At 72.9% G+C, this 57671-nt stretch carries 43 protein-coding genes (1 of these 43 running past the window's edge); 21 read left to right on the forward strand and 22 right to left on the reverse strand.

What is annotated here, in order from left to right:
• Positions 1 to 216 precede the first annotated feature (216 nt).
• Positions 217 to 1923, reverse strand: coding sequence for an AMP-binding protein (locus Cba03nite_RS34475; RefSeq protein ID WP_203755711.1), 1707 nt, complete (start codon positions 1921 to 1923; stop codon positions 217 to 219).
• A gap of 20 nt (positions 1924 to 1943) precedes the next feature.
• The gene (locus Cba03nite_RS34480) at positions 1944 to 3449 is read right to left on the reverse strand and encodes a succinic semialdehyde dehydrogenase (RefSeq protein ID WP_203755714.1); all 1506 of its coding nucleotides are present in this window, start codon (positions 3447 to 3449) and stop codon (positions 1944 to 1946) included.
• Positions 3450 to 3594: 145 nt separating this feature from the next.
• Between Cba03nite_RS34480 and Cba03nite_RS34485 the strand changes: the two genes are divergently transcribed.
• The 4 genes from Cba03nite_RS34485 to Cba03nite_RS34500 all read left to right on the forward strand — a co-directional run bounded on the left by Cba03nite_RS34485 (position 3595) and on the right by Cba03nite_RS34500 (position 7798).
• On the forward strand, positions 3595 to 4359 hold the full coding sequence (locus tag Cba03nite_RS34485; RefSeq protein WP_203755717.1) for an enoyl-CoA hydratase family protein: 765 nt from the start codon (positions 3595 to 3597) through the stop codon (positions 4357 to 4359).
• Positions 4360 to 4454: 95 nt separating this feature from the next.
• Positions 4455 to 5354 (forward strand): alpha/beta hydrolase family protein, encoded by a 900-nt coding sequence (locus tag Cba03nite_RS34490; RefSeq protein WP_203755719.1) that lies wholly within the window; start codon positions 4455 to 4457, stop codon positions 5352 to 5354.
• A 175-nt stretch (positions 5355 to 5529) separates the two neighbouring features.
• Entirely contained in the window at positions 5530 to 7002 is a 1473-nt protein-coding gene (locus tag Cba03nite_RS34495; protein WP_203755722.1) for a hypothetical protein, read from the forward strand.
• Between the two features lie 13 nt (positions 7003 to 7015).
• Entirely contained in the window at positions 7016 to 7798 is a 783-nt protein-coding gene (locus tag Cba03nite_RS34500; RefSeq protein WP_203755725.1) for a GNAT family N-acetyltransferase, read from the forward strand.
• On the opposite strand, the gene Cba03nite_RS34505 is transcribed toward Cba03nite_RS34500, so the two are convergent.
• Positions 7761 to 10862 (reverse strand): AfsR/SARP family transcriptional regulator, encoded by a 3102-nt coding sequence (locus Cba03nite_RS34505; RefSeq protein WP_203755728.1) that lies wholly within the window; start codon positions 10860 to 10862, stop codon positions 7761 to 7763. The two genes, Cba03nite_RS34500 and Cba03nite_RS34505, sit on opposite strands and share 38 nt — an antisense overlap.
• 121 nt (positions 10863 to 10983) lie before the next feature.
• On the opposite strand from Cba03nite_RS34505, the gene Cba03nite_RS34510 reads away from it, so the two are divergent.
• Both Cba03nite_RS34510 and Cba03nite_RS34515 read left to right on the forward strand, forming a co-directional pair.
• Complete coding sequence (locus Cba03nite_RS34510; RefSeq protein WP_203755731.1) at positions 10984 to 12069, forward strand: class I SAM-dependent methyltransferase; 1086 nt, start codon at positions 10984 to 10986, stop codon at positions 12067 to 12069.
• Positions 12070 to 12123: 54 nt separating this feature from the next.
• Entirely contained in the window at positions 12124 to 12939 is an 816-nt protein-coding gene (locus tag Cba03nite_RS34515) for a PIG-L family deacetylase (RefSeq protein ID WP_203755734.1), read from the forward strand.
• Positions 12940 to 12962: 23 nt separating this feature from the next.
• Here the strand turns inward: Cba03nite_RS34515 and Cba03nite_RS34520 are convergent, their stop codons facing one another.
• The 3 genes from Cba03nite_RS34520 to Cba03nite_RS34530 are packed head-to-tail and all read right to left on the reverse strand — an operon-like array spanning position 12963 to position 15643.
• Positions 12963 to 13754, reverse strand: a complete 792-nt coding sequence (locus Cba03nite_RS34520) for a mycofactocin-coupled SDR family oxidoreductase (protein WP_203755737.1) — start codon at positions 13752 to 13754, stop codon at positions 12963 to 12965.
• A gap of 34 nt (positions 13755 to 13788) precedes the next feature.
• The gene (locus Cba03nite_RS34525; RefSeq protein WP_203755743.1) at positions 13789 to 14793 is read right to left on the reverse strand and encodes a TauD/TfdA family dioxygenase; all 1005 of its coding nucleotides are present in this window, start codon (positions 14791 to 14793) and stop codon (positions 13789 to 13791) included.
• Positions 14794 to 14827: 34 nt separating this feature from the next.
• On the reverse strand, positions 14828 to 15643 hold the full coding sequence (locus Cba03nite_RS34530) for a class I SAM-dependent methyltransferase (protein ID WP_203755744.1): 816 nt from the start codon (positions 15641 to 15643) through the stop codon (positions 14828 to 14830).
• Positions 15644 to 15786: 143 nt separating this feature from the next.
• On the opposite strand from Cba03nite_RS34530, the gene Cba03nite_RS34535 reads away from it, so the two are divergent.
• The 4 genes from Cba03nite_RS34535 to Cba03nite_RS34550 all read left to right on the forward strand — a co-directional run bounded on the left by Cba03nite_RS34535 (position 15787) and on the right by Cba03nite_RS34550 (position 25162).
• Complete coding sequence (locus tag Cba03nite_RS34535) at positions 15787 to 15996, forward strand: MbtH family protein (protein ID WP_203755748.1); 210 nt, start codon at positions 15787 to 15789, stop codon at positions 15994 to 15996.
• A 266-nt stretch (positions 15997 to 16262) separates the two neighbouring features.
• Complete coding sequence (locus tag Cba03nite_RS34540; RefSeq protein WP_203755751.1) at positions 16263 to 18014, forward strand: non-ribosomal peptide synthetase; 1752 nt, start codon at positions 16263 to 16265, stop codon at positions 18012 to 18014.
• Entirely contained in the window at positions 18011 to 19381 is a 1371-nt protein-coding gene (locus Cba03nite_RS34545) for a condensation domain-containing protein (RefSeq protein WP_203755752.1), read from the forward strand. The genes Cba03nite_RS34540 and Cba03nite_RS34545 overlap by 4 nt, the downstream gene beginning before the upstream one ends.
• Positions 19382 to 19402: 21 nt before the next feature.
• On the forward strand, positions 19403 to 25162 hold the full coding sequence (locus tag Cba03nite_RS34550) for a type I polyketide synthase (protein WP_203755754.1): 5760 nt from the start codon (positions 19403 to 19405) through the stop codon (positions 25160 to 25162).
• A gap of 28 nt (positions 25163 to 25190) precedes the next feature.
• Here Cba03nite_RS34550 and Cba03nite_RS34555 read toward each other — a convergent pair whose 3' ends face one another.
• Both Cba03nite_RS34555 and Cba03nite_RS34560 read right to left on the reverse strand, forming a co-directional pair.
• Positions 25191 to 25994, reverse strand: a complete 804-nt coding sequence (locus Cba03nite_RS34555; RefSeq protein ID WP_203755756.1) for a thioesterase II family protein — start codon at positions 25992 to 25994, stop codon at positions 25191 to 25193.
• Positions 25995 to 26043: 49 nt separating this feature from the next.
• Complete coding sequence (locus Cba03nite_RS34560) at positions 26044 to 26787, reverse strand: thioesterase II family protein (RefSeq protein ID WP_203755757.1); 744 nt, start codon at positions 26785 to 26787, stop codon at positions 26044 to 26046.
• A 221-nt stretch (positions 26788 to 27008) separates the two neighbouring features.
• Here Cba03nite_RS34560 and Cba03nite_RS34565 point away from each other — a divergent pair, with 221 nt between their 5' ends.
• Complete coding sequence (locus tag Cba03nite_RS34565) at positions 27009 to 29963, forward strand: AMP-binding protein (RefSeq protein WP_203755760.1); 2955 nt, start codon at positions 27009 to 27011, stop codon at positions 29961 to 29963.
• Positions 29964 to 30015: 52 nt separating this feature from the next.
• The gene (locus Cba03nite_RS34570; protein WP_203755763.1) at positions 30016 to 31821 is read left to right on the forward strand and encodes a non-ribosomal peptide synthetase; all 1806 of its coding nucleotides are present in this window, start codon (positions 30016 to 30018) and stop codon (positions 31819 to 31821) included.
• Between the two features lie 52 nt (positions 31822 to 31873).
• On the opposite strand, the gene Cba03nite_RS34575 is transcribed toward Cba03nite_RS34570, so the two are convergent.
• Positions 31874 to 32995 (reverse strand): aminotransferase class I/II-fold pyridoxal phosphate-dependent enzyme, encoded by a 1122-nt coding sequence (locus tag Cba03nite_RS34575; RefSeq protein WP_203755766.1) that lies wholly within the window; start codon positions 32993 to 32995, stop codon positions 31874 to 31876.
• Entirely contained in the window at positions 32992 to 33957 is a 966-nt protein-coding gene (locus tag Cba03nite_RS34580) for a fatty acid desaturase family protein (protein WP_239126237.1), read from the reverse strand. Before Cba03nite_RS34580 ends, Cba03nite_RS34575 begins: the two co-directional genes overlap by 4 nt.
• A gap of 285 nt (positions 33958 to 34242) precedes the next feature.
• Between Cba03nite_RS34580 and Cba03nite_RS34585 the strand changes: the two genes are divergently transcribed.
• The gene (locus Cba03nite_RS34585) at positions 34243 to 35964 is read left to right on the forward strand and encodes an ABC transporter transmembrane domain-containing protein (RefSeq protein ID WP_203755771.1); all 1722 of its coding nucleotides are present in this window, start codon (positions 34243 to 34245) and stop codon (positions 35962 to 35964) included.
• Complete coding sequence (locus Cba03nite_RS34590; RefSeq protein ID WP_203755773.1) at positions 35961 to 37727, forward strand: ABC transporter ATP-binding protein; 1767 nt, start codon at positions 35961 to 35963, stop codon at positions 37725 to 37727. The genes Cba03nite_RS34585 and Cba03nite_RS34590 overlap by 4 nt, the downstream gene beginning before the upstream one ends.
• Here the strand turns inward: Cba03nite_RS34590 and Cba03nite_RS34595 are convergent.
• Positions 37722 to 37967, reverse strand: coding sequence for an acyl carrier protein (locus Cba03nite_RS34595; protein WP_203755774.1), 246 nt, complete (start codon positions 37965 to 37967; stop codon positions 37722 to 37724). The genes Cba03nite_RS34590 and Cba03nite_RS34595 overlap by 6 nt on opposite strands.
• A gap of 174 nt (positions 37968 to 38141) precedes the next feature.
• Between Cba03nite_RS34595 and Cba03nite_RS34600 the strand changes: the two genes are divergently transcribed.
• Positions 38142 to 38846 (forward strand): thioesterase II family protein, encoded by a 705-nt coding sequence (locus Cba03nite_RS34600; protein ID WP_203755775.1) that lies wholly within the window; start codon positions 38142 to 38144, stop codon positions 38844 to 38846.
• Positions 38847 to 38857: 11 nt separating this feature from the next.
• On the opposite strand, the gene Cba03nite_RS34605 is transcribed toward Cba03nite_RS34600, so the two are convergent.
• From Cba03nite_RS34605 to Cba03nite_RS34620, 4 genes are all read right to left on the reverse strand, one after another.
• On the reverse strand, positions 38858 to 39676 hold the full coding sequence (locus tag Cba03nite_RS34605; RefSeq protein WP_239126238.1) for a mycofactocin-coupled SDR family oxidoreductase: 819 nt from the start codon (positions 39674 to 39676) through the stop codon (positions 38858 to 38860).
• 91 nt (positions 39677 to 39767) lie between these two features.
• Complete coding sequence (locus tag Cba03nite_RS34610; protein WP_203755777.1) at positions 39768 to 41336, reverse strand: amino acid adenylation domain-containing protein; 1569 nt, start codon at positions 41334 to 41336, stop codon at positions 39768 to 39770.
• A complete protein-coding gene (locus tag Cba03nite_RS34615; protein ID WP_203755778.1) occupies positions 41333 to 44458 on the reverse strand; it encodes a non-ribosomal peptide synthetase in 3126 nt (1041 codons plus the stop codon). The genes Cba03nite_RS34610 and Cba03nite_RS34615 overlap by 4 nt, the downstream gene beginning before the upstream one ends.
• A 47-nt stretch (positions 44459 to 44505) precedes the next feature.
• On the reverse strand, positions 44506 to 45519 hold the full coding sequence (locus Cba03nite_RS34620) for an amidinotransferase (protein ID WP_239126239.1): 1014 nt from the start codon (positions 45517 to 45519) through the stop codon (positions 44506 to 44508).
• Positions 45520 to 45923: 404 nt separating this feature from the next.
• Between Cba03nite_RS34620 and Cba03nite_RS34625 the strand changes: the two genes are divergently transcribed.
• Positions 45924 to 47747: a hypothetical protein gene (locus Cba03nite_RS34625; protein WP_203755782.1), complete on the forward strand. Its 1824-nt coding sequence runs from the start codon at positions 45924 to 45926 to the stop codon at positions 47745 to 47747.
• A 52-nt stretch (positions 47748 to 47799) separates the two neighbouring features.
• Positions 47800 to 48444, forward strand: a complete 645-nt coding sequence (locus Cba03nite_RS34630) for a GNAT family N-acetyltransferase (protein WP_203755785.1) — start codon at positions 47800 to 47802, stop codon at positions 48442 to 48444.
• On the opposite strand, the gene mftF is transcribed toward Cba03nite_RS34630, so the two are convergent.
• From mftF to mftA, 6 genes are read right to left on the reverse strand one after another with little or no spacing between them, the layout of a single operon-like run.
• Positions 48410 to 49870: a mycofactocin biosynthesis glycosyltransferase MftF gene (gene mftF, locus Cba03nite_RS34635; protein WP_203755798.1), complete on the reverse strand. Its 1461-nt coding sequence runs from the start codon at positions 49868 to 49870 to the stop codon at positions 48410 to 48412. The two genes, Cba03nite_RS34630 and mftF, sit on opposite strands and share 35 nt — an antisense overlap.
• On the reverse strand, positions 49867 to 50565 hold the full coding sequence (gene mftE, locus Cba03nite_RS34640) for a mycofactocin biosynthesis peptidyl-dipeptidase MftE (RefSeq protein WP_203755800.1): 699 nt from the start codon (positions 50563 to 50565) through the stop codon (positions 49867 to 49869). The genes mftF and mftE overlap by 4 nt, the downstream gene beginning before the upstream one ends.
• The gene (gene mftD / locus Cba03nite_RS34645; protein ID WP_203755802.1) at positions 50562 to 51746 is read right to left on the reverse strand and encodes a pre-mycofactocin synthase MftD; all 1185 of its coding nucleotides are present in this window, start codon (positions 51744 to 51746) and stop codon (positions 50562 to 50564) included. Before mftD ends, mftE begins: the two co-directional genes overlap by 4 nt.
• Positions 51746 to 52930: a mycofactocin radical SAM maturase gene (mftC, locus tag Cba03nite_RS34650; RefSeq protein WP_203755808.1), complete on the reverse strand. Its 1185-nt coding sequence runs from the start codon at positions 52928 to 52930 to the stop codon at positions 51746 to 51748. The genes mftD and mftC overlap by 1 nt, the downstream gene beginning before the upstream one ends.
• Positions 52927 to 53217 (reverse strand): mycofactocin biosynthesis chaperone MftB, encoded by a 291-nt coding sequence (gene mftB, locus Cba03nite_RS34655; RefSeq protein WP_203755811.1) that lies wholly within the window; start codon positions 53215 to 53217, stop codon positions 52927 to 52929. Before mftB ends, mftC begins: the two co-directional genes overlap by 4 nt.
• 22 nt (positions 53218 to 53239) lie before the next feature.
• Positions 53240 to 53365 (reverse strand): mycofactocin precursor MftA, encoded by a 126-nt coding sequence (mftA, locus tag Cba03nite_RS34660; protein ID WP_203755829.1) that lies wholly within the window; start codon positions 53363 to 53365, stop codon positions 53240 to 53242.
• Positions 53366 to 53630: 265 nt separating this feature from the next.
• On the opposite strand from mftA, the gene Cba03nite_RS34665 reads away from it, so the two are divergent.
• Entirely contained in the window at positions 53631 to 54428 is a 798-nt protein-coding gene (locus tag Cba03nite_RS34665) for a methyltransferase domain-containing protein (protein WP_203755832.1), read from the forward strand.
• Here the strand turns inward: Cba03nite_RS34665 and Cba03nite_RS34670 are convergent.
• Positions 54415 to 55533, reverse strand: a complete 1119-nt coding sequence (locus tag Cba03nite_RS34670) for a substrate-binding domain-containing protein (protein ID WP_203755834.1) — start codon at positions 55531 to 55533, stop codon at positions 54415 to 54417. The two genes, Cba03nite_RS34665 and Cba03nite_RS34670, sit on opposite strands and share 14 nt — an antisense overlap.
• A gap of 99 nt (positions 55534 to 55632) precedes the next feature.
• On the opposite strand from Cba03nite_RS34670, the gene Cba03nite_RS34675 reads away from it, so the two are divergent.
• From Cba03nite_RS34675 to Cba03nite_RS34685, 3 genes are all read left to right on the forward strand, one after another.
• Positions 55633 to 56082: a MarR family winged helix-turn-helix transcriptional regulator gene (locus Cba03nite_RS34675; RefSeq protein WP_239126240.1), complete on the forward strand. Its 450-nt coding sequence runs from the start codon at positions 55633 to 55635 to the stop codon at positions 56080 to 56082.
• 126 nt (positions 56083 to 56208) lie between these two features.
• A complete protein-coding gene (locus tag Cba03nite_RS34680; protein ID WP_203755837.1) occupies positions 56209 to 57225 on the forward strand; it encodes a hypothetical protein in 1017 nt (338 codons plus the stop codon).
• Positions 57209 to 57671, forward strand: the 5' portion of a protein-coding gene (locus Cba03nite_RS34685; RefSeq protein ID WP_203755840.1) for a hypothetical protein. 485 nt of this gene lie beyond the right edge of the window; 463 of the gene's 948 nt are visible here — the first part of the coding sequence; its start codon is at positions 57209 to 57211; the stop codon falls past the right edge of the window. The genes Cba03nite_RS34680 and Cba03nite_RS34685 overlap by 17 nt, the downstream gene beginning before the upstream one ends.

A 57671-nucleotide genomic window follows, 5' to 3' on the forward strand; every position in this document is an offset into this window, starting at 1 on the left:
CCGGGCAAATCCCTAACACTTCGCGCAAGATCGTCGCGGCGGTGCGGCTCCGGGTGGCGCGGTGTGGGGTCGGCGGAGGGGAAGATCACGGGTTCGTGTCGGAATGTGAGGTTGGAGCGCAGGTTTGGACACGAACTCGCGATCATGCCCGCGGCACCCCCGAAGCTGAGCGGGGATCCGGGGGATATATCCGACTTGTTACATGCCGAGTAGAGATCACGAGCGGTAGAGCGCATCGATCTCCGGGGCGTATTTGCGGAGGATTGAGGCGCGGCGGAGTTTGAGGGTGGGCGTGAGTTCGTCGCCGCCGGGGGACCAGGTGCTGTCGAGGATCGTGTAACGCTTGATCTGCTCGACGCGGGAGAGGGTGGCGTTGCCGGCGGCTACTCCGGCGGCGACCGCATCGGCGAGGTCGAGTGCGCCGTCGCGGGCGTGGTGGGCGGCGACCGCCTCGGGGTCCAGGACGAGCAGGGCGACGTTGTACGGGCGTCCGTCGCCGACCACGATCATCGCGGACAGCAGGGGGCAGGCCGCCTTCACGGCGCCCTCGATGTTGGAGGGGGACATGTTCTTGCCCGCCGCGTTGATGATCAGCTCTTTCTTGCGGTCCACGATGGTCAGGTAGCCGTCGGCGTCCAGGGTGGCCACGTCGCCGGTGCGCAGCCAGCCGTCTTCGAACGCGTCGGCGGTGCGCGCCGGGTCGCGGTAGTAGCCGGGCGTGACGACCGGGCCGCGTACCAGCAGCTCGCCGTCGTCGGCCAGGCGCAGTTCGACGCCGGGGGCGGCGATGCCGACGGTGCCGGGGCGGATCGCGCCGGGCGGGTTGAGGGTGCTCGCGCCGCACGTCTCGGACATGCCCCAGATCTCGCACACCGGCAGCCCGAGGTCGAGGAAGAACTCCAGCACCGGCACGCTGAGCGCGGCCGCCCCGCACATCGCCCAGCGCATCCGGTCCATGCCGAGCTGCCGCCGCACCCGCGACAGCACCAGCCGGTCGGCGAGCAGCGCGCCCACCCGGGACAGGGGACCGCGCCCGCGGCGCCGGGCCAGCTTCACAGCCAGGCCGAACATCGCCCGGCGGGGCGCGGGTGCGTCGGCGAGCGCGTCGAGGATGCGAGCGCGCATCTTCTCGAACACCCGGGGCACCGCCGCCCAGTACGTCGGGCGTACCTGCGCCAGGGCTCCGGCCAGCTCGCGCAGGTCGGCGAGGCAGGTGACCCGGGAGCCGTAGAGCATCTGCAGATAGTGGCTGGCGAGGCGGTCGGCGATGTGCGCGGCGGGCAGGTAGGACAGGCCGTGGTCGCCGCGGTGCAGGTCGAACAGCGCGGTGACGGCGGCGGCCTCGGCCAGCAGGTTGGCGTGGGTCAGCTCGACGCCCTTGGGTGGGCCGGTGGTGCCGGAGGTGTAGATGAGCGTGAGCAGATCCTCGGGCTGCACCGCGCGCCACGCGGCGTCGAAGTCGAAGCCGGGTTCGCCGGCCGCGCCCAGCTCGTCGAGCGTGATCGTGCCGTCGGGCCGGGCGTCCACGCAGACCACGTGCTCGACGGGTACGCCGCAGGCGAGGACGCGGTCGGCGTACTGCTCCTCGCAGATCACCACCCTGGCCTGCGCGTTGGCCAGTAGGTAGCCGATCTGCGCGGGGGAGGACGTGTTGTAGATCGAGAACGGGACCGCGCCGAGGTGGATCGCCGCGGTGTCGGCGACGTGGAACTCGGGCCGGTTGCTGAGCATCAGCGCCACCGCCTCGCCTCGCCCGACGCCCAGCGCGGCGAGCCCGGCGGCGGTACGCCGCACCGCGTCGGCGTACTCCCGCCAGGTCAGCACGGTGTCCGTGCCGTAGGCGCCCAGCGCGATCGCGCCGGGGTCCAGCGTGGCGGTGGCCTGGAACGCCTCACACATGGTGCGGTAGGGGAAGGCGGGCACGGTGTCCTTTCCGGAGCCGGTCAGTGCAGCCGCAGCGCGTGCATCGCCCGGACCGCCGCGGTGAGCAGCCACGCGTGGCGGGCCTGGCCGAGCCACGGCGGCGGATCGAGGCGCAGCAGCCGCTGCGTGGCTATCGTCTGCGCCTCGGTGTACGCGAGCAAGCCCCCCGTGCCGTGGCGGCGGCCCAGCCCGGACGCCTTCATGCCGCCCATGGGCGCGTCGTGCGAGGCGTACGCCGCCGCGTACCCCTCGTTGATGTTGACGGTGCCCGCGTGCAGCCGCCGGGCCAGCCGCTCCGCCGCGCGCACGTCCCGGCTGAACACGGCCGCGTTGAGCCCGTACCGGGTGTCGTTGGCCAGCGCGACGGCCGCGTCGTCACCGGACACGGCGTAGACGGACACGACGGGCCCGAACGTCTCCTCGCGGTACACGTCCATGTCGGGGGTGACCCCGGTCAGCACGGTCGGCTCGTGGAACAGCGGCCCCAGCTCGGGCCGGGGACGGCCACCGGTCAGCAGGGTCGCGCCGCGCGCCAGCGCGTCGGTGACGTGGCGGCGGGTGGCGTCCATGGTGCGAGGCAGGGTCAGCGAGCCGAGTTCCGGTCCGAACGACAGCCCCGGGCCGGTGTGCAGGGCGCGCACCAGGGGCAGGAAGCGCGCCAGGAACGCGTCGTGCACGGTGTCGTCGACGATGATGCGCTCGATGGACAGGCACAGCTGTCCGGCGCTGGCGAAGCAGGCCCGCACCGCCGCCTGCGCCGCCCGGTCCAGGTCGGCGTCGGCGCGTACCAGCAGGGCGTTCTTGCCGCCGAGTTCGAGCGAGCAGCCGACCAGGCGCTGCCCGGCGCGGGCGGCCACGGTGCGCCCGGCCGCGCTGGAGCCGGTCAGGCTGATGTGGTCGGCGCCGTCGAGCAGGGCCTCGCCGATGGCGGCGGGCTCACCGAGGACCTGCTGCCACACCGCCTCGGGCAGGCCGCACGCCACCAGCAGGTCGCGCGCCCAGGCGGCGGTGCGGGCGGTCTGCGTATCGGGCTTGTGCACCACGGCGTTGCCCGCCAGCAGTGCGGGCACGATGTCGCTGACGGCAAGGGCCAGCGGGTAGTTCCACGGGGTGATCACGGCGACGGTGCCGATCGGGTGGCGCACCTCGGTGACCCTGGTCAGCAGCGGCAGCGCGCCGCGGCGGTGGCGCGGGCGCAGCAGCCTCGGCGCGCGGCGGGCGTAGTAGAGGCTGACCAGGGCCGCGTCGAGGACCTCCTCGTGCGCGTAGGTCCTGGCCTTGCCGGTCTCCAGCTGGACCAGGTCGAGGATCTCGGCCTGCCGGTCCAGCAGCGCGCGGGCGAAGCGGCGCACCACCCGGGCGCGCTCGCGGGGCGGCCGGGCGGCCCAGGCGGGCTGGGCGGCGCGCGCGTCGGCGTACGCCGTGGCGACGTCGGCCGTGGTGCTCTGCCGGACGATGGCCAGCGGCTCGCCGGTGAAGGGCGTGCGGGTGACCACGTCCTCCCCACGCCGTTGCGGGCTGCCCATGCGTTGCACCGTAACGATTTCGCCGAAGATCGCAATAGGCGTCCACGTATTCGCAGGCAGGCGCTATATAAATCAAGCACGCTTGACTTTTTTGGATCACGGCGGGAGGGTTGACCGGCCGCCCGCACCCGCCGGAGGGACGCCGATGTCCGAGCAGGACCGCCCGTACGTGACCATGACCGCCGACCGGGCCGTCGCCACGCTGACCCTGGACTCGCCGCACAACCGCAACGCCCTGTCCCGGCGCCTGATCACCGAACTGCGCGAGCACCTGGCCACGGCCGCCGCCGACCCGGCGGTGCGCGCCGTCGTGCTCGCGCACACCGGCCGCGTGTTCTGCGCCGGCGCCGACCTGACCGAGGCCGCCGACGGCCCGGCGGCGGGCACCGCGCGGCTGCTGGCCCTGCTGCGCGAGCTGGTCGAGCTGCCCAAACCGGTGCTGGCCCGGGTCGACGGGCACGTGCGCGCGGGCGGCCTCGGGCTGCTGGGCGCGTGCGACATCGTGGTGGCGGGGCTGGCGTCGTCGTACGCGTTCACCGAGGCGCGCATCGGCGTCGCCCCGGCGGTCATCTCGCTCACCACGCTGCCCCGGCTGACCGCCCGCGCGGCGGCCCGCTACTACCTGACCGGCGAGGTGTTCGCCGCCGCGGCGGCGCAGGACTGCGGGCTGGTCACGGTGGCGGCCGCCGACGTGGACGCGGCGCTGGCGGAGCTGCTCGACGGCGTGCGCGCCGGGTCGCCGCAGGGGCTGGCGGCGAGCAAGCGGCTGGCCACCCGCGAGGTGCGCGCGGCGCTCGACGCGTACGGGGAGGAGATGGCGGCGCTGTCGGCCGAGCTGTTCGCCACCGAGGAGGCGGCCGAGGGCATGATGGCGTTCCTCCAGCGGGGCAAGCCGTCCTGGGCGGTGTGACGACAGCGCGGGACATTGGCACATCTGCATACTTGTTTCTCTAGGCGAAACGGTGTTCCACTGTGGGAACCAAGGTTCCCATGAGAGGAGCAACCATGCTCAGGCGAGCGATCCTCGTCCTTGCCCTGTTCACCGCCGCCGTCACGGGTTTCGGCACGCCCGCGTCCGCGGCCGACACCTCCGTGCCCGGCTCGTACGCCGTCGGATACGTCGACGCCTCCGTCAGCGCCAGCGGCCGCTCGTTCAGCGCCCGCATCTACTACCCGGCGGCCACCGCCGGGCAGAACGCCGCCGTCGCGGCCGGGCGCTTCCCGGCGATCGCGTTCGGACACGGCTTCCTGCAGGGCGTCAGCAAGTACTACGGCACCATGTCCCACCTGGCGTCCTGGGGCTTCATCGTGGCCGCGCCCACCTCGCAGGGCGGGCTCGCGCCCAGCCACAGCGGCTTCGCCGACGACCTCAACGCCCAGCTCACCTGGCTCGTCGCGCAGGACACCACGGCCGGGTCCCGGTTCAACGCGCACGTCACCACCGGCAAGCTCGGCCTGTCCGGCCACTCCATGGGCGGCGGCGCCAGCGTGCTCGCCGCCTCCCGCAACCCGGCCGTGACCACCGTGGCCAACCTCGCCGCCGCCGAGACCAACCCGTCGGCCGCCACCGCCGCCGCATCGGTACGCGTACCGATGATGCTGGTCGCGGGGGAGAAGGACGGGACCGCGCCGATCGCGAGCCACCAGCGGCCCATCTACAACGGCAAGCCTGCGCCCAAGCAGCTGCGCACCATCCGCGGCGGCTTCCACTGCGGCTTCATCGAGTCCTCGTCGCTGTTCTGCGACAGCGGCACGATCACCCGGGCTGCGCAGCTCACCGTCACCCGCCGGGTGCTGACCGACTGGTTCCGCTACTACCTGGCCGGCGACGCCGCCTCCTACGACGCGGTATGGGGCGGCGCCGCCACCGGCGACCCCCAGGTCATCTTCGAGGGTGTCGCCTGACCGGCTGACCCGCGAGACCACGACCCGGCGGCGGCCACGAGCCGCCCCGGACGGCGGAGAGGGCCGCACCAGGTCCTCTCCGCCGCGTCACCTCACCCGCGGCAACCGGTTATCGGCTGGCCACTCAGGCTCGCCACCTGGCAGGATCGCGCTCCGGAGGACGGAGGGCGCCACCATGGAGGCATCGGAGCACGTCGGCGGGGACGCGCCGGGCGATCGCTGGGACGTGGCCAACCAGCTGATCGCCACGACCCGCGACGCCCGCGGCGAGGACCGGTCGCGCGCACTGCTCGCGCTCGCCACCTCACCGGGATCATGGTGGGCCGCACTCGACGCGACGCTGCGCTCGCAGAGCTGGCACGTGCAGGACTACGTGCCCGGCCTGACCGACCTGGTCGCCGAAGGCCGGGCCGACCTGCTCGAACTGGTCGTGGCCGGCTGCCACCACAACGGGCGGCTGCGCGGCGCGGCCGTGGCCCGGCTGCGCGCGCACGACCACCCGGTGGCCGACGTGCTGCTCGCGCTGCGCAGCGCCGACTGGGCCGACCCGGTGCGCGACGCCGCCCGTGCCGCCTGCGAGCGGTCGCTGACCCCGGACATCGACCCGGAACGGCTGCTGGTCATCGCCGACCTCGCCGACGCCATCCGGGACCGGGTACGGGCGCGCTGGCTGCGCGAACGCCTCGACGACCTGGTGACGCGGCTGCCCGACCCGGCCCTGACCCGCCTGCTGAGCGACGCGCGGCCACGGGTACGGCGCCACGCCTACCGGGTCGCGCTGGCCGCGGGGCGGCTGCCCGTGGACCGGCTGGTCGCGGCCGCGCTCGACGACCCGGACAACGTGATCCGCACGGTGTGCGCGAACGCCGCCTTCGCCGCCGCGCCCGACCTGTCGGTGGCGCGCAGCCTGCTCGCGGCACGGCTGCCGCTGGTCCGCTCGGAGGCGGTGCGGCTGCTGGCCCGCGACGGCGACCTCGCGGTCGCGCGGGCCGCGCTGGCCGACCCCGCGCCGGTGGTACGCCTGGTCGCACAGGTCGCCGTGGGCAAGGCCGGTGACGATCCGGCCGCGTGCTACCGCGAGCTGCTCGCCCGCGCCGCTCCCGAACCGGGCGCGATCGCCGGGCTGGGCGAGACCGGCACGGCCGCCGACGCCGAGCTGATCGCGCCCCGGCTGGCCCACCCCGCGGCCCGGGGCCGCGCCGCCGCCGTGCGGGCCCTGGTCGCGCTGGACGCCGTACGCGCTGAGCAGTTGCTGCCACTGCTGCGGGATCCGTCCGCCGCGGTGGTGGCGCAGGCCGCGAGCGCGCTGTGCGGCGTGGCGCACGAGATTAGCGAGCCGCTGCACGAGCTGCTCGGTGCCGGGCACCCGGTGCCGGTGCGGCGGGCGGCGTACCGGCTGCTGCTGGTGCGGGACGTGTGGCGCGGGCTGGCGGCGAGCCTGCGGCTGCTGGCCACGGCGGACCCGGTGCTGCTGGCGCAGGCCAGGTCGGAGGTGGACGCGTGGCCCCGCAACCCCGGGCCCAGGGCATACCGCCAACTCACCCCGGAGGTGGTCGCCGAGCTGCGGGCGGCGATCGAGCAGGCGCGGCCGGTGCTCGGGGACTCCCGGGCCGAGCTGCTGCACTGGTGCCTGCGTCAGGATCGGTGAAGGAGAGGCAGCGATGGTTGACGAAGCGCTCACGCGAATCATCGGCTTTCAGCGGGCGGCCGTCCGTCGGCAGGCGGAGGAGGCGGCCGAGTTCCCGCACGGGTTCGTGGCGCTGTGCCCGAGCTTCCCCTACTCCTATGACCACAACCTCGTCGTGCTGACCGGGGACGAGGCCCCGGCGGGCGTGGCCGGTCTGGTCGAGTCGGTCCTGGATGGCACGGGTGTCGAACACCGACTCGTGCTGGCGCACTCGGCTCGGCTCGGCGACCAGGTCGCGGACGAGCTGATCGGGGCCGGGTACAGCCACTCGGTCAACGTCGTGATGGTGCTCGCGGACGGGCACGGGCCGATCGGCGACTCCGGCCAGGTCCGCGAACTGGCGCTCGACGACCTGCGGCCGATCGACCGGCAACTGTGGGCACAGCGGCTGCCGGACGCGCCCGCCGAGGTGCCGGACCAGCTCGCCGATCGGCGGGTGCTGCGGCGGTCCTGCGCCGATGAGGTGGTCTTTCTGGGGGTGCGCGACAGCCGGGGTGCCGTGGTGGCCCACGCGGATCTGTATCTCGACCACGGGTTCGGCTGCGCGCAGGTCGAGGACGTGTACACCGATCCGGGACACCGGGGGCGCGGGCTGGCGCGGGCGCTGCTCGCGGAGGGGGTGCGGCGGGCGGCGGAGGCGGGCTGCCCGACCACGTTCCTGGTCGCCGACGCGCAGGACTGGCCGGTGCGCTTCTACGAGCGGCTCGGCTTCACGCCGGTCACGCGTACCCACCTGTTCCTGCGCCTGCCCGGCTGAGCGCGGACAGGGCGAACGCGACGATGTCGTCGCGGGGCAGGGCGGCGCCCGCGTCCGCGGCGGCCTGGTACGCCGCCGGGCCCAGCGCTGCCGTGAGGGTCTTCGCGGCCGCGGTCAGGTCCGCGGCGTCGGAGCCGTAAGCGGCGGTGTCGGCGGCACCGAGCGCACCGAGCAGCACGGCCGCGTCCTCGTGCGCTCCGGTCCGGGCGAGCAGCTGGACCAGGTTGCGCAGGGTCGTCCACTGGTGGTGCCAGATCTGCAGCCGGTGCCACTGGTCCACGCAGCGGCGGAAGGCGCCTGCCGCGGCGGTGTACTCCCCGGATCTGGTGAGCAGGGCGGCGAGGCCGACCTCGGCGATGGTCGCGGTGAACGCGCCGCCGACCGACCAGGCCAGCGCGACCGCTTCCGCGTAGAGCCGTGCGGCCTCGGCGGGATCGCTGCCGGACCGGGCCTCGGCCGCGCTGTACAGGGCCCAGGCCAGCAGGGTGGGGTTGCCGATGGCCCGGGTGACCCGCAGCTGCTCGCGGGCGATGGCGAGACCGCCGTCCGGGTCGCCCGCGTACGTGCGCGCCAGGCCCTGGAACAGCAGGCCCTCGCCCTCGCGCCAGGCGTCGCCGTGCAGCCGGGCCAGCCGCGTCTGCTCGGACGCCCAGCGGAAGCAGTCGTCCAGCCGGCCCTCGTAGAGCGCCACCGCCGCCAGCACCTTGCGGACCGGCAGGCACAGCGGCCCGTCCGGATCGGACGCGGTGTGCAGTGCCTGCTCCGCGATGGACAGGGCGCGCCGCTGGTCGCCGCGCAGGGTCAGTCCTTCCGCGACCGCGCCGCAGACCACCGGGTGCAGCGGGTGCCGCTGCGCGTCCGGCAGGCCGAGCACGGTCTCGCCCCAGGACACCACCTCGTCGTGGAAGCGGTACACCACGTAGTGGTACAGGCCCGCCGAGATACGCATCGCGACGTCGGTGTCGTGCCGGTCGACCGCCCAGCGGTGCGCCGCCCGCAGGTTGCCCAGCTCGGCGTCGAGCAGCGCGACGCAGGCGCCCTCCTCGGTGCCCCGGATCCTGGCGCCGACGTCCTGCGCGACCGCCGCGTAGTAGGCGGCGTGCGCGTTGTGCGCGTGCGGCAGCTCGCCGCGTTCGGCGAGCTTCTCCCGCCCGTACGCGCGCAGCAGGCTGAGCATCGAGTAGCGCACCTGCCCGGCGCTCGGCCCGGCGGTGACCAGCGAGCCGTCCACCAGCACCGCGAGCGCGTCGAGCAGGTCGGCCTCGCCGCACACCCGCTCGGCGGCGTCCAGGGTGAACCCGCCCGCGAACACCGACAGGCGGTCGAACAGGTGCTGCTCGGCAGGGCTGAGCAGCGCGTAGGACCAGTCGACGACGGCCCGCAGCGTCCGGTGCCGCGCAGGGGCGGTGGGCCGGGTGGTGCTGAGCAGCCGCAGCCCGTCGATGAGCCGGTCCGCTACGTCGGCGGGATTCAGCGACCGGATCCGGGCCGCGGCCAGCTCGATGGCCAGCGGCAGCCCGTCGAGCTGCCGGCACACCTCGGCGATGTGCGCGAGGTTGTCCCCGGACAGGTCGAGTCCGGGCCGGACGGCGCGGGCGCGGTCCACGAACAGCCGCACGGCCGGGGACGCGGTCGCCTCGGCCGCGCCGGTCTCCGGCACCGCGAGCGGCGCGACCGGGTGGAGTCGCTCGCCCGGCACGCCCAGGCCGGTGCGGCTGGTGGCCAGCACCGTCACCCGGGGGCAGGCGCGGACGACGGCGGCGATCAGCGTCGCGGCCTCGGCGAGCACGTGTTCGCAGTTGTCGACGACGAGCAGCAGCTCGCGGGCGGCGAGGTAGGCGTGGACCGACTCCTCGACGCTCAGTCCGGGCTGCTGACGTGCGCCGGCGGCCGCCGCGAGCGCGTGGCCGAGCGCGGTGCCGTCGGTTACGGGGGCCAGCTCGCACCAGCGCACGCCGTCGGCGTACCCGCCGCTCAGCTCCACCGCGACGTGGGCGGCCAGGCGGGTCTTGCCCACGCCGCCGGGTCCGGTGAGCGTCACCAGGCGGCACTCGCGCAGCTGTGCGCCGACGGCGGACAGGTCGGCCTCGCGCCCGATGAAGCTGGACAGCTCGACCGGCACCGCGGCGGACCCGTCCGGTGTCGTGCCGAGGCCGGACGCGGTTGCTGCGGCCGTGTCCGCGGCGTGCTCGGCGGCGGTGTTCCCGGCTGCGCCGGCAACTTGTGGGTTGCTCCCGAAACCCAGGAGTTGCGGGCCGCGCGCAGGGGTGGTCTCCGGATCGGGGGAGGCCCGCCGCCGCGGCGTGGCCGGTGGCGTCCAGTCGAGGGCGGGGTCCTGGCGCAGTACGGAGGCCTCCAGCGCGCGCAGCGTGGCCGTGGGCTCGACACCCAGTTCCTCGTCGAGGTGGCTGCGGAACGCGCGGAACACGGCCAGCGCCTCGGCTTGGCGGCCGCATCGGTACAGGGCCAGCATCTGCTGCTCGCGGGGGCGTTCACGGAGCGGGTGCGCGGCGGCGTGGGCGTCGATCGCGCCGACCAGGCCGGCGTGGCGGCCCAGCGCGAGCCCGGCGTCGAAACGCTGCTCGATCGCGGTCAGCCGCAGCTCCGCGAGGCGGGTGGCCTCGGGCCGGGCGAAGTCCGCGTCGGCGAACTCGGCGTACGCGGGGCCGCGCCACAGGGCCAGCGCCTCGTCCAGGGAGGTCAGGGCGTGATCGGGGTCGTCGGCGGCGACGCGCCGGGCCCGGTCGCACAGCTGCTCGAACCGGCCCGCGTCGGTCTGCTCGGGCGTGATCTGCAGCAGGTAACCGGGCGGGTGGGTGAGCAGCACGTCCTCGCCGCCGGTACGCAACAGCCCGCGCAACCGCGAGACATACGTGTACAAAGACGGCAAAGCACTCGCCGAGGCGGCGTCGCCCCAGATGATCTCGACCAGGCTGTCGGCGGGCACCACGGAACCCGCCCGCGCGATGAGGGCCGTGAGCAGCAGCCGCTGCGTCCTGCTGCCGATCACCACGTCGCGCTCGCCGGAGCGCACCCGCAGCGCCCCCAGGACGCCGAAGTTCATGCCCGTGCCCGCGATCGGATACGCCGCAATCGCGCCGCAAGCCGGCTGCAAGGTGGCCCCGCCAGCATCGGTGAAGTCGGTTCCACCGTCACAACCAACCACTATAGGAGGCGACCCGATCATGACTACCGCAGTGAAGCCCGTCGCGGCGCAGGCGATCACGCCGGAGGTCGAGGCCTTCGCCGGCCGCGTCATGGGTGACACCAGCGCCTGGATGGTCACCACGATGGCGATGCTCGGCGACCGGCTGGGACTCTGGCGTTCCCTGGCCGGCTCCGGGGCGCTTACCAGCGCGGAACTGGCCGCACGCACGGGCACGTCCGAGCGCTACGTCCAGGAGTGGCTGTCCTCGATGGCCGCGCACGGATACGTCGACCACGACCCGTACACGGGCCGGTTCACCCTGCCCGCCGCGCACGTGCCGGTGCTCGCCGAGGCGGGACCCGCCTACTTCGGCGGCCTGCACCAGGCCCTGTTCGGGCTCACCGGGGTGCTCGGCCGGGTGGCCGACGCGTTCCGGGACGGCAGCGGCGTGCCGCTGTCGGCGTACCCGGACGACTGGTGGCAGGGTCTCGAACGCTTCACCAACGGCTGGTTCGACCATCTGCTGCCGGGCGTGTGGCTGCCCGCGCTGCCCGAGGTGCACGCGGCGCTGGAGCGCGGCGCGGACGTCGCCGACGTCGGCTGCGGCCGCGGCCGGGCCCTCATCCGGCTCGCGCAGGCCTACCCCGCCGGGCGGTACACCGGCTTCGACATCCATCCCGAGTCGGTCGAGGCGGCACGGGCCGCCGCGCAGGAGGCGGGCGTCGCGGACCGGGTGCGGTTCGAGGTGTGCGACGTGTCCACCGGTATCCCGGGCGACTACGACGTGATCACCACGTTCGACGTCATCCACGACGCCGCCGACCCGCTGGGCATGCTCAAGGTGATCCGCACCGCGCTGCGCCCGGACGGGCGCTACGTCTGCCTGGACATCAACGCCAGCCACCACCTGCCCGACAACACCGGACCGCTGGGCGCCTACTTCTACGGCGTCAGCATCCTCTACTGCATGTCGACCTCGCTGGCGCAGCACGGCGCGGGCCTGGGCACCTGCGGCTTCAACGAGCACACCGCGCGCCGGCTGTGCGCCGAGGCCGGCTTCGGCACGGTCACCCGGGTCGACATCGACAACCCGTTCAACATCCTCTACGAGATCACCGTCTGAACCCGGTGCCGGGCCGTCCACCGGCCCGGCACCGCCTCCTCGGGAAGGCGTCCGATGTCCACATCCTCCGCGGCCGAGCTGGGCACCGTGCTCGGCGTCTGGGCCCACCCGGACGACGAGGTGTACCTGTCCGGCGGCCTGATGGCCCTGGCGGCCGACGCGGGCAACCGCGTCGTCTGCGTGACCGCGACCGCCGGTGAGCACGGCACGGCCGATCCGGACCGGTGGCCACCGGACCGGCTGGCCGCCGTACGCACGCACGAGCTGCGCGCCTCGCTGGCCGTGCTCGGGGTGACCGAGCACCGCTTCCTCGGGCTGCCCGACGGCGCCTGCGCGGACCAGCCCGCCAGGCCCGTCGTGAGCAGGCTCGCCGCGCTGATCGGCGAGGTGCGGCCGGACACGATCGTGACGTTCGCGCCCGACGGGTTCACCGGGCACGGCGACCACCGGGCGGTGTCGCGATGGACCACCGCGGCCCGCGCGCTTGCCGCACCCGGCGCGCGGCTGCTGCACACCGCCGTCACCCAGGAGTTCCTCGACCGCTGGCAGGCCGTCTACGAGCGGCTCGACATCTTCGTCGGCGGCCTGCCGGTCCGTACACCCCGCGACCGGCTCAGCCTGCACCTGTCGCTCAGCCCGGCGCCGGCCGACCGCAAGCTGGTCGCGCTGCGCGCGCAGGCCACCCAGACCGCCGGGCTGGTCGCCGTCCTCGGCGAGGACACCATGCGGGACTGGTGCGCCGAGGAGTCGTTCATTGACGCCGACGAGGTCGCCGGATCGACCCCGACGTCGGCGTGGCCCGCGCCGCGTGACCTCGCCGAGCCGGTCACAGCACAGCTACGCCATGGGGCGGCCACGGGCCGGAGCTGACACCGGCGGCCCGATGCCCGTGGTCACAGCGCCAGCCCGCCGTCGACCGGGACGACCGCGCCGGTCATCGCGCTGCTGTCCGGCCCGGCCAGGAACGCGAGGACCGCGGCGACCTCGGCCGGGTCGAGCAGCCGGCCGAGCGGCTGCTGGGCGGCGAACCGCTCCGCGTCGGGCAGCCCGTACAGCCGGGCGCTCTCGGCCAGGATCGGCGTGTCCGTCGAACCCGGGCTGACCGCGTTGGCGGTCACCCCCGACCCGCCCAGCTCGCTGCCGAGCGCGCGGACGAACCCGGCGACCCCCGCCTTCGCCGCGCAGTAGGCCGCGAGCATCGGGAGCCCACGCGTGGCCGCAGCCGAGGCCACCGCGAGGAAGCGACCGGACCGCGGCTCGGGGCGGCGCAGCATGGCCGGAATCGCGGCCCGCGCGAGGTTGAGCACCCCGCGCAGGTCGACGTCGAGCACGGCGTCCTCCTGCGCGACGGGCACCTCCCACATCGGGACGCCGCCCGCGATCACCCCGGCTGCGGCGATCGCCGCATCCAGGCCGCCCCATCGCTGCTCGGCCTCCGCGACCGCGGCGGTGAGCGCGGCGAGGTCGCGCACGTCGGCGAGGTGACCGCGCACCGGGCCGTGCGCGGCGGCCCGGTCCACCACCGCGGCCAGCTCGTCCGCGGTGGCCATGGCGTACGGCAGCGCCGGGTCCTGCCCGCCGAGGTCGACCGCGAGCACCGACCAGCCCTGCTCGGCCAGCTTCAGCACCGTGGCGGCGCCGATGCCGCGCGCGGCCCCGGTGACGAGCGCGACCCGGGCACTCATACCGCCGCCGGTGTTTCCGCGCGGCATACCGGCGTCATCGGATGAGCACCGCGGAACCCTGGGGTACGCAGTCGGCCAGCGTCACCGGGTCGCCCATCGCCACGACGATGTCACGGGCACCGGAGAAGGAGTCGCGGCCGTGCGAGGACATCACGTTGTCCACGAGGAGCAGGTCTCCCCGGGTCCACGGGCGCCGCCGGGTCATCCGGTCGTAGGCCGAGTTGATTTCGGCGACGTCGGCTTCGGTCAGCGCCGCGCCGTCCCCGTAGGACGTGGCGAACGGCAGGCCGTCGTGGTCGAACTCGTCGATGAGCATGTCGCGGATCGCGGGGTCCAGCGACCACTCGCTCCAGAACGCGGCGTGGTTGAACCACACGGGTTCGCCGCTGGCCGGATGACGGATGATGCCGGGGCGGTTCTGCTCGGTCCGCAGGACGCCGTCGACCCAGGTGCATCTCATGGCGTTGGCCGCGCAGTACGCTTCGACATCCGACTCGCGCTCGGTGCCGAAGGCGGTCGTCCACGGCAGGCCGATGGCCGCCTGGTAGTTGCGGGTCAGGCACCAGCCGGCCTCCGCCATGCGGGCGGTGATGCGTTCGGGCAGGGCGCCGAGCACCGAGCGCACGTTGGCCACCGTGGTCGCGCCGCCGTACGTGGGCGCGGTGACGCAGCCGAACAGCAGCCTGCCGGGGAAGCTGAGGGTGTAGCTGTTCTCGTTGTGCTGCCGGATGCTCTGCGCCGGTGGCAGATCGGTGGACGAGTAGACGCCCGAGCCGAAGTCGGTGCGCGGTGTCGCCTTCTCGTGGTAGGCCGCGGGCTGGTCGAACACGACGTCACGGACGGCGGCGAAGTCCTCGCGGCTCGCGATGCCGGCTCCCGCGAGATACAGCGCTCCGTGCTCGCTCAGCGCGGCGTCGAGCGGGGACCGGTGCTCGGCGATCCAGTCCATCGTCGCCTGGATTCCGTGGTGGGAGACCGTATCGAGGTCGATCGTCGGCGGTGCCGTGCCGTCGGTCCGGATACGCAGAGGCTCACTCATCGCTTCCATCCCCGCTCTCGTTTGGATTCGGCGCTCAGGATCTGCGAAGCACGTAGATCCGAGGTTCCAGCTTTCCGATCATCTGGTAGACGCCCCAGAGCGCGTTGCCCAGCTCCACGCGGTAGTCGATGTCGCCCAGCTCGGCGCGCAGCTGCTCGGACTTGCGCAGCAGCCGTGCCGCGTACAGAAGCTGGCGGGACGTCAGGTTGATCCCGTCCTCCTCGAACGCCTCACGCAGCTCGGAGCCGACGACGTCGGTCAGTTCGAGGTGGAAGCCGGCCGCCTGGGCCCGCTTCTCGAAGTCCTCCGGCGACATGCGCTCGGGCACGACCGCGAGGTCGGTGAAGAGCTGGTCACGCTCACGCGGCTCGAGCCGGTCGGTGGCGAACGTCTGGTACAGCACCAGGCGCCCGCCGGGCTTGAGCACCCGATGACTGTCGGCGAGCGCCCGGTCGGCATCCACCACCTGGAAGAACATGTCGTGGCTGAAGATGAGGTCGAACTCGCCGTCAGCTGCCGGGATGTCCTCCATGACGCCGGGCCGGATCGACACCCGCGATCCCAGCGGGTGCTCGGCGACGGCCGCCCGCGCGCGGGCGTTGTTGCTTTCCAGCGGATCCACCGAGACGACACGGCAGCCGAACATCTGGACGAGCGCGAACGAGTGCGACGCCTCCCGCCCGCCGATGTCGAGCACGAGATCGTCCGGCCCGACCTCGAGATCGTCGAGGACGGCGAACATCAGGCCACTGCGCCGCGGTTGGTAGCTGCGATTGAGCGCCCGGTCGACCGCATCGACGTTCCTGAGGCTGTACATCTCGTCGATGGTGATCGCGTGCGGCTCCGCCATGGGCGAACCCTACTATCCGGACCTGGCATCCACCATGCCCCGTGATTCACCTACCCGGACGTGGATCCGATGCCGACGGTCGACCCGATGCGGCACCGGGTACTAGGCTGCATCGATCGACTAGATCACACGAGGGGCGAGCTGTGAGCGACGAGAATGAAGACAACCGGGCGTATTCGGTCGTAGTCAACGATGAGGAGCAGTACTCGATCTGGGTCGACGGCAGCTCGCTGCCGGCGGGCTGGCGCGAGGCCGGCAAGAAGGGCAGCAAGAGCGAGTGCCTGGACCACATCGCCGAGGTCTGGACCGACATGCGGCCCAAGAGCCTGCGGCAGTCGATGGACGCCCGCTAGCCCGGCCTTCCGCCGATGCGGTGATGCGGGCGGCCGGGGTGGCGAACGCCGATGCACCCCTTGACTCGACCCTTGATCGTCGTGAAAGGTATCGATGGTGACGAGGAGACGCGGGGGAGGCGGCTCGAACATTCGCCTGGAATGTCTTTTGCCGAATGAAGGCTCACGCAGACCTGGTCCGTTCGTCACGGAGAGACGGTCCGCGGCCTTGCCAACAAGGACATCACTCGATCTGGGAGAGGCCTGCCCTCGTGACTGAAATGATCTTGACCGATCGTATCAACGACATCGCCGCACGCGAGCCGCACCGATCTGCGCTGCGCGCCGGCGAGGCCACGCTCGACTACGCCGGCCTGACCGCGGCCGCGACCGGCCTGCGCGATCTCCTGCGCGCGCACGGGGTCGGCCCGGAAGACGTGGTGGCCACGGTGTTGCCGCGCGGCGGCAATCCGATCATCGCGATGCTCGCCGTCTGGATGTGCGGCGCGGCCTACATGCCCGTCGACGCGAAGTGGCCGGAGGCAAGGCGCCGGCTGGTGATCGACAGATCGGCCACGGTCGTGCTGGAGGAGTCGGCGGAGGCCGGCGCGCACCCCGGCATGCCGGGTGAGGCCGGGCTCCGGGTCAGGCGGACGGCCGCGGCTCCCGAGCGCGCGAACGACGGCGGCGCGACCGAGCGGAATCTCGCCTACGTCATCCACACGTCCGGTTCGACCGGCACACCCCTCGCCGTCGGCGTCGAATTCGGATCGATGCACAACTACGCCAGGTATCTGCTCGACCTGCTCGCGCAGCCGGACGTCCACGGCGACGGCGACCTGCGGGTGCTGCTGTCGGCCGACCTGTCGTTCGACGCGTCGCTGCGGCCGGTCCTGCTGCTCGCGGCGGGCGCCGAGCTCGTCGTCGCGCCGGACCTGACGGAAGGCTCGTGGCAGGACCACATCGACTGCATCGCCGCGCACCGCGTCACCGTCCTCAGCGGCGTTCCCTCCTGGTACTCCGGGGTGCTGAGCGCCGGGTTCGTGCCCGCTGACTCCGCCGTGCGGCTCGCCTTCATCGGCGGCGAGGCGGTGCCCAACGGCGTCGTCCGCAGGCTGGCCTCGGACCGCTGCGCCGTGGTGGTGCAGTACGGCCCCACGGAGACGACGGTCGCGGCGACCGGGGGAAGGCTGCTCAACGACGGCTTCCTCGAGGCGCCGATCGGCGAAGGCGTGCCCGGCGCGCGGATCAGCCTGTACCAGGACGCCGGTTTCGCCCCGGCGGCCGATGGTCAGCCGGCCTACCTGTACGTGGGCGGGGCAGGCGTCGCCCGGGGATACCTGCACGATCCGGCCCTGACCGCCGAGCGGTTCGTGCCGGACCCGTCCGGCCCGCCCGGGTCCCGGATGTTCCGGACCGGCGACCTCGGCAAGAAGCTCCCGCAGGGCGGGTACAGCTTCCTCGGGCGAACGGACGACCAGGTCAAGATCGGTGGCCGCCGGATCGAGCTGAGCGAGATCTCGTCCGTCCTGAACCGGCACCCGGCCGTCACCCAGTCGGTCGCCTTCGTGCACCGTGACTCCGCCCATCCGCTGCTGGTCGCCTGTTACGTCGGGGCCGGCGCGGACGGACCCGAGGCCGAGGCGGGCATCCGCGAGCACCTCGCGGGCGAGCTGCCGAGCTACGCGGTGCCGGTCCTGGTCCGGCGGGTGGACGCCCTGCCGGTGACCGAACGCGGCAAGGTGGATGTGGCAGCGCTGGCGCGACTGGTGAAACCTGCGGAGGCCGAAGTGGCGGAGGACGAGTCCGACCTGACCGACGTCGAGCGGACGGTGATCGCGATCGTGCGCAAGACGCTCGACGCGCCCTGCTCCATCGACGACGAGCTGTTCTCGCTCGGCCTCACCTCGCTGGATTCGCTGAACATCCTGGCGCAGATCCGCGAGGAGCTCGGCGTGCGGGTGCGGCTGCGTGACTTCTTCCAGGCACGCACCACGCGCAACCTGTGCAAGCTCATCGGGACCGTCAACCGGGGATGACGAACACGGATGCGCTGACGCGAACCTTCCCGCTCGGCCCGCTGCAGCAGCAGATCTGGCGGTTCTGGCGGAACAACCGCGACAGCCCCGCGTACATCATGCCGGAGGTCTACTTCTTCGACGGCGACTTCGACGTCGAAGCCGTCACGTACGCCCTCGACGAGACCGCGCGCCGCCACGAGTCCCTGCGCACCACCTTCCGCGAGGGGGACTCCGGCGTCGTGCAGCTCGTCAGCCGCGATCCGGCGCACGTGCCGGTCGAGGTGCTCGATCTGCGGGAGCTGTCCGCCGCGGCGCGGGCGCAGCGGCTGGAGGCCGCCATCGACACCGCGGCGAACACGCCCTTCGACCTGTCGGCGCGGCCCCCGATCCGGCTCACCGCGATCCTGCTGTCGGACACCCGCACGGCGCTGGTCATGGCGGCGCACCAGATCGTCTGCGACGGCACCTCGATGGCGATCCTGCTCGGCGAGTTCGGCGAGCTCTACCGCGCGGCGCGGCAGGGGGTCACGCCCGAGCTCGCCCCGGCCCCGCCGGGGTACGGCGCCTTCGTGACGGAGCAGCTCGCCGCGCTCGCCGGGCAGGCGTCCGGTGAGGACCTGGCGTACTGGACCGAACGCCTCGCCGGGGCCGCCGGCAGCGCGCTGCCCGGAGACTCCCGCGCCGCCGCGAGCGACGGGGTGCCGCTGGACACCTGTGCGGTGTCCAGGACACTCGACAGCGGGCTGGCCGACGCGGTCCTGGCGTACGCGCGGCGGGCCGGGGCGACCCCGTTCGCCGTCCTGCTCGGCACGATGAGCGTCATGATCGCGGCCGCCACGGGCGACGGCGACGTGTCGGTGGGCACCGCGACGAGCAGCCGCACCCCGAGGTTCGCCCGCACCGTCGGGATGCTCACCAACATGGTCGTGCACCGGTCGCGGATCGACCTGTCCGGCACCTTCACCGAGGCGCTGGCCGAGGTGTCGCTCGATCTGCTGGACGCCATCGACTGCCAGGACGTGCCCTTCAGCCAGGTGACCGACGCCCTGGGCCACGGCGGCGAGCCCGGCACCGGCCTGGTGCGGACGGCGTTCTCGGCCGGTGCCCTCGGCGGCCTGACGCTGGGCGAGGGCAGCCTGTCGGAGCGGGTGATGCGCACCTCGCAGGGACCGTTCGACGTCACCGTGATCTGCGAGATCGCCGCGCCGGGCATCGCGCTGGACTGGCAGTTCGCGCTGCGTACGTACTCGCGCGAGCTGGCGCGCGGCTACTGCGCCGCGTACGAGGAGATGCTGGCGGCGCTGCTGGAGCGGCCCGACGCGGCGATGGACTCGCTCGGCCTGACCGAGATCCTGTCCCGCCCCGGCGGCGTCCGCGCGGGATGAGCCGGCCGACCGGCAGACGAGATGGGGGAGCAGATGCGTGAGCCGCTGGCCATCGTCGGCATGGCGTGCCGAGGTCCGGGGGCGGCCGACTACCGCGCGCTGTGGGCCAACGTCGAGGCCGGCGCCACGGGCATGGTCACCGTCAGCGAGCAGGACCGGCGGCGGGAGGGGATCAGCCTCCCCGCGGACGTGCGAAACCCCTACGTGCCCGTCGCCGCGCCGCTGGACGGCTACGACAGGTTCGACGGCACCGCCTTCGGCATCACCGCCGGAGAGGCCGACGGCATCAACCGCAACCACCTCGTGATGATGGAGGTCGTCCTCGAGGCGCTGGAGGACGCCGGTTGCGACCCGCTGCGCCATCCCGGCCGCATCGGCCTGTTCGCCGCCGGCGGGGCCGGCTCGCCGATCACGGTCCTGCAGCGCCTGGGCGACCCGCGGTTCGGTGACGCCGGGCGGCCGCTCAAGTCGTCGGAGGCGGTCAACTGGGTGTCGCTGCTGGACCACGACTTCCTGTCCACCCGCATCGCCTACGCGCTCGACTTGCGCGGCCCGTCGCTGACGGTGCAGAGCGCCTGCTCCAGCTCGCTGGTCGCCGTGCATCTGGCCTGCCAGAGCGTGCTGTCCGGGGACTGCGACGTGGCGCTGGCCGGCGGGGTGAACGTCGAGGCGCCGCACCAGGCGGGCTACTACCACCAGCCGGGCAGCATCTGGTCCACCGACGGCAGCTGCCGGCCGTTCGACCGCTCCGCGAGCGGCACCATCACCGCCAGCGGCGCGGGCGCGGTGGTGATCAAACGGCTCGACGACGCGCTGGCGGCCGGGGACGCGATCCACGCCGTGATCCGCGGCAGCGCCGTCAACAACGACGGCAAGCGGAAGGTCGGGTTCACCGCCCCGAGCGTGAACCAGCAGAGCCTGGTCATCAGCGCGGCGCTGGCCGCCGCGGACGTGGACGGGCGCGACATCGGGTATGTCGAGACGCACGGCACCGGGACCGAGGTCGGCGACGTCGTCGAGTGGCAGGCCATCGAACGTGCCCTCGGCCCCGACGGGGCACGGTGCGCGATCGGGGCGGTCAAGGCGAACGTCGGCCACCTGGGCGCCGCGTCGGGCGTGTTCGGGCTGATCAAGGCCGCGCTGGTGGTCAGCAGCGGGCAGATCCCCCCGGTGGCGAACTTCGTGGAGCTGAGCCCGCGGATCACCCCGGCGGGCTCCCGGCTGTTCGTGCCCGCCAGTGCGAGCCCCTGGGAGGACGGGCCGGGCCCGCGCCGGGCCGGGGTCAGCTCGATGGGGGTCGGCGGCACCAACGCCCACGTCGTCCTCGAACAGGCCCCGCCGGTCAGGACCGCCGACGGTCCGGGCGACGGCGTCTTCGTCGTCCCGGTCAGCGCCGCGTCGGCGCGCAGCGCCCAGGACACCGCCGACCGTATGCTGGATTTCGCCGCGGCCAACCCGGAGAGCCTGGGCAGGCTCGCCCATACGATGACGGCGGGCCGGCGCCGGCTCGCCCACCGGGAGGCGGTCGTCCTGGTCCGACGCGCCGGGCGCATCGACACCTGGCGTACGGGGACCCGCCGGGCCAGACGGGGGCACGACAGCGTCTTCGTCTTCCCCGGCCAGGGGACCGCGCTCGGTGACCTGAGCGCGGCACGCGCGGAGATCGACGGATTCGCCGGCCTGTTCGCGCAGGCGCTGTCGAGCCTGCCCGCCGACGACCGGCAGCCGGTCGAGGCCCTGCTCACCGGGCAGCCCGCGCCCGATGCCGCCCCGCGCATCACCGAGCTCGCCATGCTCGTGCGCTCCGTGGTGATCGCGAGATCGCTGCTGGCCGACGGCATCGAGCCCCGGTCCCTGTGCGGCTACAGCCTGGGCGAGGTCGCCGCGGGCGTGGTCGCCGAGGTGCTCACCCTGGACGAGGCCGCCGCAGCCGTCACCGCACGCGCCCGGATCCTGGCGAGCGCGCCGCCTGGCGCGATGATCCGGGCGCGGCTGCCCGAAGCCTCAGCGGGTCCGTACCTGCGCCCCGGGGTGTCGCTGGCGATCGTGCCGGGCGCCCGGGACTGCGTGTTCAGCGGCGAGCTGACCGCGATCGAAGCGCTCGCCGCCGAGCTGCGCGCCGCCGGTGTCGCCTCGGTCCGGATCCCGGTCGCGCACCCGTTCCACAGCACGTTCCTGGAGCCGTTCGCCGAGCGGTACACCGCGGCGTGGGCGGAGTTCGACCTGCGGCCCCCGGTGCGGCGGCTGATGTCGCCGACGACGGGTGACTGGCTGGACGAGGCGACCGCCCGGGACCCTGCCTTCTGGGCCGGGCAGCTGACCCGGACGGTCCGGTTCGGTGACGCCGTGCGCGCGCTTCGCGCGGACGGCACGACCCTGGCCTACGTCCTGGACTCGGGCCAGGGCGTCGCCGCGTTCGCCGGTGAGGTGTTCGGCGACGACGTGCAGGCCATGACCACCGCCGGCCAGCCGGGCTACGACGCGGTCTCCCGCGCGCGGCTGCTGGCGACGGCCTGGACGGCGGGGCAGGACCAGGTCCTCCCGGCCGGGACCGGACCGGCCGACGGTCCGGGCACGGCCACGGTCGTCGTCCACGCTCCCACCTACGCGTTCGACCGGGGTCCCGAGGAGGAGCCGCAGCCCATGCAGCCTGAGTCACCGCCACCGCCGCCGGTGGCCGTCCCCACCGCGGTGGAGGCCGCGGCGCCGCCTGCGGCGCCGGCCGATCGGGAGGGCATCGAGGCGGGGGTACGCCGCATCGTCGCGCAGCTCGTCGGCAGCACCCCGGGCGACGTGAAGCCCGGCGCCTCCTTCATCGACCTCGGATACGACTCGTTCCTGCTGATCCAGCTCGCCGATGCGCTGTCGGCCGAGTTCCAGGCCGATGTCGACGTGCAGCTGCTCTACTTCGACCGGGACTCGTGCGAGAGCCTGACCGAGTTCCTCACCGGGGTCGTGCCGCCGAGCTGGCAGCCGTCGTCCGGCGCCGCGGAGCCGAAACGGGCCGTCGCGGTGCTGCCCGCTGTGCCGCAGCAGCGTCGCGCGCCGGTCACCGCGCCCGTCGCCGCGCCGGCCGCCGCGCCGGCCGCCGTACCGGTCGCGCAGCCGTCCGGGCCGGCCGGCGGGGCCGGTGAGATCGCCGCGCTGCCGGTCGAGGAGGAACTCGAGTGGGGACGGCGGACGCCGGTGTCGCGGCGGGTCACCGAGGAGGACCGGTACACGCTGGCAGACCAGCGCAACCTGGTGTTCTCGCTCCGCACGGGCCGCCGCTCGGTCAGCTACCCGGTGGTCGGGGTACGCGGCGAGGGCTCCCACTTCACCGATGTGGACGGCAACGAGTATCTCGACCTGTGCATGGGCTTCGGCGTCAACCTGCTGGGTCACGCATCCGAGCCGGTGCGGGAGGCGCTGCGCACTTTCGACGCCTCCGACCTGCTGCTCGGCCCGCAGTCGTCGACCGCGGGCGACGTGGCGCGCGGTATCGCGTCGCTGACCGGGGTCGACCGGGTGGCGCTGGCCACCTCGGGGACCGAGGCGGTCATGTTCGCCGTACGCGCCGCGCGCGCGAAGACGGGCCGGAATCTGATCGCGGTGTTCGCCGGTTCCTTCCACGGCACGTTCGACGGTGTGCTGGTCGCACCCCGCGCGGGCGGGCAGCGGGGCGAGTCGACGACGCTCGGCCGGGGCACGCCGCCCGGCATGGCGCAGGACGTCATCATCCTGCCCTACGACGAGACCGCACTGCCCATCCTGGAGTCCTACGGTGAGCAGCTGGCGGCGGTGCTGGTCGAGCCGGTGCAGAGCCGGCGTCCGGGGTATCAGCCCGCCGAGCTGCTGCATCAGCTGCGTGCCCGCACCACTGCGCAGGGCGCCGCACTGATCTTCGATGAGATCATCACCGGCTTCCGCTGCCACCCCGCCGGCGCGGCCGGGTACTTCGGCGTCCGCCCCGACCTGGCGACGTACGGCAAGGTCATCGGCGGCGGCATGCCCCTCGGGGTGATCGCGGGCGACGCGGAGTTCATGGCCCCCATCGACGGCGGGCGCTGGCGGCAGGGCGACGGCGGGCTGCCGCAGCGGCCGAGCATGGTGTTCTCCGGGACGTTCAGCAAGCAGCCGATGGCCATGGCCGTGGCGCAGCAGATGATCCGGCACCTGCGCAAGGAGTCGCCCCGGCTGCAGCACACGCTCACCGAGCGCACGGCCGAGCTGGCCCGGGAGATCAACCAGCATGCCGCGGCCAACGGCTACCCGATCGAGGTCGAGCACTTCTCGTCGCTGTTCCGGATCAACGTCGACGGCTCCGAGCGGTCGGAGAACATGTTCTTCCTCGGCCTGCTCAGCCGCGGGGTCTACGTGTGGGAGGGGCGCACCTGCTTCCTCAGCGCCGCGCACGACGACGCGGACCGGGCCCGGATCGTGGAGGCCGTCGCCGAAACGGCGGCGGAGGTGGCCGCGAGCGGCGTCTGGCAGAGAACCCGGGCGGCGGCGGCCGTTCCGGCGAGCGCACCGGCCCCGGTGGACGAGCCGCCGGTCACCGGCGAGGCTCCGCTCACCGACGGCCAGAAGCTGCTCTGGATGAGCAGCGAGCTGGGCGGCGATCGCGGGGCGACCTACCAGATGTCCGACGTGCGCCGCATCGAGGGCGTCATCGACGTGGACAGGCTGACCGGCGCCATCGAACGGGTCGCGCGGCGGCACGAGGCGCTGCGGATCGGGTTCGACGAGGACGGCGCGGCCCAGAACTGCGTCGCCCACGCCGTTCCGGCGCTGACCACCTGCACCCTGAGCGACGCGTCGCCGGGCGACATCGAGGCGATGCTGTCCCGGTTCGCGCGGCGGCCGGTGGACATGTCGGTCCCCTCGCTGTTCCAGTTCCACCTCGTGCAGGCGGGTGCGGTCGCGTACCTTCAGGCCACCGCGCCGCACGCGGTCATCGACGGCTGGTCGTTCGAGGTCCTGTGGGAGGAGCTGTCGGCCTTCTACGTGGGCGGTGAGCGGGCCGCCGCGGTACGCGAGCCGGCCCGCTTCCTGGAGTACGCACGGTCCAAGCGCGCCGAGGAGGACGCCCGGTTCGCCGCGAACGACGCGTGGTGGCGGCCGAGGCTCGACAGCGCGTGGCAGTCGGCCCGCATGGTCGACGGCGCCAAACCTTTCGCGCCGGTCACCCGCATCGACCGCCTGTCGGCGGACCGCCTCGCCGAGCTGCGCGGATTGTCCCGCTCCAGCAGATCCACCATGCACACCGCGGCGCTGTCGGCGGTGTCGGTGGCCTCGGCGCTGCTCATGAACGCCCCGCAGGTGATCGTCATGGCGCACCGGACGGGACAGCCGCTCGCCTTCCCGGGCAGGCCACTCATCGGCTTCTGCGTGGACCTGCTGCCGGTCATCCTCGAACTCCCCGACGACACCAGCCTGCTGGAGGTGACCCGGGACGTGCAGGCGCAGCTCGTCAGCAGCTCCGACGCGCTGTCGGGCCTGTATCGGACGCTGCAGAACCGCCGCTACCGCCACCTGCCGTCCACGTTCCTCGCGTTCGAGTACGCCACCGAGAGCCCGGGGACCCTGTTCGGCGCACCGGCGTCGCCCATGGCGATGGAGCGGCCGCGCATGCCGCAGCCGGCGCTGCTGACCGTCGAGGAACACCGCGACGGGATCGAACTCATCTCGGAGATCGCCGAGGAGAGCGACCTCGCACCCTACGGAGCCGACCTCGCCGCCCGGGTGGAGCAGCTGCTGGCCGACCCCACCGTGCCGCTCGGCGAGCTGCGCCGGCGCTGACCCGGCGAGCCCGGGGCTCGCCGCGGCGTCAGGCCACTCGCCCGTCGTCCGCCGGAAGCCGGTGCTTCCAGTGGACGACGGCGCTGAGCGGCAGCGCCGACTCCTGCGGGAAGAAGTGCCCGCCCGGGTACTCCCGGGTCTCGAACGCGGCCGCGGTGTACTCGCGCCAGCCGGCCGCCTCCTCGCTGGTGAGCGCCGGATCGTGCGAGCCGCTCATGGCGAGGATGGGGCAGGCGATCCTGTCCCCGTCCGCGTCGTCCAGGTATCGGGTGCACGCCCGGGCGTCCGCGGCGAGAGCGGGCAGGACGAGCGGCTTCAGCAGCTCGCCGCGCCGGCCGCTGAAGTCCAGGCCGCCCAGCTCCTGAAGGGCCTCGACGATCTCCGCGGGCTCCAGCTCGTCGTAGCGGGCGAACGCCGGCAGGTGCGGAGGCGCGCAGGCCGCGATCGCCAGGACCGCCGGCGGCGGCGCGCCGATCCGCTCCAGGCGGCGCGCCGTCTCCAGCATCACCAGGCCGCCGAAGCTGTGCCCGAACAGCGCGTAGTCGGCGCCGTGCCGGTCCGCGACGACGGCGTCCGCGACGAGCGCGGCCATTTCCCTGATGTCGTCCATGCACGGCTCGGCGAACCGGTCCTCGCGGCCCGGCAGCTGAACCACTCGCAGATTCGCCCGCAGCGCCGACTGTGCGAAGGCGGCCAGAAAGGTGCGGGCGCCGGTCCCGGCCGACGGGACACAGTAGACGGTGCGTGCCGGCGGCGCGGCCGGGTCCGGCCGGGCGACCGCGTCGGGAAAGGACCGGAGGAGGTCGTGGAGTGGGGGAGCGTCGCCGTTCACGCGGCCGCTCCCGAACGGCCCGTCACGGCGGTGCGGGCTGCTGCCACGGTCACGAGGTCAGGTCTGCCCGCTCGACGACGGCACGGGCGACCGCCGCCGGGTTCTCCTGCAACAGGTAATGGCCGCCGGAGACCTCTTCGAAGTCGAGCCGGGTGCAGTAGTCGGCCCAGGACTGCGCCACCGAGCGGTCGATGTCGCGGTCCTCGGATCCGGCGACGACGAGCAGCGGGATCTTCAGCGGGTCGGCGGCGTACGGGAAGCCCGCCACGGCCGTGTAGTCGGCGCGGATGACGGGCTCCAGCAGGTCACGGGCGTCCTCGTCCTCGGCGACGGCCGGCTGGGCGTCACCGGACGCGACGAGCTGGGCCCACAGCGTCTCGGACGACTCCGGCAGGTCCGGGTGCACCCGGGGCAGGTGCCATGCGCCCTGGCTGACCGCGACCATCAACCGTGCCCGCGACCCCGGCCGCGACGCGGCGCGCGCGAGGATCGCGTACATCAGCCAGGCGCCCGAACACTGGCCCAGGCCCACCACCTCGGCGGCCGGGTGCCGGGCGGCGACCTCCTCCAGAGCGTCGGCGGCCACGGTGGCCGCCGCGTCGAACTCCCACTCCACCGGCTCGGCGATCAGCCGCTCGCGTCCCGGCAGCACCAGACCGTAGACGGCCCAGCCGTCCGGGAGGCTGCGGGCGAGGTCACGACCGACCGCCGCGCCGCCGCCGACATGCGGGGCGAGAAACAACAACCGCTGTGGTTCGGGATCGGAGCGCAGCGGCTCCCAGGAGATCTGCATTCCGCTACGACCGCCAGGCGTACGGGACGGACGGCCGTCTGCCGTGTTGCTTTCGCGGGCCGGAATGGAGATCGCTCATGGTTCACGAGGGTACGGGCTGCGCCCGGACGCCGCCAGGCCAAGCCTTCCAGCTGCGGCAAGTGATTCAGGTACATGCCTGCGCGCCTTGATATGGTAGGCATTTCCGTGATGCGTAAGCTTCAGCGGGACGGTGAACGTAAATGACGGGGTTGAGCCAGGGGACCATCCACGGTGCCTTTCGTCACCAAGCCCGGCTGAATCCCGACGCGCCGGCTGTTCTCGACGCCGGCCGCACACTCACCTACGGGCAGCTCGACGGCCTGTCGGACGACCTCGCCGCCCAGTTGATGCGGGCGGGCATCGCGTCCAAAGGGGACTGTGTTCCGGTCGTGATGGGACGCTCGGCGGACCTCGTCGTCACTTTGCTGGCCGTGCTGAAGGCGGGCGCGGCGTACGCGATCCTGGACCCGAACTGGCACCGGACCCGGCTCGACGCCGCCGTCCGCAGCCTCGGCGCGCACACGCTCATCGGCACCGGCTGGCCGGACGGGCCGGCGGCCTGGACCCCGGAACCGGCGTGCGGCCTCGACCCGCCGCCGGACCTGTCCGTGGCGGAGGATCCCGCGACGGTGTTCTTCACCTCCGGGACGACGGGCGACCCCAAGGGGGCCCTCGTGCCGCACGCCGGCACGGTGCTGCTGTTCGAGAAGTGTGACTTCATGCGCCTCGACGAGACGACGGTGATGCTCTGCGCGGCCGCCCTGCCGTGGGACGCGCTGACCCTGGAGCTGTGGAGCGTCCTGACTACCGGCGGCAGCGTGCGGCTGCTCGGCGACGGCGCGCTGCTCGACGCCGCCGAACTCCGCGCCGCGATCCGCGACGGCGTGAACACGGCCTGGCTGACGGCGAGCATCTTCACCATGCTCGTCGACGAGGACCCCGCATGCTTCGCCGGCCTGCGGCACGTGCTTACCGGCGGCGAGCGCCTGTCCGTGGCACACGCCCGCCGGTTCCTGGACCGCTACGGCGACACCGTCGCGCTGACCAACGGCTACGGGCCCGCCGAGGCGACGGTCTTCGTCACCACGCACCAGGTGCGCCCGGCCGACCTGGACAGCGACCTCGGCGTGCCCCTCGGCACGGCGGTGGCGGCCACGACGCTGACCGTGGAGCGGGACGGGCGGCCCGTCGCGGACGGGGCGGTGGGGGAGCTCGTGGTCTCCGGGCCGCGGGTCGGGCTCGGTTACGTCGGCCGTGACGACGCGGGCGGCTTCAGGCTCGCCACCACGTCCCGGTCCTACGCCACCGGCGACCTCGTGAGCTGCCGGGACGGGCTCCTCTACTTCCACGGCCGCGCGGACCGCCAACTCAAGATCCGCGGCCACCGCGTCGATCCCGGTGAGATCGAGCGCGTCGCGGCCGAGCACGCCGGCGTCGGCACCTGTGCGCTCACCTCGCTCCACGCCGAGGCGTCCGGCCTGGTCCAGAGCCTCGCGCTGGTCTACACGGGCACGTGCACCGCCGAGGCGCTGCGCGAGCACCTGCGGCGCAGGCTCCCGCCCCAGCTCGTACCGTCGCTGGTGGTCGGGGTGGCACGCATGCCCCTGACCGCCAACGGGAAGCTCGACGAGGCCGCCGTCGCGGCCCTGCTGGACGCGAACCGTGCGCCGGAGCAGCCGAGCCCCGCCACGGCCGACCCGGCCTGGGCGGTCTTCCTCGAACTCACCCGCGACCTGCGCTTCAGCGCGCCGCCTGCCGCACACGACACCTGGTGGGGCCTGGGCGGATCCTCGCTGGATCTGATGCGGCTCGCGATCCGGGCCTCGCGTGAACTCGACCGCGAGGTCCCCGTGCAGCTGCTCGCCGGCCTCGAGTCGATCGGCGAGATCGTCTCGGCCATCGCCGCCGCGCCGCCGGTCGCGCGTACGGACGACAGGGGCACCGCCGACGTCCGGCTCCTCACCGACGAGCAGGCGGGCTTCCTGCTCCAGCACGCGATGGACCAGGACGACGCCGTGCTGAGCCCGATGCTCTGGGAGCTGCGGGGGGAGGTCGACCGGGCGGCGCTGGCCCTCGCGCTGCGCGACGTGCAGGAGCGGCACCCGGCGCTGCGCTCGCGCTACCTGCTGGAGCCTTCGCCCCGGGCCGTCCCGCTTGCCGGGGGCAGCGTGCCGCTCACCGAGGTGGCGGGGCCCACCGACGCCATGAGCCGGGTGCTGGACGCGCTGTACGAGCCGCTCGACCTGGAAGCGGGCCTGGTCTGGCGCGCCGCGATCGGCGCCGGGGCCGACGGTGCCGCGGTGCTCGGCATCGGCGTGCACCACGTGGCGTTCGACGGGTGGTCCGAGTCCGTGCTGGCCCGCGACCTGTCCACCGCGTACGAAGCTCGCGCGCGGGGACGAGCGCCCGTCTGGGCGACGGCACCGGTGCTGCGGCTGCCTGAGCCCGCCCGCCCCGGCCTCACCGAAGAGTGGGTACGCCATCTGCGGGGCGCTGCCGAGATCGCCTGGCGAGACGAGCCGAGCGACGCGTGCGCGTTCGAGTGCCCCGACACGGGCCACGTCTCCGCCAGGCGGCTCACCGCCGGGCAGGCGGCGGCGCTGCGTGAGTGGGCCGCGGCCCGTGGGCAGTCGATCTTCGGGGTGGTCCTCGCGGCCTTCACCCAGGCCCTCGCCGAGCAGGCGGAGCGCGACGACTTCCTGGTGGGGCTGCCGACGCGCACCCGGTCGAGTGCCGAGACGGACGTCGTCGACTGCCTCATCAACGTGGTCTGCCTGCGGCCGCCGTCCGGGCACCTGAGCTGGCCGGAGTACGTCGCCGCGACCGCGGAGGAGCTTCGCTGGTGCCTGCCCCGCAACACGGCCGGGCTGCACGGCATCCGGCTCGCGCTGAACCCTCCCCGCACCGGCCGCAACCCGCTCTACCAGGTGATGTTCGCGTACCAGGATCATCCGGCGGCGACGCTGAGCCTCGGCGGCGAGACGGTGTATCACCGCGTCACGACCCGGCGCGCCCCCGTGGAGCTGCTGTTGGAGGTCGTCCCCGACGCGGAGGGCGGCCTCGGCCTGGTCGGCAGCCGGCAGTGCGAACACGTCGGCGACCGGGTGCTGCAGGCGGTGCTGGACGGCACCGCCGCCCGGCTGGACCGGCTGTGACGGACCGCTGTCGGCAGGCCGGCTTACGACGACATCGAGTAGGGGAGTTCGTGTGTTAGTGGAAGCCGCAGACCAGACGATCACGGCCATGCTGGAGGAGACCTGGCGCACGTCGCCGTCCGCGGTGGCCCTGGCCGACGCGCGCCGGTCGCTCGACCGGGCCGAGCTCAGCTCGCGGGTGCGGCAGCTGGCCGCCGAGATCGGCGCCGCCGGCGTGCGGCCCGGGGACATCGTCGCGGTCTACGTCGAGCGGTCCGTCGAGCTGGTGCTGGCGCAGCTCGCGGTCCTGTTCGCCGGGGCCGCCCACGTCGCGATCGATCCGGACGATCCGCTGTCCCGCCTCGAGTACATCCTTGACGACTGCGCTCCCGCGCTGGTCGTGTGCAGCCGGTCGCTGCTGGATCGCGTGCCGAAGCAGCACGAGGTCTACGTCATCGACGATGCCGAGCGCACGGCGGCGAGCGGGCACGACGGCCCCGCGGTCGATATCAAGGGCTCCGACGGCGCGTATCTGATCTACACCTCGGGCACCACCGGCGCCCCGAAGGCTTCGCTGATCACCCACGCGGGGCTCAGCTCGCGGCTGCGCTGGCTGCAGGACTTCTGCCCGATGAGCGAGTCCGACGTCGTGCTCTACAAGACGGCGTGCGGCTTCGACGTCTCGGTCGCCGAGCTCTACTGGGCGCTGACCGCGGGCGGAAAGCTGTTCTGCGCGCGGCCCGGGGTGCAGCGGGACACGGACTACCTGGCCGAGGTGCTCGTCGAGCAGGGCGTGACGATCCTGCACTACGTGCCGTCGCTGCTGGACCTGTTCCTCGCGAGCCGCCCGGCCGACGAACGGTACGACTCGGTGCGCTATCTCCTCGCGGGTGGCGAGGCACTGTCGCCGGAGCTGGTCAAGCGGTGGCAGGAACGCAGCACGGGCGAGGTCATCAACATGTACGGGCCGTCGGAGTGCTCGGTGTACACGACGGCCTGGAAGTGCCCGCATCCGCTGGGGGAGCGGCGCGTGCTCATCGGCGAGGCCGTCGCCGAGACCGGTCTGTGGGTGCTGGACGCGGACGGCAACCGGGTGGAGGCCCTCGACCAGCCCGGTGAGCTGTATGTGAGCGGCGTCGGGCTGGCCCGCGGCTACCTGGGCCGGGAGGAGCTCACGAACGCCAGGTTCCACAGCCTCGCCGACCTCAACCCGCAGCTGCCGCCGGTGCGGGTGTACCGGACCGGCGACGTGGTGGCGTGGGCGGAGCCCGGCCTGCTCGAATACCGCGGCCGGGCCGACCGGCAGCTGAAGGTCCGGGGATACCGGATCGAGCCCGAGGAGATCGAAGCGGCCGTGCGAGCCGTGCCCGGGGTGGCCCAGTCCGCCGTCGCGGCACGCCGCGGCGACGATGCCGTCGAGCTGCTGCTGTTCATCGTGCCCCAGCGCGGCGGGCCGGAGATCGAGACAGCGGACCTGCTCGCCTCCGTCCGCGAGGCCGTGCACGACCGGCTCCCCCCGTACATGCAGCCCCGGCGCGTCGTCGTGGTCGACGGGCTGCCGCTGTCGCCGAACGGCAAGCTCGACGAGGGCGCGCTGCTCGCGCTCGCGCCGGAGGCCGAGGCCGGGCAGCCCGTGACGGCCGACGAGCCCACGTCGCTGGAACGGGCCTGGTCGACGCTGCTGAACACGCCCGCGACGGCGGATTCCGACTTCTTCCTCGCCGGTGGTGACTCCTTCCTGGCGGTCCGGCTCATGAAGGAGATCTCGGCCGAGGCCGGGCAGCGGGTGCCGATCAGGCTGCTGTTCACGAACCCCGTCCTGGCCGACTTCCGGCGCGAGCTGGAGCGCTACCTCGCCGGCACGGCGAGCGGCAGCTGACGCGGAACTCCTCGGCTCCGGGCGGTGACAGCGGGCTGTCACCGCCCGGAGGTCACCGCCGGGCGGTGAGGAAGTCGTCGACGCGTTCGAGCGCGGCGGGCAGCGAGCTGCGGCCGAGCCCCACCCGCAGCCGGTTGTCGGTCATGTCGAAGATGGTGCCCGGCAGGAACAGGACGCCCTTCTCCCGGGCCACGTCCGCGACGAACGCCTCGACCGGGACGGGCAGCCGCAGCCGCGGGAACGCCATGGGACCGGCCTTGGGCGCGGCCCACTCGAACGCGTCGCTGTGCCCGGCGAAGAAGGACTCCGCGAGCGGAAGATTCGCCAGGATCAGCCGGCGGCTGCGTTCGAGCAGCTGCGGTCCCGCGCGCAGGGCGATGAGCGACAGGATCTCGGCCGGTGCGGAGGCGCACACGGTGGTGTAGTCCTTGAGACGGCGGGCCGCCTCGGTGATCGCCTGGTCGCGGGTGGCCAGCCAGCCGATGCGCAGCCCGGCCAGCCCGTAACCCTTGGACATCACCCCGATGCTGACGGCCTGCTCGTCGAGATCGCAGGCCGCGGGCAGCGTCGTGGCGGGGTCGTACTCGAGGCCGCGGTAGACCTCGTCCGACACGACGGTGACTCCGGCCTCCCGGGCGAGCGCGAGCAGCTGCTCGAACTCCTGACGGCTCGGCAGCGCGCCGGTCGGATTGTGCGGGAAGTTGACGAAGATCGCCTTGGTGTCGGGCCGCAGCGCCTGGCGTACGGCGTCGAGGTCGAGCCGCCAGCCGTGCTCGGCGTCGAGCGCGATCGGCGTGACGCTCGCGCCCAGGGCCGGGGCTATCCGGAACAGCGATTCGAAGGCGGGCCAGACCACCAGCGCGTGATCGCCCGGCTTCAGCAGCACGTGCGCGAGCAGGAAGAGCGCCTCGGCCGCGCCGCCACCGCAGACGGTGACCTCGCCGACCGCCATGCGTGCGTACTGCTCCACGATCGCCTCGCGCAGCAGCGGATGCCCGAGCGTGTCCGTGTACCCGAGATCCAGCTCGTCCCACAGCGCCCTCGCCTCGGGGTCGGCGAGCTGCAGCAGCTCCTGCATCGACAGCCCGTCGACGTCCGAGGCGCACGCGATGTGCTCCACGCCCGCGTCCCACTCGGCGAAGAACTGCTCTACCTTGCAGCGCTCGGGGATCATCGTGCGGCCGTCCGGCTGACGGCGGGCTGTCCCTGGTGCAGCAGCGCCCGGCGGCGGTCCAGGAAGCCGAACATCGCCGGGACCGGGCTGACGATGCGGGGCTGGGCCGCGAGCCGCTCGCGGTGCCGGGCGTTGACCTCCGGCATCTGCGACCAGTGGGTGGCGGGGCTGAGGTGGTGCTCCTGATGGTAGCCGTCGTTAAAGGTCAGGCGGTTGTACAGCCTGCCGTAATGGCTGACCGAGTCGGTCAGGCGGGAGTCGGGGTCCGCGCCGTAGTGCCGGTAGTAGTTCTGCACGTTCACCAGGACCAGCGCGCACGCGAACGCGGGAAGGTAGCAGAACAGCGTCCACTGCCAGGAGATCACCGCGAAGCCGGCCAGCGCGAGGCAGTGCGCGGCCCGGTCGATCTGGATCTGGCGCAGCTCGCGCCGCCTGCGGTCGGGCTGGCGGGAGGCAAGGCGCTGCAGGTTCTCCTCGGCGGACCCCACCGCCCAGACGCGGGTGACCATGGCCAGCTCGCGGGCACGGTCGGCGAGGGAGCCCAGCGCGCCGCCCACGGCGTAGGGCAGCAGCGGCTGGTGCTCGCCGTCCTTGCCCTTCTGATACGTGGACGAGCGGTCGCGCGTCTCGCCGTCGGCGCCCTGCCGGTCGTTGTTGTATCGGTGGTGGTTGCGCACGTGCGTCAGTTCGTACGCCTGCACCGACTGGCCGATGTTGACGGAGTTGAGCGTCGACACCGCGGCGTTCAGCCGGTCGCTGACGAACCACGGCACGTGCGTGAACAGGTGCGACACGACGATGATGTTGTACGCCATCATCATCGTGAGTATCAAACCGAACCCGATCCGAAGTGGAACCGATGCGCCGGACCAGGCGAACGCGGTGAGCACGGTGATTCCGAACTGCGCCACGCTGAGCCCGAGGAGAAGCGCATCCTTCGGCGTGTTCTTCCAGACCTTCACCCGCTGTACCTCCGTGTGCCCCCGCCGGCATCGCCAGGCCGCCACTGTCCACAATGGCTTCGTAAGGTTCGTTGGCACCCGACCCCTTGCATGCCTGTCAGCGAGCTGAAGCCGCATCACCCGAGCGTTCATTGTGTGCTGTGCCAACGGGTTGATCTCGGGTAGCCTACCATCCGGACCACCCGGGTGAGCAGGTCGCGACGACCGAGATGCGAATCCGAGCGATAGGCAGATTCACACGCCTGGAAACGTCGAGAGGTGCTTTCGCCGATGCAGCGGATCCCCGTGATTGGCCCTGAGGGACTGGACCACAGATCGGCGGCCAGGTATCTGCTCGCGCTGGCCGGGCGCCAGAAGGCAGGGGTGATCTGGGCGATCGTGACCTCCGGGATCTGGAACACCAGCCAGGTCTTCATTCCGGTCGCGATCGGATGGGCGGTGGATCGCGGCATCACGCAGGGCGACAGGGGCCAGCTGATCCTGTGGTCCCTCGTCATCCTGGCGCTGGGCCTGGTCCGAGCGGTCGCGGGCACCGTCTTCTACCGCCAGCAGCTCCTCACCGGCACCGCGTCCGGCGCCATGACGATGCACCTGGTGACGCGGCACATCACCAAGCTCGGCGCCTCGCTGCCGCGCGTGGCCGACGTCGGCAACCTGACGGCGACCTGCACGTCGGACGTCACGGCCATCGGCAGCGGGATGCGTCACGTCGGTCGGGTGCTGGGCTCGGTCATCGCGGTCGTCGTGATCACCGTGATCATGCTCATGATCTCGCTGCCGCTCGGGCTGGTGGTGCTGGTGACCGTCCCCGCCGTCGTCGGGCTCAGCGGCCTCCTGCTGCGCCCGCTGCACCGGTACCAGGACGAATACCGGACCCAGCAGGGCCGGCTGGCCGGCCGGGCCGTCGACATCGCCTCCGGGCTGCGGGTGCTGCGCGGCATCGGCGGCGAGCGGCGGTTCGCGAAGGCCTTCCACGCCGACTCGGCGACCCTGCGCGTGGCGGACGTCCAGGTGGCGCGCGCCGAGGCGAACTTCACGGCGACGGATGTCCTCATGCCGGGGGTGATCTCCGTGATCGTCACCTACACCGCCGCCCGATTCGTGCTCAGCGAGCAGGTGACGATCGGCCAGATGGTCGCGTTCTACGCGTTCGCCGTCTTCCTCACGCTGCCCCTGCACGACATCATGGAGGGCGCGAACCAGCTGACGCGCGCGCTGGTCGCCGCCGGCCGGGTGACGAAGCTGCTGAACACGCCGGTGCCGGACCGGGCGAGCCGCGGCGCGGCCCCGGCGGACCGGGGCGAGGTGCATCTGGTCGACCGCGTCTCCGGACTGGACGTCCCGCCGTCGACACTGATGGCGGTCGCCTGCGCGCAATCCCCGGATGCCGAGATGCTGGCCCGGCGGCTGGCCCGGTTCGAGGAGTCCGGCGAGGTCATGCTGGGCGACCAGCCGCTGTCGTCGCTGCCGATCTCGGACGTGCGCGCACGGATCCTGCTGGCCCGCAACAACGACCGGTTCTTCGCCGGCACCGTACGCCGTGAGATCGCGCCCTCGGAGACCACCGGCCCGGACGAGGTCACCGAGGCCCTGCGGATCGCCCACGCGACGGACATCATCGACGCCCTGCCCGACGGCCTCGACACCCCGATGACGGGGCGGGGCAGGACCTTCTCGGGAGGTCAGCTGCAACGGCTGAGGCTGGCCCGGGCACTACTCGCCAAGGAGGCGGACTTCACCTTGCTGGTCGAGCCGACGAACGCCGTCGACGCCTACACCGAGCACTCGATCGCGGCGAACCTGGCCGAGCGCCACCGGTCGGCCTCGCACCGGGCGAGCACGGTCGTGTTCACGGTCAGCCCGCTCCTGCTGCAGCGGGCGCAGCTGGTCGCCTACGTGGTCGACGGCCGGGTGGTGGCGACCGGGCCCCACGCCGAGCTGCTGAGCGGCCACCCCGAGTATCGGCAGCTGATGACCCGTGACGACGCCTCGGTGGTGGGACAGTGAGCGCCCGTCTGCTGCCCGTGGCGGACGGCATCACGGTCCGCCGCTTCCTGTCGGCCGCCGCCGGCCGCCACCGGCGCGGGCTGGCCTGGGTGCTGCTGCTGTACGCGCTGGCCGCGACCTGCGGCCTCGTCGGCCCCCGGCTGCTGGGCGACATCGTCGAGGGCGTACAGGACGGAACGGCGACGGTGGGCACGGTGACCGCCATCGCGGGCGCGCTCACCGGGTTCCTGCTGTTGCAGGGGCTGCTCGCCCGCAACGCGTTCCGCGCCGCCGGCCGCCTGGCCGCGTTCGTCCTGGCCGAGGTCCGCGAGAAGTTCGTCGACGACACGCTCGCGCTTCCGCAGGAGGTGGTGGAGCGGTCCGACGAAGGTGATCTGGTCACCCGCGCGTCGGGGGACGTGGACAAGCTGCGCCGCGCGGCACAGCTGGCGGTGCCCCAGGTCACCGAGGCGCTGGTGTGGCTGGTGCTCAGCGTCGGCGCGCTGCTGCTGGTGTCGTGGCAGCTGTCGCTCGCGGTCCTGATCATCGTGCCGCCGCTGGCGCTGGCCACCCGCTGGTATCTGGCCCGTGCCTACACCGCCTTCCTGCGCGAGGCCGAGGCCTCCGCCGGCATCACCGAGGGCCTGACGGCGACTATCCAGGGCGCTGCCACGGTCGAGGCGTTCGGCCTGGAAGCCGACCGGGTGCGGCGCGCCGAGCACGACGCCCAGGCGTGGTACGAGGCGGTCGACCAGCGGCTGCGGGTGCGGTCGGTGCTGTATGCGGTCCAGGAGTTCCTGTTCGTCCTGCCGCTGACCCCGGCCCTGCTGCTGGGCGGGTACGCCTACACCGAGGGCTGGCTCAACCTGGGCCAGGTCACCGCGGCCACCGTGTACATCCTGCAGATGATGATCCCGCTGGAGACGCTGCTCGACTGGGGCGGGACGCTCCAGATGGGCCGGGCCTCGCTGGCCCGCATCCTCGGCGTCTCGGACACGAAGACCGAGCGGGACCTGCCGGAGCGCGGTGCCGTCCCGGCGGGGGACCTGTCCGTGCGCGCCGTCCGGTTCGCCTACGAGAACGGGCCGGACGTGCTGCACGGCATCGATCTGGCGGTGCGGCCCGGCGAGCGGCTCGCCATCGTCGGCCAGACCGGCAGCGGCAAGTCGACGCTGGCCCGGCTGCTGTCCGGGGTCTACCGCCCGCGCGCGGGCAGCGTCGACGTCTCCGGGACGCCGCTGCACGAGATCTCGCCGTACGAGCTGCGCAAGCACGTGGTGCTGGTGACACAGGAGCAGTACGTCTTCGGGGGCTCGCTGCGGGAGAACCTGGAGCTGTCCGCGGCGCGCGCGGCGCGCGACCCGCAGCCGGGAGCCGACGACGGCGCGCTGTGGGGCGCGCTGAAGGCGGTCGGCGCCGACGACTGGGCCGCCGGCCTGCCCGAGCAGCTGGACACCGCGGTGGGCGCCGGGGGCGAGGACCTCACGGATGCGCAGGCGCAGCAGGTCGCCCTCGCCAGGCTGCTCCTGGCCGACCCGCCGGTGCTGATCCTCGACGAGGCCACCTCGCAGATGGATCCCGGCTCGGCCCGGCACCTCGAACGGGCGCTCGCGACCGTGCTCGAGGGCCGGACCGTCATCGCGATCGCGCACCGCCTGCACACGGCTCACGACGCGGACCGGATCGCGGTCATGGAGAACGGCCGGATCGTCGAGGTCGGCTCCCATGTGGAGCTGCTGGAGCAGAACGGCGCCTACGCCCGGCTGTGGTCCAGCTGGCTATGAGGCGGCGCCGGAATGCCGAGCGTTCCACTGAGACACGAAGTCTTCGATCGTCGGGAACTCCAGCAACGTGAGGATGTCGGTTTCGATGCCCAGCGCCGTGTTCAGCTCGTCGACCAGCTCGATGAGCATCAGCGAGGTCCCGCCGAGGTCGAAGAAGTTCGTGTCGGCGTCCACTTCGGAGACGTCGATCCCGATCACCTTGGCCCAGACCTGCGAGACCTTCTGCTCCTGCAGCAGCATGGACGGCATCCTCCCGTACTTCGGACTGCGTACGGCCGGCGCCACTGGTGGGCGGCGGCTGCCGCTGCCGGATAGGCTGGCACCGGCTCGATCCGCCGGCATGAGGGGAGTGTAGGCGAGTTGTCAACCGATCGACTGCTTCGGGTGATCTCGGGGCCGACAACCGGTTTGCTCGTGTTCGCCTTCCCGCCGTCGGGTTCCGGCCCGTCGTTGTTCCGGCGGTGGCTTCCCTTCCGGCCCTCCGGGCTGGAGCTGGTCGCGATCCACACCCCGGGGCGGGAGAGCCGCTACACCGAGCCCGCGGTGTCGTCGGTCGAGCCACTGGCCGACGAGATCGCCGCCGCGATCGACGAGTACGCAGAACGCCCGTACGTCATCTTCGGGCACAGCGCGGGGGCGCTGCTGGGCCGAGAGGTCGCCCTGCGGCTGCGGCGGCGTTCCCGGCCGCTGAGCCTGTTCATCGCCGCCGGTTCGGCGGCGCCGCACCTGGTCTTCGACTCCGGTCTCGCCGAGGCCGACGACGAGACCCTGCTCGACGCGCTGCGCGACTTCGGCGGCACCCCGGCCGACGTGCTGAGCGCCGAGGCGATCGAGCTGTTCCTGCCGTGCCTGCGAGCCGACATGGCGCTGGCCGACTCCTGCCGCCGGGCCGAGCCGCCGACGGCCGCCGACCGCCTCGACATCCCGATCATCACCATCGCCGGTGTCGACGACCCTGCGGCCGAGTTCCACGGCGACACCTGGGCGCTGTGGACGGACGCCGGGACGGCCGAGCACGTGGTGCCCGGCGGCCACTTCTTCCCGTTCGAGAACCCGGCCGCGGTCCTGGAGATCGTGGCGGGCGCCGGCAGCCGGCCGGGTGGACCCACGGCCGGCTGACCGGGTCGCCGTCAGTCGACGCGGTTCACGAACCCCGCGTCGACCGGGACGTTCGTGCCGGTGATGTAACGGGACTCGTCGGAACACAGGAACGCGACGGTGGCGCTGATGTCGGCCGGCTCCAGCAGCTCGACCGGCATCGCGTTGCGCGAGTGGATGCCGTTGGCGACCTGCGAGGCCAGGAACGCCTGCATGCCGGGGTTGACCGCCATCATGGTGTTCACCGCGGTGGGGTGCACGACGTTGACCCGGATGTTGTCCTCGGCCAGTTCGTTGGCCAGGCCGCGCATGATGCCGACGACGCCGTGCTTGGCCGCGGTGTACGGCCCCGCGCCCGCGCCGCGCAGACCCGCGGTCGAGCCGATGAGGATGATCGAGCCGCCGCGCCCGCCGGCCAGGATGTAGGGGATGGCCGCCTGCGCGGTGTTCCACACGCCGGTCAGGTTCACGTCGATGACGTCGTTCCAGGCCTGGATGTCCTCCTCCAGCGTCGTCATCCGGAACTGGGCGGTGCTGATGCCGGCGTTGGCGACGGCGAAGTCCAGGCGGCCGAGCTGGTCGACGCCCTCCTCCACGGCGCTGCGCAGGCCCACCGCGTCACGCACGTCGGCGACCCGGGCGACCACCCGCCTGCCGAGCGCCTCGACCTGCCGCACCGTTTCGGCGAGGTCCTCCTTCGACGCCATCGGGTAGGGCGCGGAGTCGAAGTCACGGCAGATGTCGACCCCGATGATGTCCGCGCCCTCCTCGGCCAGCCGAATGGCATGACTGCGGCCCTGCCCGCGGCCGATCCCGGTGATGAAAGCGACCTTGCCTTGCAGACGTGACACAGGCTCCCCCGACGTTGGGATTTGATCTGGGCGTTTGTTCGAACGTACCGACATGGTTCGATGGCGGCAACCGTGTCCGGTGTGGAGACGGTCAGCTCGGGCCGGGCGTGGGCGGCACGAGCCCGCTGCGGCTCGTCTTGCCGGACTCCGTGCGCGGCAGGCTCGACACCAGCTGGATGTGCTGCGGGATCATGTAGCGGGGAAGCCTGGTCGCCAGAGCTTTTCTGATGTCGCGGACCGCGCGGCTCGACGCGGCGGGGTCAGCCGGGCCCGCGGCGCCTGCCGTGGGTGGCTCGGCGACGACGTTGGCGAGGAGGCTGGGCGCGGCGCCCGGAGGGCTGTGCAGCGCGACGGCGGCGTCGAACACGCCGGGACAGGCCCGCAGCGACGCCTCGACCTCGCCGAGTTCGATGCGGTGGCCGTTCACCTTCACCTGATCGTCGATGCGCCCGTGGTAGACGTAGCTTCCCGCGTCTTCGTCCCAGCTGGCGAGGTCGCCGGTGCGGAAGCAGCGGGTCGTCGAACCGTCGGGCGACGGCAGGTCGACGAAGCGCTCCCGGTTGAGTTCCGGACGGCCGAGGTAGCCGTCGGTCACGCCCACCCCGTCCAGCAGGATCTCGCCGGGCTCGCCCTTCTCGACCGGCCGCAGGTCCTGGTCCACGAGCCGCATCCGGGAGTGCGCCAGCGGCGTGCCGATCAGCGTGCCGGGCTCGGTTCTGGTGAAGTCGACCGAGGTCATCTCCCGCAGCGTCGAGTGCACCGTCCCCTCGGTGATCCCGTACATGTTCAGGGCGGCCGGTCGCCTCCCCGGCGGCAGCGCCGACAGCCAGCCCGCGACGCAGCCCGGGTCGACCGCCTCCCCGGCGAAGATGACCTGCTGCACCACCAGCTCGTCCTGCGGCCCGGCGCCCGACGCGACGAGGTGCCGGAACACCGTCGGCACCATGCTCAGCACGGTGACCCCGGAGTCCCGGAGGAACTCGACGAACCGCGCCGGGTCCAGCCGCGCCGCCTGCGGGACGGTGACGATGCGGGCACCCGTGAGCAGCGGACCCCACATCTCGAACACCGAGAAGTCGAAGGCGAACGAGTGGAACAGCGACCAGACGTCGGTGGGCGCGAAGCGCATGCACTCGCTCACGGCGTCCATGAGCCCGAGCACCTGGCGATGCTGCATCGGGACGCCCTTCGGCCGTCCGCTCGAACCCGACGTGTAGATGACGTACGCGGGCGAGTCGACGCCCAGCGGCGGGCGGGACGCCGGGCGGCTGCGGGCGTCCGCGCTCGGCATGTCCACGCGCCGCCGGTCCGGTCCCGGATCGATCCCGGGCGCGTCGCCGAGGATCAGCGTCAGCCCCGCGTCCTCCATCACCATGGACAGGCGGGCCTGCGGATACAGCGGATCCAGGGGCACGTAGCCGCAGCCCGCCTTCAGCACCCCGAGGATGGCGGCGATCCAGCGGGAATCGCGCGGCAGCAGGATGCCGATGAGACCGCCCGGCACGGCGCCCGCGGCCAGCAGGTCGGCGCAGACGGCGTCGGACCACTGGTCGAGCTGCGCGTACGTGGTCAGCCGGCCGTCGTCGTCGAGCGCGACCGCGTGCGGCGTCGATCCGGCCTGTCGCTCGAACCGCGAGATCAATGACGTCGGGCCGGTCACAGCATCCCCTCGCCTCGGCCGCAGATCTTGTCGATCGGCAGGTCAGGGTCGTTCAGCGCCGCGTCCAGCGTCGCCGCCAGCTCGGCCTGCCAGTGCGCGGCCGACGCCCGGTCGAAGCGGTCGGCGGCGTACTCGATCTCGCCGACCAGGCCGCCCGGCTCCTGGCGGGCCGTCCACCGCAGCGCCGCCTGCGCCGTGCCGGGGTGGACGAAGTGCTCGGCGATGTCGAGCCCCGCGATGCCGTCCAGGCCGTCCAGCGGCGTGGACTGGAAGGCGAACATCGCCTGGAAGACCGGGTTCTCGCCGGGCCGGGCGCTGCGGGCGGCTCCCTCGACCGCGTCGGCGAACGGCAGCTCCTGGTTCGTCAGCGCCTCGGCCGTGGCCACGTCGGTGCCGGCGACCACCTCGCGGAAGGTCATGCCGCTCGCCAGCCGGGTGCGCACCGCGACCGTGTTCACCAGGTAGCCGACGATGTTCTCGCTGCCCGGACGGTTGCGGCAGGCGACCGGCACGCCGACGACCAGGTCGTCCGCCCCGGTCGTCCGCCGCAGGGTGAGGAACAGCGCGGCGAGCAGGACGGCGAACGGGGTCGACCGGCAACCCTGGGCCACGCGATCGACGGCCGCGGTGTCCAGGAAGCCGGGCGGCAGCTGCGCTGCGAAGCCGTCCGTGCCGACGCGGGCGCCCTCGGCGCGGGCGGTGCCCAGCCGCAGCGGCGCGGGGGCGTCGGCGAGCCTGGCCTGCCAGTAGGACCGCTGCCTGGCGGCCTCCGCCTCCTGCAGCCAGCGTTGCTGCCACAGCACGTAGTCGGCGAACTGCACGGTGACGTCGGGCAGCGAACCGCCCTGGTAGAGCACCGTCAGCTCGCGCCAGAAAACGGCCAGCGACCAGGCGTCGAACACCGCGTGGTGCACGTTGAGCAGCCACAGCCACTCCTCGCCGCCGACCTGGAAGGCGGCCGAGCGCAGCAGAGGCCCCTCGCTCAGCACGAACGGCGCCCGAGCCGCCTCCTGCGCGCGGCCGGCGGCGTCGGCGAAGCCGTCCGCGCGGACGACCTCGGTCCGGACGGGCCCGGCGGGCCGGACGTGCTGCGAGACCGTCCCGCCCTGCCGCACCAGCACCGTACGCAGGGCCTCGTGCCGGGCGACGATCGCGGTCAGCGCCGCGTCCAGGCGCGCGACGTCGAACGGCCCGCGTATCCGGTAGCAGACGGGGATCGAGTACACCGGCTCGCCGCGCAGCACCTGGTCGAGGAACCACAGCGCCTGCTGCCCACGTGAGGCGGGCTGCCACTCGCCGCGCGACGACGTCGGCACGATCGCCCGGCCGGTGGCGCCGCCGCCGCGCTGCTCGGTCACCAGCGCGGCGAGGCCGGCCACGTGCGGAGCCGCGCGCAGCTGCTCGAACGTCAGGGCCACCCCGGTCACCTCGGTGACCCGGCTCAGCACCTGCATACCGCGCAGCGAGTCGCCGCCGATGGTGAAGAAGTCCTCGTGCCGGTCGGTCACCGGCGCGTCGAGGACGTCGGCGACGACCATCGCGACGGCGCGTTCGAGGACCGTCATCGCCGGAGCCTCGGCGCTCGCGGGCCGGGTCCGCGCGACCGGCGGCAGCGCGGCGCGGGACACCTTGCCGTTGAGGGGCGAGCGCGGGATCTTCTCCAGCAGCACGATCGTCTTGGGCAGCATCGCGTCCGGCAGCCGCCCGGCGAGCCCCGCCCGGACCTCGCCCTCCGACACGTCGGGCCCGGCCTCGACGTAGGCGACGAGGAACGATCCTCGGGGCGGGTCGTCGACGACGATCGCGACGGCGTCCTTCACCCCGTCGAGCTGGTGCAGCGCGCTCTCCACCTGCCCGAGTTCGACGCGCTGGCCGCGGATCTTCACCTGGCGGTCGGAGCGGCCGAGGAAGGAGATCGTGCCGTCGGCCGCCTGGGCCGCCCGGTCGCCGGTGCGGTACATGCGCGCACCGGGTGGGCCCTGCGGGTCGGGCCGGAAACGGTCGGCGGTCATCGCGGGAGCGCCGTAGTAGCCTCGCGTCACCGGCGGGCCGCCCACCCACAGGTCGCCGGAGTCGCCTTCCGGGACCGGCCGCAGGTCCTCGTCGAGGATGTAGAGCGCCGCCCGCGCGAACGGGCGGCCGAGCGACACCAGGGCGTAGCCGGAGCCGTCTGAGCTGCCGACGCCGTCGCGGGCGGGGTGGTGCAGCGCGACGCTGATCGAGGTCTCGGTCGGCCCGTAGTCGGACACCCAGTTGATCCGGTCCGCGCCGGGGACGCGATACCACGCCTCCAGCTTGTCGACGAGGATCTTGTCGCCGCCGATGAACACGGTGCGCAGCGTCGGGGGAAGGTGCACCGTGCCGGTCGTCAGGTCGTCGACCCACAGGTGCCAGTACGCGCTGGGCAGGCTCACCATCGTCACGGCGAGCCGCTCGATGAGGTCGGTCAGCTCCTGGCTGGTGAACTTGCGGCTGGCCGGCATGACCACCGCGCCACCGGCCAGCCAGCCCGGCAGGATCTCCTCCAGCGCGGCGTCGAAGGCCATCGCCGTGGACTGCAGCACCCTGTCCTGCGGGCCCAGCGACAGCTGCTCACGCAGCGCCAGCCCGTGGTTGGCGAAGCTGGCGTGGTTGACCGCGACCAGCTTGGGCTTGCCGGTCGAGCCCGAGGTGAACACGCAGTACGCGAGGTTCGCCGGGACGGTCTCGGCCGAGGGCGCGACCGCCGGGTGACCCGACAGGTCGAGGCCGGCGAGGTCGATCGTGCGCACTCCGGCGAGGTCCACCGCGACGGGCCCGTTGGCGATGAGCAGGGTGACCCCGGCGTCGGTGAGCATGCCCTCGGCGACGTCGCGCGGCAGCGACGAGTCGATGGGCACGTACGCCCCACCGGCCTTCCAGATCGCCAGCATCGACACCAGGAGCAGCGGCGACGGCTCCATGCTCACGCCGACCAGGCGCTCGGGACCGACGCCGTGCTCGGCGAGCAGACCGGCCAGGGACGAAGCGCGCTGGTCGAGTTCGCGGTAGGTGTGGCTGCCGCCGTCCCAGGCGACCGCGACCGCGTCCGGAGTCCGGCGGGCCTGCGCCTCGATCAGACGGTGCACCAGGTGCTCGGTCATGCCGACCTGCCTCTCCATACTGGGCGTGAGGGCCGCGACATCCGGGTTCACAGGTAGGAGCGCAGCTCACCGCGGCGGCGGACGTCGACCGTCGCGCAGTGGAACGAGCCGCCGAAGCTGTTGAAGTTGCGGAACGGGCAGGGGATCGGGGTGATGCCCCAGCTCTCGGCCAGCCGCATCATCGGCTCGTCCTGCGCCTCGACGACCATGCGCTGCTCGTCGATCATCAGCACGTTCATGTTGATCCACTTGCTGGTCATGTAGAGCGGGTGGCCGTCGGGGATGACCGGCGCGGGTGCGGCCCGCACCTCCCAGTCCTTGAACAGGTCGGGCACCTGCGGCACGCGCTCCGCCTGGATCAGCAGCTTGCCGGGGGCCAGCGGCATCAGGCTCGCGTCGATGTGCATCGGGTGGTCGTCGTTCAGCACCACCTCGTGGACGCGGTACTCGTCGCCGAGATGGCGGCGCAGCCACTCGATGCCCATGCCGTTCGTGACGTGACTGCGCTGGCCGAAGATGTCGCGTCCACACCGGACGAAGTCGGCGGCGTCGAAGGTCGGCTCGAACTCGGTGATGACCGAGCGGAACGGCTCGCCGTCCGGCTGATCGATCCAGTCCGCGTGGTACAGCTCGTCGGACAGCTCGGGCTTGGGTGGCGAGGTCCAGCGGGCGCCCTGCCGGAAGTACTCCTTGAGCAGCGGCCGGTACGCCGAGGCCGAGTGGTGCCGGGAGCGCCAGGCCATCGGCGCCTCGATGACGTCGTTGCCGACGACGAGCAGCAGGTCGCGCGGCATCGCGTCGTACAGCCCCGTGCTCTGCCAGCCGGGGCCGCCGAAGGAGGCGGCGTGATCGCGTGGTTCGGGGCGGCGCACCGTGACGCCCTCGCGCTCGAGGATGTCCACGAACTGGTCCAGCTCGTCACGCGCGGCGGCCACCTGGTCGGCCGGGAACGGCTGCCCGGCCCGCTGCTGGAACACCTCGCGCTGCGCGGCCGACAGCGGCGCACCGACGGCGACATGCCACGGCGGGAAGTGGGCGTTGTCGACGATGCCGACGATCACTTCCTCGAGCGGATCCCATTCGTTGAAACAGGAAACCGGGCATCGCACCTCGGTAGCGACATCGGAATCACGCATGGTTTCGGTCCCCCCATTGGCTCGAGTGTCACGTGCAGGCTCACCGTCGCGCAGGCGCACGGCTCCGCCGCGCTCCGCTGCGCGTGGCCACGGGGACAACCTACATCGTGATCACCCGGAGATCGAGACTCATCGGACACCGGAATCATCGACTACTCTCAGTGAAACAATGAAACATCCACACTCGGCGGTGCCCGTGCGGCCGCGTAGGATGTCGCTTCCGTTGCGGCGTTCTCGCAGGTCACGCCGGGTGTTCCGAACGCCGCCGCCGCTTGGCTATACAGTGGGCGCGGCTTCGACCGCGTGCTGCCGGGTGAGGATTGGAATTCATGTCAGACGTTCCCGCGCCTTCCGACGTCCTCGACGCGTATCAGGGTCTGCCGATCCGGCTGGATGCATCCACATTGGATCTGTCGGGCGATCTGATCGCATGTGGAGACGAGGCGCTGTTCGAGACCGTTCGGCAGCTGGGTGACGACCTCGGCCGCCCCGTGGCGCGCGTCAGCACCGCGGACGGCCGGCTGCCGGACGGATCCGAACCCTCCTCGGTGCTGCTTTTCGCGTTGCGCCACGGATTCTCCGCGGAGCTGGCCCGCAGGTGGGTGGACTCGTCGCTGCGGTCGGGGATCCCACTCGGGCTCGTGCTCGTCGACGACGTCGCTGACGCGCGGTTCCAGGCGTCGAAGCTCCGGCTCGCGCACACGCGCATCCTGCCCGGTGATGACGGCGTCATCGACTCGATCGGCGGATTCTGCGGGAAGTCCGACGACCTCGCCGCCGCCCGCCCCGAGCGGCTGAGCTCGGTCCTGGCCTCGCCCTGGCGGATGCTCGGCATCGTCGGCCACTCCGACCTGGGCCACATGGGCCTGGGCTCGCACCTCATCTGCGGCGCCACCGGCCCGGAGCAGTCCGCCGGACGGCCGCTGGCCGACGGCTGCGATCCGGACCGGGGCGTCTGCCGGTGTATGACGCAGTACCTGCGCACCGCCGTCCCGGCGGCGTCGCTGCGGGCCGCCGTCGTCGCCCTGATGGGCTGCATGACGTTCGACGCCGCGACGAACGAGTTCTCGTCCACCAACAGCCTGTGCGCGAGCGCGCTGCGCGGCCGGCCCGTCGCGGTTATCGCAATGCTCGGCGACCTCGATCCCCGCTTCGACGCCGTCGGGCAGTGCGCGCGTTCGCTGGCCGAGGGCCTCAGTCTCGGCGCCGCGGTCCAGCGTCTCAACCGCGGCCACCAGATACCGACCGGGTACGGCTTCGCGCTGGTCGGTGATCCGGCGCTGCGATTCGCGCCCGGCGCACCGGCGGCGGCCGAGGTCACGCCGGCCGGCGCCGCCGACTGCGGCGACCTCGCCGCGCCGCTGCTCGACAGGTGCCGGGAGGCGCTCGGCCACGGCAGGCGAGCCGACCGCATCCGGCGGGTGCTGCTCAAAGTAAGCGACAGGTCGCTGAACGACGAGCTCGAGGACGCGCTGGAAGCGCTCGACCGCGCCCGCGAGCAGGTCGACGACGCCGCCTGGAGCGCCGTCGAGCTGCTCCACGAGAACGTCGACCACCGGATCTGGCAGGATCCCGGCCGCCTCATGACGCGATTGGACAAGGCGATCGGGCGCTGGGACGAGGCCTTCGCCGCGGCGGCGGCCCTCGTCCCGGGAAACGACATGTACCTGGCCCTGCACGCATTCCACCGGCTGGACAGCCACGGCCTTGAGGGCTCGTGCCCGCGCTGCGGGTCGGAGCTGGGCGTCTTCCGGTACACCGATCCCGAACTGGCGCACTGGCAGCGGATCGCCGCCAAGTGCTGGCAGTGCGGCCCGATCCGCGAGGCGGCGCAGTCCGGTCCGGATCTGTCGATCGCGGTAAGCGGCACGTACGAGCCGGGGGCTTCGATGCGGCCGCGGCTGACCGCGCGTGCCGCGCCCGAGTGGCAGGACCGCGCTGGCCACCTGGTGGTCGTGCTCCACGATCGCCTGACCGAGGAGGTCCTGTCCACGTTCCAGGCCGAGTGCACCCTCGCCGAGCTGCCTGACATCGTGCTGGAGACGGCCGCGAAAGGCCGCAGCGACCTGCAGATCGTGTGGGCGGTGTGGGTGAGCGGGATGACGGTTTCATTCACCGCGACCAGGGTGCCGGTCACCCGGACGATTTACTGAGCCGAATGGAGCGTCGGTTGCGCCCCGCGTCCGGTCCGCATACGGTTCACGTGTGATCCACACGTACCCTCCGCTGAATCTCGAGGTGCGCACGCCACGGCTGACGCTGGCCGCGGCCACGGATGAGCTGCTGGAGCGCCTGGTGCCGATCGTCCGCGCCGGTGTCGCCGATGTCGCGCCGTGGCCGTTCGACGATCCGATGTCGCTTTACGCGGACAGTCCCGACCGCGAGTGGCGGTGGCTGCGGGCCATCTGGGCGGGGCGTGCCCGGGTGGAGGAGAGCTTCTGGCGGCTGTACTTCGTCGTGCTGCTGGACGGTGAGCCGATCGGCATGCAGGACCTGCGCGGCGTCGACTTCAAGCGGTTCGGGACGGTCTCCACGTTCTCGTGGCTGGCGCCGGGCCGGCGGGGGAGCGGGATCGGCCGGGAGATGCGCGCGGCCGTGCTGCACCTGGCCTTCGCCGGGCTGAACGCACGGGAGGCCGAAAGCGACGCGTTCACCGACAACCACGCTTCCAACAAGGTGTCGCAGGCGCTGGGTTACGTGCGGAACGGCACCACCTGGGACACCCGCCGCGGCGAGGTCGCGCAGATCCAGCGCTGGGTGCTGACCCGGGACGCCTGGGAGCAGGTCCGGCGGGACGACATCGAGTTGACCGGCGTCAAGGAGTGCCTCCCGGCGCTGGGCCTGGGCTGACCGCCCGAGTCCGCCGGCTGCCGCGGCGGCCGGTGGACGGCTTGCGCAGTTGCGGTAGCAGGGACGCCGCCGACCGCCCCTGGATGGCCGACAGCCACACCCCGGTGCCGTAGGCGACGTCGTCGAGGCGGTGGCCGAGCCAGTAGCGGGGCAGGTCCAGCTCGACCCGGCTGTTCGCGTACTCCAGCAGGACGTCGGCCACCGCCGCGACCGCGGCCGCGCGGCGCACCCGCCGGGAGAAGAGGCAGCCGACGGCGGTGACCGGCCACCAGTGCCGGGTGATGAGGCCGCCCGTCTGCAGCAGGGTGCCGACCACGCCGCCGGCGGTGAGCCGCACGCCGAGCCCGGCCGAGCCCTCGACGTCGAGCTTGCGGGAGATCCGCGCCGCCGTCACCGCGCAGATCGCCGCCGCCGCGGGCACCGACCAGCGCCGCTGGGCGAGCACGGCGACCGCCAGCGCGGCGCTCCACGGCGCCATGATCGCCGGGGCGACCGATCGGGGATGCCGTACGGCCAGCGGATGCGCCCCGGTGCCGTACTGCACCTTGCGCACGAACCAGTCGCCGAACCGGGCGCGGTGTTCGTGCGCCGCGGCCACCGACGGCTCGAACCGCACGCGCCAGCCCGCGGCGACCGCCCGCCACCCGAAGTCGACGTCCTCGCCGACGCGCATGCTCTCGTCGAACCCGTCGCCGATCGCGCTGACCCGCCCGACTAGGCAGGCGGTGGAGACCCAGGAGACGTACGAGCCGGGCTGCACCGATGCGGGCCGCGCGCCCAGGTCCAGCGAGCCGCGGGTGTTCTCGTACCGCCCGATCCACGTCTCCGAGGTCGCCGTCCGCAGGCCCGTGATACGGGGGACCGCCACCGCCGCCCGCGGATCGTGGAAGTGCTTGAGCAGCGTCGGCACCGTGTCCTCGGCGAGCACGATGTCGGAGTCCACGAACGCGACGAACGGCGTGCGCACCAGCCGCAGGCCGGCGTTGCGGGCCCCGGCCGGGCCGAGGTTGCGCGGCAGGGCGACCAGCCGCGCGCCGTGCCGCTCGGCGACCGCCGCGATCGCGGCCGGGCCGGTGGACGCGTCGTCCACGACGATGACCTCGCTGCCCGGCCCGATGCTGGTCAGCAGCCGGTCGAGCTGGCGCGGCCGGTCGTGCACCGGGATGACGTAGGTGCAGCGCGGGTCGGGGTGTGGCGGGATCTCGTCGACGGCGGGGTGCGCAATCGACAGTTCGAGCAGCCGGTCGGCGAGCGCGGCGCTCGCGGCGTCGCGCACCCGCAGCGTACGGCCCTCGAACAGCCGCCGGGCCCGCGGCGTCAGGCGTACCAGGCGGGTGGTGGGCGCCCCGCCGAGCAGGGCGCGGCCGCCGTCGACGAGGCGGGTCCGGGCGTCGAGGACGACGGCGAATCCCACGGGCAGCGTCATACGAGACGTCCACGATGATCGGCCGTGAACGCCGTGACCCGGCGGACCGTGTCGTCGACCAGCGCGTCGAGCAGGGCCCGGCCCTCCTGCTCCCCGGCCCCGGCGGGGTCGCCGAGCACGCCGTTCGGGGCGACGGACCGGACCCCGCTCCGCACCAGCTTCGGCATCAGCGCGGCGAGCGGGCGGGTGTCACCGGCGGCCGCCTCCGCGAGGCGGACCTCGTCAGGGGCCAGGTGCAGCATCACCGAGGTCTCGGACCGGCCCGCGTGCGCGTCGCCGGGGAGCACACAGGCAGTCCACGCCGCGTGATGGCCCTCCGCCCGCAGCATCGCGACTGCTTCGTCGAGGGTACGGGTGTTGCCGCCGTGCCCGTTGACGAAGACCACCCGCCCCGCCCACAGCGCCAGCGAGCGCATCGTCTCGACGAGCACCAGCCGCAGCGCCTCGTGCCCGATGGAGATCGTGCCCGGGAAGCCCGCGTGCTCGCCGCTGTTGCCGAAGCCGATCGCGGGCGCGACCAGGGCCTGCCCCGGCAGGCGGGCCGCGACCCGGTCGGCGACGGCGCGGGCGATGACGGTGTCGGTGGTGAGGGGCAGGTGCGGTCCGTGCTGCTCGGTGGACCCCACCGGCACCAGCACGAGCGCACCGGCCGCGGGCACCTCGGGCCACACGGCCCGGTCGAGCCGGGTGCTCATCGCGCCGCGGCCCCCGCCGTACGCGTGAAGCCGTCGGGGATCACCAGATCGTCGGGACCCAGCTCGCCGGCCGAAGCGTGGCCCAGGCCCAGGACCGCCGAGTCGAGGCCGCCGCGCATGATGTCGAGGACGTTCGCGACACCGGCCTGGCCGTTCGCGGCCAGGCCCCACAGGTGGGCGCGGCCGATGAGCACGGCGTGCGCGCCGAGCGCCAGGGCCTTGGCCACGTCGCCGCCGCGCCGGATCCCGCCGTCGAGCAGCACCTCGATCTGGTCGCCGACGGCCTCGGCGATCGGCGGGAGCAGCCGGATCGTCGCCGGGGTGGTGTCGAGGTTGTTGCCGCCGTGGTTGGAGACGGACAGCGCGGTGACGCCCGCGTCGACCGCGCGCCGGGCGTCGTCGACCCGGCCGACGCCCTTGAGCAGGAACGGCCCGCCCCACTCCTTCGCGAGCCAGCCGATGTCCGCCCAGCTCGGCGGGGGCGTCTGCATCCATTCGCCGTACGCGCCGAAGAAGGTCGGGACGCCGCCGCCGGGCTGCCGCATGTTCGGGGTGGTCAGGTCGGGCAGGCGGCCCGCGCGCACGAACCGCCACAGCCAGCGCGGGTGCGGCAGCACGTCAGGGGCCATCCGCAGCATGGTCCTGAGGCCGATCCGGTCCGGGATCGTGGGGCTGCCCCAGTCGCGGCCGTGCGAGAACGACCAGTCGAGCGTCAGGATGAGCGCCTTGCACCCGGCGGTCCGGGCTCGCTCCATACGCTGCACGATCGTGTCGCGGTCGCCGCTCCAGTAGAGCTGGAACGCGGTGTTCGGATTGGCCGCGACCACCTCCTCCACCGTCCTGGAGGCGAACGAGCTCAAGCCCATGATCACATTGTGGCCGGCGGCGGCGCGGGCCACCGCCACCTCGGCGTCGGGGTGCACGGCCTGCACGCCCGTCGGCGAGATCAGGACCGGCATCGCCGTCGGCATCCCGAGCACCGTCGTGCTCAGGTCGCGGACGGCGTGGTGGCCGGCCACCCGGGGGGCGAAGCCCAGCTCGGCGAACGCGCCGACGTTGTCCGCGACGGTGGCGCCGCGCTCGGATCCGGCCAGCAGCGCGCCGTAGACCGCGTACGGGAGGCGCTTCTTCGCCCGGCGCTGCGCCTCGGCGACCGTCTCGAACCAGGGGTTGCCGAACATCAGCGCACCTGTACGCCGGCCAGCGGCGACTCCTCGCACGCACTCACCGGCGGGCGGGTGATGCGGACCGGCACCGGGCGCCGGGGAGCGGTGTGGTGCGAGTGGTCGCCGGAGGGCTTGGGGACCTCGCCCCGGTTCGCCAGCAGCGACTCGCCGTAGCCCTGGACGCACTCGGGGTCCGGACCGTCCAGCGGCAGACCGGTGAAGAACTTGGCGGCCATGCAGCCGCCCTTGCAGGTGCCGAAGAACGCGCAGGAGCTGCACGCCCCGCCCTGCTGCGGCCGGCGCAGCCCGAGGAACAGCGGTGACTCCCGCCAGACCCCGGCGAAACCGCCCTCGCCGCGCACGTTGCCGGCGAGGAACTCGTCGTGGATGGTGAACGGGCAGGCGTACACGTCACCGACCGGGTCGATCAGGCACACCACCCGTCCCGCGCCGCACAGGTTCAGCCCCGGCAGCGCGCTCCCGAACGCCGACAGGTGGAAGAACGAGTCGCCGGTCAGCACGTCCTCGCCGTGGGCCACCAGCCAGTCGTACAGCTCGCGCTGCTGGTGCGGCAGCGGGTGCAGCTCGTCCCAGACGTCGGCGCCGCGGCCGGAGGGGCGCAGCCGGGTCAGCCGCAGCTGGGCGCCGTACCGGTCGGCGATCTCCCGGAACGTGTCCAGCTGCGAAATGTTGTGCCTGGTGCACACCACCGACAGCTTGAATTTGCGCATGCCCGCGTCGGACAGGTGGGCCATGGCGCGCAGGGCCGTGTCGTAGGAGCCGTGCCCGCGGACCGCGTCGTTGACCTCCGCGGTCGCCCCGTCCAGCGAGATCTGCACGTCGACGTAGTCGTTGGCGGCCAGCCGCCGGGCCGCCTCGGCGTCGATCCGCACCCCGTTGGTCGAGAACTTCACGCCGACATGGTGGGCGGTGGCGTAGTCGAGCAGCTCCCAGAAGTCGGGGCGCACGGTCGGCTCGCCGCCGCCGATGTTGACGTAGAAGACCTGCATGGCCTCCAGCTCGTCGATGACGGCCTTCGCCTCGGCGGTGCTCAGCTCCCGCGGGTCACGCCGCCCCGAGCTGGACAGGCAGTGCGTGCAGGACAGGTTGCAGGCGTACGTCAGCTCCCAGGTGAGGCAGATGGGGGCGTCGAGGCCGTGTTCGAAGAGATCCACCAGACGTTCGGTCTGCGCCGTCATGGGGCCGGCCGCCTTTCGATCAGCATGGAGGAGCGGGCGAGCACCGTCAGCGCCCGCGCGTACCGGGCGACGTCGTCGGCGCTCGCGCCGGCGGCCTGGCAGGCGGCGCGCGCGGTGGGCGCGGCCGCGAGCGCCTGGACGACGGCGAGCAGCCCACGGTCCTTCAGGAAGGACAGGCGCCGGGTGCCGAAGTGATACAGCAGCGCGCCGAAGGGCTCCGGCCGCACCGAGACCTGCGGGTGCAGATCCCAGGCGCGGTCCAGGTCGAAGACCGGTGCGGTATGCATGGCGTGGCGGACGAGCCGAGGCTCAGTACACGCCGCACATGCCGTCGATGGAGACCTCTTCGATCAGGTCGTCGGCCTCGACGAGACTCTCGGCGGTGACCGGCTCGGCGGCGTCGGACGGGTCTGCGACGACCGTCTGCTCCTGCATGACATCCTCCCCATGCTCGGGCGAACCTCGCCATCCACCTGGGCGAACCTCGCTGAGTCGCGGCACGTGGCGCTGCCTCGACGATAGATCGGCGTCTTCTGCCACGGCCGACGTCGACACTAACCGCATACGGTGCCACGGGAAAGGGCACCGGCTCGTGATCATTCCGATGCGCTGCGTCGGATGGGGACGTTCGTCGCCGCCTCACGAACGAACCGCGTGTTACGGAGTGCCCGGCGGCTGAACCTCCGTTACGGTCGGACGCATGAGCAACGTGACCCGCGACGTGTTCGACGACAAGGTGTCCGCCTGGCGGCAGTGGCAGGACGCGCCCTGGGGCAGGTTGCGCTACACGCTGGCCGAACACAACATCGCCCGCCACCTCGACGGGCGCCGGCTGCGCATCCTCGACGTGGCCGGCGGCAACGGCGTGGAGGCCGTCCGCTACGCCGCCGCGGGCCACCAGGTCACCCTGGTGGACTACTCGCCGCAGATGCTGCTGTCGGCGCGCTCGCTGGCCGAGTCCACCGGCGTCGCGCACCGCGTCACCGTGATCGAGTCGGATGTGGCCAAACTCGGCGACGTCGTCGAGCCGCGCGCGTACGACCTGGTGCTGTGCCACAACCTGCTGCCGTACGTGTCCGACGTGGACTCCACGCTGAGCACCGTCATGGCGCCGCTGGGCGAGGGCGGCCTGGTCAGCATCATCGCCGGCAACGCGCACTCCGAGACGATGCGCGCCGCGATCCGCGACATGGACCTGACCGCCGCCTACGAGACGCTCGACGCCGCCGAACGGTTCACCACCACCTTCAACACCCCCGTCTACCCGCGCACCGCCGAGGAGGTGTCGGCCGTGCTGCGCCGCCTCGGCGCGGGCGTGCTCGGCCACTACGGCATCCGCTCGGTGTGCGACTACATCCCCGACGACGAGCGCAAGTACGACGCGTCGTTCTTCGCCGAGCTGGAGCGGCTGGAGATCGCGCTGTCGGACCGGATGCCGTTCCCGCTGACCGCGCGGCTGTTCCACCTGATCGCGAGCGCGCCCGTCACAGCTGGGTGAGCACGTTGAAGTCGAGGCGGTCCGCCTCGGCGAGGTAGATGCGCTGCCGGGCGTGCCTGCGGCGCATCGCGATCGCGCCCCGCGGCCCCTCGTAGGTGACGTCGTCCGCACCGGACCCGATGGCGCGTACGTCCAGGGTCCGCGCCCGGTTGATCAGCGCCGCGAGCAGCAGCACACCCTCGTAACAGGACTCGCCGAGGCTGCCCGGCTGCGGCGCGTCGACCCCGAAGCGTGCCGCGTACTGCCCGTGGAAGTCGAGGTTCTCCGGCGTCACCAGGGTCGCGAAGAAACCCGCGGTGCTGAACAGGCCACGGGTGGCGTGCGCGCCGCTGGCCATCAGCATGTTCTCGTCCATCAGCGTGCTCAGCCGCAGGCAGCGCTGATCCAGTCCGCTCGCCGCGAACGCCCGGTTGAACCGCACCGCGTCGTTGCCCACCAGCAGCATCAGCACCGCGTCGGCCTCGCTGCGCTCGATGCGGCGCAGCACGTCGCCGAACCCGTGCACGCCCAGCGGCAGGAACGCCTGCCCGCACACCTGGGTGCCGGACTCCACGGCATACCGCAGCGCCGCCGCCGCGGTGCGCCGCGGCCACACGTAGTCGTTGCCGACGATGAACCAGCGCCGCACCCGGTGCTCCCCGGCCAGCAGCCGCATCGCGGGCAGCAGCTGCTCGGCGGGTGTCTCGCTGGTCAGGTACACCCCCTCGGTGCGCTCGCCGCCCTCGTAGAGCGCCGTGTACACGTACGGGACCCGGTGCGCGACCCGCGGCGCGAGCGCCTGCCGCACCGACGAGATGTGCCAGCCGGTCACCCCGTGCACCACACCCAGCTCGACCAGCTTCTCGACCTCCGCGGCGACCCGCTCCGGGGGCGCGCCGCCGTCCACCGGCACGAGGCTCAGCTCCCGGCCGAGCACCCCGCCGCCCCGGTTGACCTCCTCCACCGCGAGCTGCGCGCACAGCTCGCAGGTCGGCCCGAAGATCCCGGCCGGGCCCTGCATCGGGAACACCAGCGCGACGTGCAGCGTCTCGCCCAGGGTGCCGGTAGCGCGGCCGGGCTGTCCGGGGACGACCAGGCCTGGCAACCGCGACGGCGGGACGGGCATGGCCACATGTTCCCGTGGGCCGCGCATGATCTCCAGACGGTTCCCGAAGGTGTGGCCGATCGGTAACATCGATCACGTCCACCAGGCCAAGGAGGATCATTGTCCGCCGCAGCGCCCACCGGTCCGCGCCCCGATCTGTTCCAGCTGCTCACCCAGGCCGAACGGCTGGTGCAGCGGCGCCTGTCGGCGATCCTGCGCGCCGAGGGCTGCTCGGCGGAGGCGTGGCGGGTGCTGTCACTGCTGGCGGCCGAGGGCGGGCGGCCGATGACCGAGGTCGCCGACGGCGCGTTCCTGCCGCCCGGCACCCTGACCAAGGTCGTCGACCAGCTGGTGGAGCAGACGCTGGTGTACCGGCGGGTGGACCCGCTGGACCGCCGCCGCATCCGGGCCTATCTCAGCCCGCGCGGGCGGCAGCTGCACGACCGGATCGCGGCCCGGGTCGCGGGCAGCATCGGCGAGCTGCCCATGGCGGAGTCCGAACGCGAGCAGCTCGGCGAGCTGCTGGGCGCGCTGGCCGGTGCGCTGTCGCGTCGGCCGGTGACAGCCTGATCGGGCCGTACGACCGGGTGCGGCGTACTGCGGCGCACCAACTATCCAGAAAGCGCATTTGGGGCGTATCGGTCTGCCTACGATCTGTGCGAGCGGGAACCTTCGCCTGATCAAGGGAGTGTCTCGATGCTGATCCGTCGGCTCTGCGTGCCGCTGGCGCTCGCGATGCTCATCGGAACATCCGGTTGCGCCGGGACCGACGCCGGCGCGCCGACGACGCCGGCCGGCTCCGGCGTGGCCGAGCCGTCCGCGAACGCCGCTCAGGCTCTGCGCGGGGTCGGGCCGACGAAGAAGCCCCGGATCATCGCCTGGCTCAGGCGGCTGGGACTGGGCACACCACGCGGCCCGCAGTCGGACCTGACCGACGCCTATGACCTGCTGGGGCAGCGGAAGTGCGCGGAGGTCCTGCCCCTCACCGAAAGCATGGATCCGGCGACCGGCCGCCTGTTCGCCGGAGCGGCGCAGGCCTGCCTGGCGGCCTTCGAGGGCCGCGCCGAGCTGTGGCCGGAGGCCGAGTCCGCCTGGGAGCAGGCCGGGGGGCCGGATGGGGTCCACTGCCTGAACGTCCCGGTCTACGACCTGCTGGATCAGCTCGTCGAAGCCCATCGCGCGGACCCGGCGGCGACCTTCGAAGTGGGTGAGGCCGGTCCGGCCGGCGAACCGCCGTGTCCGGCCATCACGCGCCTTGACCCGGACCACGGGCTGCCCGGCGACGAGGTGACCATCATCGGGGACAACCTCGACCGCATCCACAGCGTGTTCCTCGAGTTCAACGGCGAGATCAAGGACTCCGCCCTGTTGGAGCCGAACGCGGGGCAGGACGGGCTCCGGCCGGTGCCCGGCGGGCTGCGGTTCACCATGCCGCAGGTGCCGGAGACCGCGACGGCCGTGTGTGTCAAGGTGCAGGCCGAACCCAGCTGGGCCACTGACGCGGAGCTGTTCACTCTGGACCGGCCGGCGGCGAGCTCGAGTCCGCCGGACGAGCCGCTTTCGCCGTCTCCGGAGCCCGATCTCTCGCTCTCCGCCGCGCCGTCACTGTCCGCCGTGCCACCGGAACCGTCGCCCGACCCCGGCGACTCGCCTGAGCCGGGCGGTGCGGGGAGATCCCGCATCGGGTCGTACCTGGGTGCCTGCCCTGCCTGACGACATGGCGCAGCCGCAGCGGGCCGGAGATCCGAAGCCGACCGCCGCCGCCGACCGGCTGGCGCCGCTCATCAAGGCGGTCACCGAGATCGGCTCGCTCGCGGCGCTGTTCACCGCGCTGCTCTACTACTTCGGCTGGGCGCGCAGCGAGGCGCAGGCCCGGGCGTTCGGCGCCGATGCCAGCGTCTTCGACATGTCCACCACCGACTACCTCCTGCGCAGCATCGACGTGCTGTTCATCCCGATCTTCATCCTGCTCGTCGCGTTCTACCTGGGCATGCGACTGCACCGTCGGCTGACCGCCACCCATGGCGTGTCCTCGCCGGCGGGCCATGCCGACCTCGAGCCGGTGACCGCTGCCCCGCGCGGTTCGGCGGTCCGGTGCGCACGGCTGCTCCGGCTCTCCTGGCTGATCCCGGTCGTGATAGGTATGCCGCTCGCGCTCG

Source organism: Catellatospora bangladeshensis (assembly GCF_016862575.1).
GTDB lineage: Bacteria > Actinomycetota > Actinomycetes > Mycobacteriales > Micromonosporaceae > Catellatospora > Catellatospora bangladeshensis.

Coding starts and splice junctions, on each gene's coding strand:
- Cba03nite_RS34615 (WP_203755778.1), bottom strand. CDS start 44,458: ATGACCGAGCACCTGGTGCACCGTCTGATCGAGGCGCAGGCCCGCCGG.
- Cba03nite_RS34485 (WP_203755717.1), top strand. CDS start 3,595: ATGTCCGAGCAGGACCGCCCGTACGTGACCATGACCGCCGACCGGGCC.
- Cba03nite_RS34520 (WP_203755737.1), bottom strand. CDS start 13,754: ATGAGTGCCCGGGTCGCGCTCGTCACCGGGGCCGCGCGCGGCATCGGC.
- mftC (WP_203755808.1), bottom strand. CDS start 52,930: ATGACGGCGCAGACCGAACGTCTGGTGGATCTCTTCGAACACGGCCTC.
- mftF (WP_203755798.1), bottom strand. CDS start 49,870: ATGACGCTGCCCGTGGGATTCGCCGTCGTCCTCGACGCCCGGACCCGC.
- mftA (WP_203755829.1), bottom strand. CDS start 53,365: ATGCAGGAGCAGACGGTCGTCGCAGACCCGTCCGACGCCGCCGAGCCG.
- Cba03nite_RS34525 (WP_203755743.1), bottom strand. CDS start 14,793: ATGAGTGAGCCTCTGCGTATCCGGACCGACGGCACGGCACCGCCGACG.
- Cba03nite_RS34530 (WP_203755744.1), bottom strand. CDS start 15,643: ATGGCGGAGCCGCACGCGATCACCATCGACGAGATGTACAGCCTCAGG.
- mftB (WP_203755811.1), bottom strand. CDS start 53,217: ATGCATACCGCACCGGTCTTCGACCTGGACCGCGCCTGGGATCTGCAC.
- Cba03nite_RS34480 (WP_203755714.1), bottom strand. CDS start 3,449: ATGGGCAGCCCGCAACGGCGTGGGGAGGACGTGGTCACCCGCACGCCC.
- Cba03nite_RS34680 (WP_203755837.1), top strand. CDS start 56,209: ATGCTGATCCGTCGGCTCTGCGTGCCGCTGGCGCTCGCGATGCTCATC.
- Cba03nite_RS34665 (WP_203755832.1), top strand. CDS start 53,631: ATGAGCAACGTGACCCGCGACGTGTTCGACGACAAGGTGTCCGCCTGG.
- Cba03nite_RS34500 (WP_203755725.1), top strand. CDS start 7,016: ATGGTTGACGAAGCGCTCACGCGAATCATCGGCTTTCAGCGGGCGGCC.
- Cba03nite_RS34515 (WP_203755734.1), top strand. CDS start 12,124: ATGTCCACATCCTCCGCGGCCGAGCTGGGCACCGTGCTCGGCGTCTGG.
- Cba03nite_RS34490 (WP_203755719.1), top strand. CDS start 4,455: ATGCTCAGGCGAGCGATCCTCGTCCTTGCCCTGTTCACCGCCGCCGTC.
- Cba03nite_RS34510 (WP_203755731.1), top strand. CDS start 10,984: ATGACTACCGCAGTGAAGCCCGTCGCGGCGCAGGCGATCACGCCGGAG.
- Cba03nite_RS34550 (WP_203755754.1), top strand. CDS start 19,403: ATGGGGGAGCAGATGCGTGAGCCGCTGGCCATCGTCGGCATGGCGTGC.
- Cba03nite_RS34560 (WP_203755757.1), bottom strand. CDS start 26,787: ATGCAGATCTCCTGGGAGCCGCTGCGCTCCGATCCCGAACCACAGCGG.
- Cba03nite_RS34670 (WP_203755834.1), bottom strand. CDS start 55,533: ATGCCCGTCCCGCCGTCGCGGTTGCCAGGCCTGGTCGTCCCCGGACAG.
- Cba03nite_RS34595 (WP_203755774.1), bottom strand. CDS start 37,967: ATGCTGCTGCAGGAGCAGAAGGTCTCGCAGGTCTGGGCCAAGGTGATC.
- Cba03nite_RS34625 (WP_203755782.1), top strand. CDS start 45,924: ATGTCAGACGTTCCCGCGCCTTCCGACGTCCTCGACGCGTATCAGGGT.
- Cba03nite_RS34505 (WP_203755728.1), bottom strand. CDS start 10,862: ATGAACTTCGGCGTCCTGGGGGCGCTGCGGGTGCGCTCCGGCGAGCGC.
- mftE (WP_203755800.1), bottom strand. CDS start 50,565: ATGAGCACCCGGCTCGACCGGGCCGTGTGGCCCGAGGTGCCCGCGGCC.
- Cba03nite_RS34575 (WP_203755766.1), bottom strand. CDS start 32,995: ATGATCCCCGAGCGCTGCAAGGTAGAGCAGTTCTTCGCCGAGTGGGAC.
- mftD (WP_203755802.1), bottom strand. CDS start 51,746: ATGTTCGGCAACCCCTGGTTCGAGACGGTCGCCGAGGCGCAGCGCCGG.
- Cba03nite_RS34545 (WP_203755752.1), top strand. CDS start 18,011: ATGACGAACACGGATGCGCTGACGCGAACCTTCCCGCTCGGCCCGCTG.
- Cba03nite_RS34565 (WP_203755760.1), top strand. CDS start 27,009: ATGACGGGGTTGAGCCAGGGGACCATCCACGGTGCCTTTCGTCACCAA.
- Cba03nite_RS34495 (WP_203755722.1), top strand. CDS start 5,530: ATGGAGGCATCGGAGCACGTCGGCGGGGACGCGCCGGGCGATCGCTGG.